The following is a 57,671-nucleotide window of genomic DNA, read 5'->3' as shown; positions in this document are numbered from 1 at the left end:
TTCATCGGCGTTGGTATCGTCGAAGTCGTGCCGATCATCGGCGTCGTTATCGGCTTCCTTGCTTTCTTTAGCTAATTCGGCAGCATTTTAATCAACTGGCGGGGAAGGCCTAGCCCTCTTCGCCTTCGTTTTGATTGGGATATACTCACGGTGAGAAAGGAGTGGCTTCAATGGCATGGCATTGGGAATCGACGGTGTACGCGATCATCGCATTCGGCATTTTGTATTGGCTGCTTAACAAATATGCGTTCGGCCCGTTGTTTGCGGTCATGGAAAAACGCAGACAGCTCGTGCTGGAGCAGATGAATACGGCTGAAACGAGCCGCAAGCAAGCGGAGCAGTCGATGGAAGAGCAGAAGGCGGCGCTCGAGCAAGCTCGCAAAGAAGCTTACGCGATTATCGAGCAAGCCCGCGTGACGAGCACGAAGCAAGCGGAAGAAATCGTGCAGTCCGCAAAGAGCGAAGCTGCGCGTCTGAAAGAAGACGCTCTGAAGGATATCGACAGCGAGAAGAACAAGGCGATTGCGGCTCTCCGCAACGAAGTCGGCGGAATCTCCGTCAAAATCGCTTCCAAAATTATCGAGAAGCAAGTGGATGAGAAATCGCAGGAACAAATCATTGACCAATACCTGAAAGAGGTAGGAAGTAAATGAGCCGGGACAGGGTCGTAGCGAAGCGCTACGCGAAAGCGTTGTTTGAGCTTGCGCAGCAGCAGGGCGTCGTGACGGAAGTGGAGGAGCAACTGAAGCTTGTCGCGCACACGCTGAACCAGGATCCGGAAATCGAGAAATTCCTGCTGTTCCCTGGAATTGATGCGGAGAAGAAGATCGAAGCGCTGAAGGGCGCTATCGGCGACCGCTTGTCCGCACTCGTGCTCCATACGGTGGAACTGCTTATCGTTCGCGGGCGTCAAGACGTAATCGCAGACGTATATGAACATTACACGAAAATCGCCGGCGAAGCGCTGGGTCAAGCGCATGCCCTTATCTATTCGGCGAAGCCGCTGACGGTAAACGAGCTGGACGAAGTAACGGCCCAGTTCGAACGGGTAACCGGCAAAAAAATTATCGCGCAAACGGCCGTCGAGCCGTCGCTGCTTGGCGGCGTTCAAGTGCGCATCGGCGACCGCCTCTACGACGGAAGCCTCTCCGGCAAGCTCGAGCGCTTGCAAAAAGCTTTGAAATAACCAGTACGGTAGATAGGGGTGAGCGAATTGAGTATCAGACCTGATGAAATCAGCACGCTGATTAAACAGCAGATTGAACAATATAAATCCGAAATTCAAGTGGTGGACGTCGGTACCGTTATTCAAGTCGGCGACGGTATCGCCCGCGTGCACGGACTTGAGAACGCGATGTCGGGCGAATTGCTTGAATTCGCAAACGGCGTTGTCGGCATGGCCCTCAACCTGGAAGAAAGCAATGTCGGCGTCGTTATTCTTGGACCATACACGGAAATTCGCGAAGGCGACCAAGTGAAGCGCACCGGCCGCATTATGGAAGTGCCGGTCGGCGAAGAGATGCTCGGCCGCGTCGTTAACGCGCTTGGCCAGCCGATCGACGGCAAAGGCCCGATCAACACGACGCATTCCCGTCCGATCGAGTCCCAGGCTCCGGGCGTTATCGACCGTAAATCGGTTCACGAGCCGATGCAAACGGGTATCAAAGCAATCGACGCGATGGTTCCGATCGGCCGCGGCCAACGGGAGCTTATTATCGGCGACCGTCAAACGGGTAAAACGGCGATCGCGATCGACGCGATCATTAACCAAAAAGGCAACGGCGTAAAATGTATCTACGTTGCGATCGGTCAAAAGCAATCGACCGTTGCGAACGTTGTCGAAACGCTCCGCAAAAACGGCGCGCTCGACTACACGATCGTCGTGAACGCTTCGGCTTCCGAGCCGTCCCCGATGCTGTACATGGCTCCTTACGCCGGCGCGGCGATGGGCGAGTACTTCATGTACAAAGGCGAGCATGTCCTGATCATCTACGACGACCTGTCGAAGCAAGCTGCGGCATACCGCGAATTGTCCTTGCTGCTTCGCCGTCCTCCGGGCCGGGAAGCTTATCCGGGCGACGTATTCTACCTGCACTCCCGCCTGTTGGAGCGCGCGGCCAAGCTGAGTGACGAAAGAGGCGGCGGCTCGATGACCGCTCTGCCGTTCATTGAAACGCAAGCGTCGGACGTATCGGCTTACATCCCGACGAACGTTATCTCGATTACGGACGGACAGATCTTCCTGGAGTCCGACTTGTTCTACGCAGGTCAACGTCCGGCTATCAACGTCGGTATCTCCGTATCCCGCGTAGGCGGATCGGCGCAAATCAAAGCGATGAAAAAGGTTGCCGGCACGCTCCGTCTGGACCTTGCGGCATACCGCGAGCTTCAAGCGTTTACGCAGTTCGGCTCCGATCTCGATAAATCGACGCTTGCCCGTCTGAACCGCGGCGCGCGCACGATGGAAATTCTGAAGCAAGGCGTTAACCAGCCGATGCCGGTCGAGAAGCAAGTCATCTCGATCTACACGGCCGTTAAAGGCCACCTGGACGATATTCCGGTTGCGGACATCCTTCGCTTCGAGAAGGAATTCCTGTCGTACCTGGATTCGAACAAGCCGGAAATCGGCCAATCGATCCGCGACACGAAAGATATCACTCCGGAGAACGAAAAAGCGCTTATCGACGCGATCAACACGTTCAAGAAAAGCTTTGCCGTTACGGCTTAACAAGCTTTGAAAGAATTGCCTAACGCCCGTCCTGCAATATGAACGGGCGTAGGCGCTTAGTTCTACCAATACCAGGCTTTGGCGCCCCCAAAGCAACAAAGGCGGGTGAAATCCAGTGGCAAAAGGCATGCGTGAAATTAAGCGCGAAATTAAAAGCACGCAAAATACGAAGCAAATTACGAAAGCGATGGAAATGGTCGCGGCATCCAGGCTGAGAAAGGCTCAGGAAGCGGCCCAAGCGGCCCGCCCTTACGCGGATAAGCTGAAGGAAGTCGTAGCGAACATCGCAGCCGGAACGAAAGACGTCAAGCATCCGATGCTCGAGACGCGTCCGATCAAAAAGACGGGTTACCTCGTTATCACGTCGGACAAAGGGCTTGCCGGCGGCTATAACGCCAACGTTCTGAAGCTTGTTACCCAGATGATTCGCAAGAACCATGCATCGACCGACGAATACGCCATTTTCGTCATCGGACGGAAAGGCCGCGACTATTTCCGCCGGCGCAACATGCCGATCGTGGAAGAAGTGATCGGCCTTCCCGACAGCCCGACCTTCGCAGACATTCGTGCCGTGTCGTCCACAGCCGTGAACATGTTTGCGGACGGAAAATTCGACGAGCTTATCCTGTGCTACAACCAGTTCGTCAACGCGATTACTCAAGTGCCGGTGTCGAAACGTCTGCTGCCGCTCGAAGAGGTAGGCGGCAAGTCGGCCGTTACGAATTACGAATATGAGCCGTCGCCGGAGGGCGTGCTCGAAGTGCTGCTTCCGAAGTATGCGGAAACGCTCGTATACAGCGCTGTATTGGACGGAAAAGCAAGTGAGTTCGGCGCTCGTATGACCGCGATGGGCAGCGCGACGAAAAACGCGACGAAGATTATCGCCCAGAAGACGCTTGCGTACAACCGTGCCCGTCAGGCGTCGATTACGCAAGAAATTACCGAGATTGTTGCCGGCGCAAGCGCCCAAGCATAAAACCGGAACCCACTAGGCTTATGACCGTCCGGCACGGACGGGAGCCGGAGTTGTTTTGCGTTTCATTTAGAAGGTAACAGGAGGGAAAACCATGAAAAAAGGACGCGTTTTGTCGGTTCAAGGTCCGGTTGTCGACCTTGAATTCGAACGCGGCAATTTGCCGGAAATTTTGAACGCCGTCACAATTAATCATAAAGCCGCGGATGGCGGCGTCGACATCAACCTGACGCTTGAAGTAGCCGTTCATCTTGGCGACAATACCGTTCGCGCCGTAGCGATGAGCTCCACCGACGGTCTTGTTCGCGGCATGGAAGCCGTTGATACCGGCGCTCCAATCACGATTCCAGTAGGCGCTCCGACGCTGGGCCGCGTATTCAACGTGCTTGGCCAGCCGATCGACGAAGCGGGCGATGTCACTTCCGACATCAACCTTCCGATCCACCGCGAAGCTCCTGCATTCGAAGAGCTGTCCGTACAAGCGGAAATGCTGGAAACGGGCATTAAAGTTATCGACTTGCTTGCTCCTTACACCAAAGGCGGCAAAATCGGTCTGTTCGGCGGTGCCGGCGTAGGCAAAACGGTAACGATCCAGGAATTGATCAACAACATCGCCCAAGAGCACGGCGGTATTTCCGTATTCGCCGGCGTAGGCGAGCGTACCCGCGAAGGTAACGACTTGTACCATGAAATGAAGGACTCCGGCGTATTGCCGAAGACCGCGATGGTATTCGGCCAAATGAACGAGCCGCCTGGCGCGCGTCTTCGCGTTGCGTTGACGGGTCTGACGATGGCGGAATACTTCCGCGATACGGAAGGCCGCGACGTGCTTCTGTTCGTCGACAACATCTTCCGCTTCACGCAAGCGGGTTCCGAAGTATCCGCCCTGCTCGGCCGCATGCCGTCGGCCGTAGGTTACCAGCCTACGCTCGCAACGGAAATGGGTCAGCTGCAAGAGCGCATTACGTCGACCAAAAAAGGTTCGGTTACGTCGATCCAAGCGATCTACGTTCCTGCCGACGACTACACCGACCCGGCTCCTGCTACGACGTTCGCCCACTTGGACGCAACGACGAACCTGGAGCGTAAAATTTCCGAGATGGGTATCTTCCCTGCGGTTGACCCGCTCGCTTCGTCCTCGCGCATTCTGTCGCCGGACATTCTCGGCGAAGAGCATTACAATGTCGCGCAAGGCGTTAAGAAAATTTTGCAACGCTATAAAGAACTTCAAGATATTATCGCCATCCTGGGTATGGACGAATTGAGCGAAGAAGACAAGCTTACGGTTGCTCGCGCTCGCAGAATTCAACTGTTCCTGTCCCAGCCGTTCCACGTTGCAGAGCCGTTCACGGGCAACAAAGGCATCTATGTGCCGGTTAAGGACACGGTTCGCAGCTTCAAGGAAATTCTCGAGGGCAAACATGATGACCTGCCGGAAGAAGCATTCCGTTATGTAGGTACGATTGAACAAGCCGTGGAGAAAGCCAAAACGCTAGTGTAGTGAAAGGCGGGAGGAATCCACATGAGCACTTTTCTAGTTGAGATCGTAACGCCGGAGCGCAAAGTATATGCGGAAACGGCCAATATGGTCAGCGTGAAAGGCTCGGAAGGCGAGCTCGGCATCCTGCCGAACCACGTACCGTTTGTGACTACGCTACGTATTGCCCCAGTCGTGATCAAACGCGACGGCAAACAAGATGTCATTGCCGTTCACGGCGGTTTCATCGAAGTGCGTAAAGACAAGGTAGTCATTCTCGCGGAATTGGCGGAAACGGCAAGCGACATCGACGTAGAGCGCGCGCGCCAAGCCAAAGAACGGGCAGAGCAGCGTCTCGCCCAAAAACGCGACGACATCGACTACCGCCGTGCAGAGCTTGCTCTGCAACGCGCGTTAAACCGCATTAACGCAAAAGGTTTGTAAACAGCATCGACAACACAACCAAGGGAACACCGTAATTTGTCCCGCTTCGGCGGGCAAATGCGGTGTTTTTTTGTTGCCATGAAAGCTTTATATAAAGCGGTTCGCCCTTTGACAGGACGAGTAGAAGCCGTTTCAGCGTGCGTCAGACGGGACTTGCTCACATGCGCAAGGCGTTTACGGTTAAGGCGCTGCCTTGGTATAATGACGGAAAGAGTTGGAAGATGCAGGGGAAAGGAAGGAGCATCGATGGTCGAGATCCATACGCATATATTGCCGGGAATTGACGACGGGGCTTCGGACTGGGAGACGTCCGTTCAACTGGCCCGATCCGCCGCCGAGCAAGGGGTGACCGATATCATCGCAACGCCTCATCATCGCACGAACCGGTTTATGAATCCGGCCGCGGAGGTCGTTTCGTTGACGGGCAAGCTGAATGCCCGTTTGGAAGCCGAAGGCGTTCCGGTTAATGTCCATCCGGGACAAGAGGTGCATGTCCACCGGGAGCTGCTGAGCAACTGGCAGAACGGCGAACTTCTTTCTCTTGCCGGAGGGCCGTACATGCTGCTTGAAATGCCGCATGGCCATGTGCCGGATTATATGGAATCGATCGTTTACGAACTGCAGCTAGCCGGCGTATGCGCGGTTATACCCCACCCGGAGCGGAACGCCGAAGTCGCCCGCGATCCGGACAAGCTGGTGCGGCTTGTAGAGCTGGGCGCATTGGCGCAGGTGACGAGCGCCTCGTTGCTCGGAGGATACGGCAAAGGCGTCGAGCGGTTATCGTGGCAGCTGTGCAGGCAAGGACTTATTCATTTTGTCTCGTCGGACGCCCATCATCCGGAACGGCGGGGGGTCTGCCTTGCGGAGGCTTATGCCCGCGTCGAACAAACATTGGGCGCCGAGTGGGCGGGCTATTATCGCTCGAATGCGGCCGCCTTGCTGGCGGGTTCGGAAATTCAAGACGCCCCTCTCCCTGTTGCAACACGCCCTTCGGGATGGAAACGTCTGCGGAGACTGTTCATCCGATAATTATGTCCGCCAAAAGAATAGAATCTTACATTGCAAGCTGCGGGGTCGCATCGTTCAAATGCCCTGCAGCTTGTTTTTTCGTCTTGATTCGTCAATTTTTTTCATTTTTTAACATTTTATATAGGTAGATTGTTATTTATATGTTAGTATAGTTGATATATACATAAAAATTCGGATAGGAGGAGAGGCCTATGTTTGATTGGCTAGGTTTCAAAAAAGGACTTCCGCTCTACAGGTCATGGCGTATGAACCGGGAGTTAAAGACGGACATAGAGCAAATATTCGAGGGTATTGCGGATACACGCAAGGAGCTTCTGGCCGATTGGGCCAACGAATATTGGGGCCATATGGAGAGGCTTGCCGATCTTGTCGCTGCCGAGCTGCCTTCCGCCAACGACGGCCGGAATGGAGCTCCCGGGGCCGAAAGCGTCGCCGTGCTGCTGGAGAAAGCCTATGATAGAGCAGACGACTTTACGGAACTTTTCCTCCTTGACGCCAAACATACCGTTACCTTCTCGACCTTTGCCGGGCATGTCGGCGCCTCCTACGGCGATGGAACGCTTCTGCACCCGGGCATCGAGTACTGCCGGAAGGCGGGGAGCGGAAGCCGTTACGCCAAATGCCTGTTCGGTCCTTACGGCGATCCGGTCACGCTTGCGCTGGGACCAAGAACATCATCCTTTCACGATAAAATGACGATTCTGTTCATGCACCCTCTGACGGTCCAAGGCCAATATGCCGGCATGCTGTGCGGAAGAGTGCCCAACGACGTGCTCGGCGATCTGATCCAACGCGAATCCGGGCATGTCTATCCCGATTCCGGCGACAACTACCTATTTATGGCGAAGCCCTCGCTTCTTACGCATATCGCGCCGGGCACGGCTTTGTCCCGCAGCCGTTTCGAAGACCGGACGTTCACCCATGGCGAGAATTTGAAGGACGGCGTAACGACGGATTGGGGAATCGTATCGGTCAAGGAGCATACCGAGCTGGAAATTATTTTTACCGACCCGGCTACCGGGCAGCTGCATCCGGGAGTGGCCAACACGATTAAGAACGGAAGCAATCTGTTCGTGGAATTCCCCGGCTACTCCGATTACCGCCATATTCCCGTCATCGGCAAGGGAGTGACGTTCCAGCTGCCTCATTGCCCGGACGTATGGGGCATGATGTGCGAAGGCGATCTGGAGGAAGTGTACCGGGTACGCAGCATCGGCCGCCGAATGTCCAGGATACAGCTATGGTCGTCGGCCGTTGTCGCCGTGCTTGTGGCGGGGTTAAGTTACGCGCTGGGCGGGGTGGCGTCGCCAGGGATAACCGCCGCTGCGGTCGGCGTCTTTGCGTTTATGTCCGCGGCGTTATTGACCGGAGGGCTGCAGCGCAAGGAATCCCGGCGGGTTGTCGACAAGCTGCACAGCTTGAACCGGTTTATCCGCATCAATGCGGAGGGGAAAGGGGATTTGACGCAGCGCATACCGCTTTCTTCCTTCGACAACGACGAAACGAAGGAATTGGCGAAATGGATCAACAACATGATCGATTCGCTGGAGTGCATTATGCTGAAAGTGAAGGCGGCGGCAGAAGACGTCATGGCCAGCCAGCTCTCGTTAGGACAGTCCGCCGGCGATACGGCCCGGACGACGGAGGAGGTTCACGCCACCATCAGCAGCATGATCGGCGGCATTCTGACGCAGCTGCAGGATATCGATACGGCGAAGGACGCCGCCGCCGATATGCGCAAGACGCTGCGGGAGATGGAACGGCAGGCGGAGGAGCAAATAACGGTAGCGCAAACCGAAGTCGAACGGATCGGAGACAAAATGGAGCACATCTCGCAGCGTGTAGAAGAAACAAACGGCACGATCCGAAGCTTCGTAAGCACGGTGGAAGATATTCGCGGGGTTATGCAGGTCATCGAGGAAATATCGGCTCAGACGCATCTGCTGGCGCTTAACGCTTCGATCGAAGCGGCGCGGGTCGGCGAACAGGGAAGAGGCTTCGCCGTGGTGGCCTCGGAAATTCGCAAATTGTCCGAAATGACGCGTAAGCAAGCGGAGGAAGTGCAGCAAATTACGCTGCATATTTATGAAGGCGCCAAACAGGCGTTTTCCTCGATGGAGACAGGCACCCGGGTCGTCGAGGAAGGCACGGAGCTTGTCCATGCCGCCCGAAGGACGCTTCAAGCTGCGGGAGCGGATCGCTTGCGCAAAACGCAGGTGGTGGACGGCATGGTCGATTTGATGGAGCGGATTGCGGAAGTGAGCATGTCGAACCGTCAAGCGTCGGCCGGCGTCGAGAGCAATATGCAGCAGCTGGCCGCCGCTATGGAGAATGTCCGGCATACGTCGCACAACGTCGGGACGATTACCGGCTTGCTGCAGCAAATGGTCGGGCAGTTTAAGCTTACGGAATCGCGTCTCCGTTAATGGCAGCCGGGCAGCCGCGTCACGCGCTTTGAACCTGGCGCAGACGAAGCGCTTCTCGAAAAAGCCCGAACGATGTTAGGCCAACCGGAACGATCCGGTTGGCTTTTTTTCAGTCCCCGTCAATCGGCTCGTCATTTTCCCCGAAACGGTACCGTTAACGGACCAGGACGGCGCAAGTCGATTCGTTCTGTCTCGGCCGATTGCGATTTTGACAGAAACTTTATCGCGCTTTATGCGTCCAATAGTAGGGACAGAAAGCATAGGATTAGATGAAACGCAGCATATGCGTCAATATAAACGGCTATTTTCCGCTTTTTTTTAGGATCTGGCATTTGCTCTACAGTATAGGCGGTCATAGAGGAGGTGAGCGAGCCTATGGATCTGTTTGCGCGGTTTGCCTGGGTGATTCCGGTTTTCCCGCTGCTTGCGTTCCTCGTTCAGCTGGCGCTGGGCAGAGGTTTCCGCAAGGGGGGAATGTGGGTCGGATGCGTCGGCTCGCTGCTGTCGTTTGTCATGTCCTTGCTGGTCGGAATCGGGCGGCTGCAGCCGAATGCGGAGGATTACAGCGGCAGCTTCGATTGGATACGCCTTGGCGAATATTCGCTGCAGGTCAGGTACGAAGTGACGAATATGACGGCCGCTTTGCTCGCCGCCGCGGCTTTGCTTGGCTTTGCGGCTTATTTGTCCGCTTCCTTCGGAAAGGGCGAAGACGACCGGACAACGGTATTGTTCAGCTACCTGTCGTTGTTCCAATTCGCTTTGCTGGGCTTATTGCTGTCCGGCGATCTTTTGACGTTGTTTTTATTTTGGGAAATGGCGGGAGCGGGAGCGTTTTTGCTGATCGGTTATTATTATGGCGACAATACGGCCGTCGGGGCCGCCAAGCGGATGTTTATGACGACAAGGCTCGGGAGCGCCGCGCTGCTGCTTGCGATCGTTACGTTGTTTTGGCGCTTGCCGGACCATTTGCTTGATTTTGCATCGATGCACAACGCCCTTCAGGCGGGAACGGAATCGATCGGGCGCGGAACGGCGGAATGGATTGCGCTGCTTGTCCTTGCCGCCGGTGCAGCGCAAGGCGCCTTGATTCCGTTCTATCGATGGAGCATAGAGGCTGCGGAAGAGCGCTCGTTCGCGGCGTTTTTGCCTGTCGCCGCACTGCCGGCAGCCGCCGTATTCCTCGTTTCCCGGCTTTACGATTTGTTCGGGGCCGCGGAATCGGCCATGCAGGCGGCTGCGGTGCTCGGAGGGGCGACGGCGCTCGCGGCCGCCGCTTTTGCCTTGGCGCAGCGGGAGCCGTTGAAGGCTGTGGCGCATCTGTCCGTAAGTCAGACGGGGCTTGCATTTATGGCGTTTGGCTTCGGTTCGGTTACCGGAGCGATCTTCATGGCCGGTACGAACATCTTGACGATCGCCTGGATGCGGGCTGCCGTTCTGCGAAGCGGTACCGGCCGGACGCAGGCATGGCTGACCGCTGCAGCCGCGCTTGCTCTGGCAGGGTTTCCGCCGTTTGTCGGCTACTGGTCTTCGTCGGCGGCACTAAAGGCGGCATTCGCTTATTCGCCGGCATGGTATGCGGTTGCGGTCGCCGCGATGCTCCTGAAAGCCGCAGCCGCCGTCCGGGCCGGGTACGGCGCCCGTCAAGCGGCTCTTCGAGGGAACGGGAGCGGAAAGATGTCCGTTCCGTTTAGCGCGATCGTAGTGCCTGCCGTTCTGTGTACGGCGGCCGGTCTCGTCGAGACGCCGTGGAACGGCTGGTTGTCCGTTTGGCTGACGGGCGCGGAACCGGCGGCCGGCGGCAACGCAGCTGCCGCGGCGGGCGTATGGCTCTCCATCCTGGCCGGCATACTGCTGGGGAGTCTTGCACACCGCCGCTCTTCCGCCGGGCCGGCCGGGGAAGCCCCGAAGCCATTGATGGTCCGGCTGCTTCAGCAGGAGATGTATATCCCGAAGCTTTGCCGCAAATTCCCGCAAGCTTCGCTGCGGGCCTTAGGCAAAGCCGTTCAGGCCTTTGACGACTTTTTGGTCGGAAGGAGGCAGCCGTAATGCTTCAGCAATTGCCTGTTTTATCGATGATTATATTTGCTCCTTTGCTCGGATTGCTTGCCGTGCTTTTGGTGCCGAAGGACAAGGGACGCTTGCTGCAAGCGGTCTCCGTTACAGCAGCGCTCATACCGCTCCTTCTCTCTTTATCGTTATACGGAAGCTATAGCGTCAATCCCGACGGCTCATTGTACGAAGAGAACGTTCGCTGGGGCGAATTCACGCTTCCGGCGGGGGGAGCCGAACAGGAGGAAGGGAGCGCGCTGACGCTACTCTTACAATATCAGGTCGGCGTTGACGGGTTGTCTCTACCGCTTTCCGTGACGGTATCGCTTGCCGCCGCGATGGCGGCTTTAGCCTCCGTTTATATCAAAAAGCGGAGAAAAGCGTATTACGGCTGGCTGCTTCTTCTGGAATGCGGCTTGCTTGGCGCGCTTCTGGCGAAGGATTTGCTGCTGCTGTTTGCATTTGCCCAAACCGTGCTGGCAGCGATGACGTTTCTGGTCGGAATATGGGGCGGCGACGGCAAGGAGAAGGCCGCCGGGAATTGGCTTCTCGTAAACGGGATAAGCTCCGTTCTTCTGCTGGCCGCTCTCCTGCTTCTTGTTTACTCGGCGGGTCATGGGCCGGAGGGAGGCGCGGGCCGGATCTTTTCCGCCGGCTACGAGCAGCTGCCGGGATTGGCGGAACCCGGGCGTACGGGCGAATCGGCGGCTTCCGGCAGCACGGCCGATTTTCTAACGAGTAACGGGTGGGTCCTCCGATGTTTGCTGCTGTTGGCCTTTGGCCTCCGGATCGGGTTGTTTCCGTTCCATGCCTGGCTGGTGAAGGCTTGCGCGGCGGCGCCGGCTCCGGTCGCCATGCTGCTCGGCGGCGGGGCCGTGCCCGTCGGAGCTTACGGGCTCATTCGGCTATGCTTCGAGGCGTTCCCGGAGCAAGCGAAAGAGCTAAGCTGGATCATCGGGCTCATCGGCGTAATCAATTGGCTGTACGGGGCCGTGCTTGCCTGCCGGCAGCAATGCTTGCGCATGTTAATCGCCTATTTGACGATTAGCCAATCCGGCATGGTACTGATGGGACTGGCGGCCGGCAATGAGACGGGCGTAACGGGCGCCGCGTTCCAGACCGTTTCCGGCGGCTTGATCGTTTCTCTGCTGTGGCTGGTGGCGGGCGCCGTTGAGGAGAGGACGGGAACCGCAAAGCTGCCGGAGCTCGGCGGGCTTGCCCGGCCGATGCCTTTTCTGAGCGGGGCGTATATTGCGGGGGCGTTCGCCATGCTGGGGCTTCCCGGCTTGTCCGGTTTTATAGGCTCGTTGTTTACGATGCTGGGCTTAATGGAGAACATGCCCGGACTTGCGATTGCGGCTTGCGTCGGGTTTATCCCCATTGCGGCGGCATTGTTGCGGGGCGCAACGCGTGCCATGTACGGGCCGGTCTCGGACCGGTACTCGGGCGTTCGCGACGCGCGGTTGATCGAAGCGGTACCGGTTATTGTGCTGCTTGCGTTTATCGTCTTGCTCGGTTGTTATCCGTCGATTGTAACCGATATGCTGCTATCCGGCTCCGCCGATTGGGATCGGTCTTTATTAACGGCAGGGATAGGGGGATAACGGATGGAGCGCTTCTCTTTCATTATAATGGCGGTTGCCGTCGTGCTTATGCTGGGCGGGACGGTCATCATGATTGTGCGCCGCGGCCATGCAGTCGGACTATGGACGGGTTCGGCGATATCGGGGGCCGGTTACGGCCTTGCGTCGGCCGCGTTAAGCCGCGGCGTAGACGTTCATCTTATCTACTATTTGCTCGTTTATGCGATCGGCCATGCCGGGGCGTTGGCGGCGATACGCGCCGTCGGCCGTCAGAGGATGCCCGTAAGCCGTTTGGCCGGGCTTTATTACCGGAACCCGGCCCTTTGCGCGATGACGGGGGTATTTCTATTGTCCCTTGCGGGGCTTCCCCCGGCAGGCGGATTCGCCGCCAAGCTTCTGCTGTTGTTTCAGGCCGCTTCGCAAGGCGAGCTGTTGGCGACGGCCGTTATGACCGTTTGTATGGCCGTCTCTTTTTACGGCTATTTTATATTCGTTCGTTGGATGTTCATGAGAACGGGACCGGACGACTCGCCGATCCCCTTGCCGGCATCCGCTGCAGGCATGCTTGCCGTTATGGCGGCAGCCTTAATGGCGATGGGGTTATTCCCCGGACAAATTTTGCATTTCCTCGGAAATATATTGTAGAATGATGACGGCCGGCAGCGGAGGTATACAGGGCGCGAGCTTAACGAAACTCCCGATACCGGCCGATATTTATATGGGTAAGGCAAAGTTAAATTTCCATTAAGCGTTTGGCGTCCGGCGGGCCGGAAGTCATGATCAAACTCCGCCCGAAATAAGTATAGAAGGGCGTTAAGGCGTCGAGGAAACGAAGAGAGTAGAAGCTTGAACCGAAATCGGGAAGGAAGCAAGCTGTGGTGATCATATGGATGGGATAAACGATTTGCAAATGACGAGCGGTTTGACGGGGCTTTTTTCAATTGTCGTAACGCTCTTAAGCATTATTCTGGCATGGTCGTTGCTGCAGGAAATCAAATGGGAGAAGCTGCTGCGGAACCCTCGAAGCCCGAAAGCGAGAATGCTGCAGGTGTTGGCCGCGGTTATCGTAGGCCATTGGTTCGCCCAATTCGTTCTCGGGTACTGGAACTGGTCCATGCTGCTAAGGGGATTTGTCGAATAACGATATCGAAAAATGTCAACAATGGATAGTATATAATGGACCGAAAAACGGGTCGCCCCACGAATATAATATCATGCGGCGATCTCAGGTTTTACGCGGCTTTCGGCTGTTGGCGCTTCCACGGCATCGGCGGCCGTAGAAGGCCCGGCATATGCCGGAGGCGGGGTAAAATTTGGAAATAATTTAGCGCTTGTCGACTCGTGTAGGTCGATGATATTATGAAGTTTAGGTGATTAAGCAGTGCCATTTTCTTCAGAAATAGGAAGAGGGAATTAACCTCGCGGAGGGAAACATAAGATGACCAAAATTATCGTCCGCGGAGGCCAGCGTTTGTCGGGGACAGTCCGCGTCAGCGGAGCTAAAAACGCAGTTCTCCCCATACTTGCGGCCTCATTACTTGCAACAGAAGGAGATAGCGTTATCCATGACGTTCCCCTCCTCGACGATGTCATGACCATAAAGAGCGTGCTTGCATCTCTGGGCGCGCAGTTAACGTATAACAATGAGACGATGCGCATTAACGCCGAACGTCTGGTTTGTTGCGAAGCCCCATATGAACTTGTACGGAAAATGAGGGCTTCGTTCCTCATTATGGGACCTTTGCTTGCCCGCGAAGGCAAAGTGAGAATTTCGCTTCCGGGCGGATGCGCTATCGGCACCAGACCGATTGACCAGCATTTGAAGGGCTTTGAAGCAATGGGAGCGGAAATCACGCTTGGTCATGGCTTTATCGAGGCGAGTTCGGCATCCCGCCTGAGAGGGGCCAAAATTTATCTCGACGTGCCTAGCGTCGGGGCTACGGAGAACATCATGATGGCCGCTGCGCTCGCCGAGGGAACGACGTTGATCGAAAACGCGGCGAAGGAGCCGGAAATCGTCGACCTCGCCAATTATTTGAACGCCATGGGCGCCAAAGTACGGGGCGCCGGCACGGGCCTGATCCGGATCGAAGGCGTCGAACGGCTGCAAGGCGTTGCGCATCAGGTGATCCCGGACCGCGTCGAGGCGGGTACTTATATGGTTGCGGCCGCCATTACCGGCGGCGATGTTTTTGTGGAGAACGCGATTGCCGACCATCTTACGCCCGTTATTTCCAAGCTTGAAGAAATGGGCGTTCAGATCACGGTCAGCGACAACGGGATCCGCGTCCGGTCGACCGGCGAATTGAAATCGGTTGACGTCAAGACGCTCCCGCATCCGGGTTTTCCGACCGACATGCAGTCGCAGATGATGGCGCTTCTTCTCATGTCGGAAGGAACCAGCCTCATCACGGAGACGGTGTTTGAGAACCGCTTCATGCATGTAGAGGAGTTTAAGAAGATGAATGCCCAAATTAAAGTCGAAGGGCGTACGGCCATCGTAAGCGGCGGTTACCCGCTGACCGGTGCCAAAGTGTGCGCCACCGATCTCCGCGCGGGAGCCGCGCTGATCTGCGCCGCGCTTCGCGCCGACGGAGAAACGGAAGTCGCCGGCATTCATCACGTGGACCGCGGGTACGTGGACATTACCGGCAAGCTTGCGGCGCTAGGGGCCGACATTCGCCGCGTGGAAGAAAGCGATGCGGTCGCGGCGGCAGCCAAGCATGCGGCGGCGGAGCCCGTGGCCGTAGCGGCAGCGGCAAGCGCTGCGGATACGGAATCGTCGTACAAGCGGGATAAGGAAGTACCAATGTTGAAGGTTCAACCGACTTGGGCCTAATGATACCGGCGTTTCAGCCTCCTTGAGAGGCGGAGCGCCGGTATTTTTTGTTTCGGGGCGAATGATCGTTTGTCCAGGTCTATCGGTATTTGAGTCTTTGCCGGCGCGCGGCAGAGGCTCTTTTTTTCATTCAAAAGGGGCTGGCGCGCGAAATTTACCGTTATGATCGTTGCGCTTGACGAAGCCTCGCTTGGCAGGCGGACCCGCGGGCTTGTTCATCGTTTGTTCATTTTTGGATGTTATAGTCGTGCTGATAAAGACTGATGGAGGGTGGAGTTGCGCCAATGAGGAAATGGATGGTATGGCTCGGCGTCATAATTATAATTGCCGCGGCCGGGGGCGGGGCTTACTATTACTTTGTTTTCAATAAAGAAAACAAGGTTGAGGCGGCTTCGACCGCGACGACGGTGCGGGTGACAAGAGGAGACATCGTAAATCAGATCAGCGGCACCGGATCGGTCGCGGCCAATTCGAGGGAGACGGTGACGGCCGGCAAAAGCGGCACGATCGCGACGGTCAACGTCGCGGAGGGAGATACGGTCAAAGCGGGCGACGTTATCGCCACGTTTGAGGATACCGACAATTATGACGACCAGATTGAAGAGATTAACAACAACATCGAGAAGCTGAAGGAAGAGATTCTGGATTATCAGGAAAGCTATAAGGAAGCGACGGGTACGGAGAACGAAGAAGAAACCAAAAAATCGCTGGAGAAGAGCATCGAGGACGCCAACGACCAGATCGCGGATTATCAAGAGGATCTTCAAGACATTTATGAAGAGCAATCCGAAGAGGTCAAGCAAATCGTGGCGCCGATCAACGGGCAAGTGACGGACTTGAGCATCGAAGTCGGCGATGAAGTCGAAGGGAACACGACAGTCGTGGAAATCGTCGATTACGACTATTTGGAATTTACGACGACGGTTGACGAGACCGACATTACGTCGGTCAAGGTCGGCCAAACGGCTGATATTACGCTGAGCTCGTTTACGGACAAAACGTTTGCCGGGACGGTTTCGGAAATCGCCAAGGAAGGAACGTCCAGCAACGGCTCGTCTTCGTTTGAGGTCAGCATTCTGCTGACGGACAAGGAGGGCGTCATGGTCGGCATGTCCGGCGAAGCGGCCATTACGATCGAATCGAAGGAAAATGTGCTGCTCGTGCCGGTGAATGCCGTCGTCGAAGCGGGCGGCAAATCTTACGTGCGCGTGTCGAGCGGAGAAACGGGCGGCGCGGCCGCCGGCGAGGCGGGAGCAGCTGCCGGAGAAGACGCGCAGCAGGGGACTAGCGCATCCGGCAGGACGTCCGGCAGCGGATCCGACAGCGCGTCCGCCGGTCAGCGCGGCACGGGGCAGACGGCCCAAGGCGCCGCGTCCGGCGAAGCGGGCGGCAGCGCCGGTGCAGAAAGCGCCGCAAGCGGAGCAGCCCAAGCGGGCGCCGCAAGCGAAGCCGGCAAGGGCGGCGCTCAAGGCGCGGCGCCGGAGCAAAGTGCGGCGGGCGGCGAATCCGGCGGCGATACGGCCGCATCGGGCGGCGACGGCAGCGGCCAAGCCGCAGCGGAAACCGAAAGCGGAGCGGGCAATCAGCGCGCGCTGCAACGAATCGATACGCTTGGCGGAAAGCTCGTCGAAGTGACGACCGGTCTTAGCAACGACGCTTACGTCGAAATCGTATCCGGCCTGGAAGAGGGGCAGCAGGTGCTTGTCCCGCTACCGCAGGGCGAAGCGGGCATGGGTGAGGAAAGCACCCAGCAAACGCAGCAATTTATGTTCCCGGGCGGCAGTTTCCCGGGCGGCGGTACGGGCGGCAATTTCTCGAGAGGAACCGCCCCTGGCGGCGGAATGAGCGGAGGCATGCGATGAATGACCGACCGAATCCTCCTCTGATCGAAATTAACAATGTCGTGAAGTATTACATGATGGGCCGGGAAAAAACGACGATATTGCACGGCGTTTCGCTTAACGTGACCCATGGGGACTTTTTGGCGATCGTCGGCCCGTCCGGTTCCGGCAAATCGACGCTGATGAACATTATCGGATGTCTGGACGTGCCGTCGGGCGGCAGCTATAAGCTGGACGGCGCCGAAGTCGTCGGTCAGAGCGACAACAAGCTGACGGAATTCCGCAATAAAAAAATCGGGTTCATTTTTCAAGGCTACCATCTGCTGCCCAAGCTGTCGGCTCTCGAAAACTGCGAGCTGCCGCTTATATATCGGGGCATGTCCGGCAAAGAAAGAAAAGCGAGAGCGGCCGAAGCGCTGGAGCGCGTTGGCCTTGCGCACCGGATGGGCCATCGCCCGAGCGAGCTGTCGGGCGGCCAGCAGCAGCGCGTCGCCATCGCGCGGGCGCTCGCGACGAATCCTTCGCTTCTGCTTGCGGACGAGCCTACGGGCGCGCTCGATTCCAAAACCGGGATGGAAGTGCTGGGCATGATGGAGGAGCTGAACGATGCGGGCCAGACCATTATTCTCATCACGCACGATATGGAAGTGGCCAAGAGGGCCAAGCGCATCGTGATGATCCGGGACGGGGTGCTGACGGAGCTGGAAGGAGGGAACAGCCGTGAAATTGTCGCAAGGCCTCAAGATGGCGATCAAAAGCGTCTTGTCGAACAAACTTAGAACGATCTTGTCCATGCTTGGCATTCTGATCGGCGTTGCGACCGTTATCGCCCTGGTGGCGATGGGCCGCGCTTCCGCTAACGAAGTCGCGGATCAGGTCGCTTCCCTTGGAACGAGTCAGGTCAGCGTCAACATTACGGGCCGCGGCTCGGTGACGACGCTGTCGATCGACGAAGCGGAAGCCTTCGCCGATATCGACGGCATCGAAGCCGTCGCGCCGATCGTAAGCAGCACCGGCTATGCCAAATTCGGCGGGACGTCGGTCACGGTGTCCGTGCTGGGCATTACGCCGGACTACGAGATCGCGCAGGAGTTCAGCGTGCAGGACGGCCGCTACATTGCGGCGCCCGACATTGCGAACAGGCAGAAGGTTGCGCTTATCGGGACGCAGACGGCCAAGGATCTGTTCGAGGACGAAGGGGAAGATCCTCAGGAGGCTGTCGGCAAAAAAATAACGATCAACGGCTACATCTTCACGATTGTCGGCCTGCTGGAATCGAAAGGCGAATCGCTGACCGGCTCGAACGACGAAAAAATATTGATTCCGATTTCAACCGGGCAAAAAATATTCGATCAAAGCGGCGTCTCCACGATTTACGTCAAGGTGGCGGACGGCAGCGACATGGACCAAGTCGTCGGCGATCTGGAATCCAGCTTGTACGCGAAGTTCGCGGACGAAGACGCGTATCGGGTTTCCAATCAGGAAGACGCGATGGAGACGCTCAACTCGGTTAACGAAACGATGAACCGTCAGCTGATTTACGTGGCGGCCATCTCGCTTGTCGTCGGCGGCATCGGCATTATGAACATCATGCTCGTGTCCGTAACGGAACGGACGCGAGAAATCGGCATCCGCAAATCGCTGGGCGCCAAAAAGAGAGACATCCTGTTTCAGTTTCTGGTAGAGTCCGTAACGATAAGCGGTTTAGGCGGAGCGGTCGGCATCGTGCTCGGGTATATCGCCTCCTTCATCATCGGCATTGCGATGGGAACGGAAACGGAAGTGCCTCTCAATACGGTCATGCTGTCGTTCGGCTTCTCCGCTTTTGTAGGCGTCGTGTTCGGCTTTATCCCGGCGAACAAGGCGGCAAGCCTACGCCCGGTCGACGCTTTGCGACACGATTAAAGTACGGGTTCTATCCTATCAAACCGTCTCATAGAATAATTCCATACAGGCCGGCCGAAAACGGCCGAGTCTCCTGCCAAGGGAGACGATCTCGTTTCCGGGCGGAATATAAGCTTGGTAGAGGTACGGAGTTCCGATGCTAGCTTATATTTCAAGAATTGGAGGAAGCCCGCATGTGCAGATGCGGGCTTTTCTCGCCAACCGCGCCTGGAAGGAAGGGAGCTGCGAGACGATGACTGGGGCAAGACGTATACGCCTGCGCATCCGCAAATGGCGGACAAGCCGCCTATGGGCGCCGTTTGCCGTCGGCGTCATGCTGGGAGCAAGCGCGCTGCTCGTTCAGCTGATCGCCGCGGATTTGCGGCAGCAGCCGGGCGCCGGGACGATGCGGAGCGCGCAGCAGAAGCAAGAAGAAGGAGCTGCCTTTGAGCGGGCGGCGGAAGGAAGGGACGCCGCGGCGGGCGGAGTCCGGGAACGGCCGGGGAACCCGCCGCCGGAGGAAGGAAGCGGGGCCGCTAAAGGCGGAGCGGCGGACGAGCTCGGGGATGTCGTCGTCCGGGTTTATATTACCGGCGAAAATCGCGTTGAGAGAGTGCCGCTCGAAACGTATGTCAGAGGCGTTGTCGCCGGGGAGATGCCTCCCGACTTCGAGCTCGAGGCGCTTAAGGCGCAGGCGATCGCGGCGCGCACGTATATTGTGCGAAGGCTGGAGCTTCGCGACAGGAGCGGCATGCCGGTGCGCAACGCCGATGTGACGGATACGCCCGTCCATCAAGTTTATGTCCCTTTGAAGAAGCTGGGCCAGACGATGGATAAGGAAAGCCGGGAGAAATATATGGCTGTGCTCGATAAGGCGACGGAGGAGACGAAAGGGGAGATCGTAACGTTCCGCGGCGAGCCGATCGAGGCGGTTTTTTTCTCCACAAGCAACGGCTATACCGAAAATTCGGAAGATTACTGGCAGGAGGAAATCCCTTATTTGCGAAGCGTTCCAAGCCCGTGGGACGTCGACCTTTCTCCCGATTATAAAGAAACGGTCACGATGACGCTGAAGGAGTTTTACGGCAAGCTGGGCATCAGTTCGGGGCGGGAGCCGGGCAAGCCTTCGATTAAGGTGCTGGAGCGGACGGACGGCAAACGGATTGCCGAGATCCGGATCGAGGGCCGCACCTACAGCGGCCGCGAAGTAAGAGAGAAGCTAGGCCTCGCGTCCTCTCAATTTACGTGGAAGGTTGAAGGAGATTCCATCGCCATCACGACCTACGGCTACGGCCACGGCATTGGCATGAGCCAATGGGGGGCGAACGGAATGGCCAAGGAGGGGCGGAACGCGCTTGATATCCTGGCTTACTACTATACGGGAGCGGAAGTCGTGCAAGCTTCGAAGCTTGCGAATTTATCGGAAGACCGCCGTTTATAAGTTCTTTTTCTAAAAAACTTTCTATCTTCTCACGTATAAAGCTAGACGTTCTGGCAACAATGGCTAGTGAGGTGATAGAAAATGAATGAAAACCAAAACAAACCGAAGCAAAAAGAAGAAACTCCCAAAACGATAGGGAGAGAAGCATCTGCCGCGAAATCTGGCAGCGGATGGAAGAGGCTGCTGTCGAAAAAATGGGTGACACCGGCAGCGTTTCTGGCCGCGGCAGCAATTATCGTAACCTTAATGTGGATCTATCAGGGCGCGGATACAACTAGCAAGACTTCCACCACGACTCCGTCCGAAGCGACTGAAGGTACCGCAGGCGGGGAAGCGACGGCGGCGCCGCAAGACGAGGAAGCCATTGTCGACGCGCTTCCGGGCAACGAGAAGCTCGAGTGGCCGGTATTGAATCGCGACAAGCTGGACGAAGTGCTTTCGTTCTACGACAGCGAAGCGGGCGAAGAAGAACGCGCCGCGGCCGTCGTACAGTCCGGCGATACCTTTACGCCTCACGTCGGCGTCGACCTGTCGGATCCGAACGGCGAAACGTTTGACGTAGTAGCGGCTCTTAGCGGCAAAGTGAGCCATGTCGAGAAACATCCGACGAACGGCAACGTCGTGGAAATCGACCACGGCAACGGCCTGGTGACGATTTACGAAAGCTTGTCCGATGTCAGCGTAGCCGAAGGCGACGAAGTGAAGCAAGGATCCGTCATTGCCAAAGCGGGCCGCAGCGACGCGGAACGGGATCTCGGCGTACATGTGCACTTCGAGGTTCGCGTGAACGGCGAAGCGAAAAATCCGGCTGAGCTGATGGAACAGCAATAAAGAAGCAAGTCTAATGTCTAAGCTTAAAGCCAAGGAACCCCAGACGGGAGCCTTGGCTTATTTTTTTGCGCTGTCCGGGCAATCGGCAAGACTTCTTCTTCCTCGGAGGGAGCCAAGGGGTCCTGTCCTTCCCTGCCCGCGGCTGCAGGTTGCACGAAAATTTGCGGCAAACGGCTTGTCATGCTTGGCCACAAAGAATATCTACCCGCGCCACTCATATAATGTACCAAACTATCTCAGGTAAGGGAGGCGGGAACGTGCACGATTACATCAAAGAGCGCACCATTAAAATAGGCCGCTGCATTGTGGAAACGAAGCATACGGTCCGTACAATCGCAAAAGAGTTCGGCGTTTCCAAAAGCACGGTTCACAAGGATTTAACCGAACGTCTGCCGGAGATTAACCCCGATCTGGCAGATCAGGTCAAGCACATTCTCGAGTACCATAAGTCGATTCGCCATCTTCGCGGCGGCGAAGCAACCAAAATCAAATATAAGAAGTCGAGCGGAAAAAAACGGGAGGTGCTGGCGGCGGCTAAGGTGTAAAGTTTTTTACGACATATTTTTTTGTGACATATAAAGGATTTTCGGTTTTTTTGGCGAATAATGTTCAGCAGACGTTCCTGTGTCAACGGAACTATAATGAGACGCGCAAACATTATTCGTTGGAGGACTTAAGGCTTATGCTAAGCAAGGACATAGGGATTGATCTGGGAACGGCCAACGTATCCATTCATATGAAAGGGAAGGGGGTTGTGCTCGACGAACCTTCCGTCGTCGCCATCGAGAGCGATACGAAGAAGGTTCTGGCCGTAGGCGAAGAAGCGCATCGGATGGTAGGCCGCACGCCGGGCAACATCATCGCGATTCGTCCGCTTCGGGACGGCGTTATCGCGGATTTCGAAATTACGGAAATCATGTTGAGGGCGTTTATCGACCGAGTCGAAGGCCGAGGCTGGTTCAGCCGCCCGCGGGTGCTGATCTGCGCTCCGACGAACATCACTTCGGTGGAGCAGAAGGCGATTCGCGAAGCGGCTGAGCGCAGCGGGGCGAAGGACGTTTATTTGGAAGAGGAGCCTAAGGCTGCCGCGATCGGCGCGGGCATGGATATTTTTCAGCCGAGCGGGAATATGGTGGTCGATATCGGCGGGGGAACGACGGATGTGGCCGTGTTGTCCATGGGCGACGTCGTTACCTCCTCTTCGCTTAAAGTCGCAGGGGACAAGTTCGACCTGGCGATCATGAAGTATATTAAAGACAAGTACAAGCTTCTGATCGGCGAGCGGACAAGCGAAGATATCAAGGTGAAGATCGGTACGGTCTACGAGGATGGCAAACGGGGAGAAATCGACATTCGGGGACGGGATATGGTAACGGGCCTTCCGCTTACGATTACGGTTCGCTCGGAAGAGGTGCGGGAAGCGCTCTGGGACCCGGTCATGTCCATTGTGGCGGCCGCGAAAACGGTATTGGAACGGACCCCGCCGGAGCTGTCGGCGGACATTATCGACCGCGGCGTCATTCTGACGGGCGGCGGCGCTTTGCTGGACGGGCTCGACTCGCTGCTGTCCGAAGAGCTGAAGGTGCCGGTCCTCGTCGCGGAGGACCCGATGCATTGCGTCGTGAAGGGGACGGGCATCCTGCTCGATCATCTGGACAAGCTGGGCCGGAAAGTTTAATTTGCGCAGGTAGGGCGTCTGGGGGGACGCGCCGAAGCGCAAATAAGACGATAGTCCTAGAGGGCAGTCTATTTAGACTGCCCTCCTTCATGCCGATATATATAGAATAACGTATATCCATCGATCGGGGAGGATTCAAGTATGCTAAGAGGGCTGTATACGGCCGCATCCGGAATGGTGGCGCAGCAGCGCATTCACGATACCGTCACGAATAATATCGCCAACATCAACACGCCCGGCTATAAGCAGGAGAACGCGGTTAACCGGTCATTCCCGGAGATGCTTCTTTCCATGACCGGTTTAAACGACGAGCCCGTAACGAAGGTGGGCAAGGTCAATACGGGGGTGTTCGCGGAGGAGGCGCCGTTTCTGCAGCTGCAAGGAGACCTCGCGGAGACGAGCCGTCCGCTCGATTTTGCGCTGGTATCGGACCTTATCGTTCCGGGCGTGACATTCGACGCCTCGGGCAAGGCCGTTTCGGAGGACGGCGAAGTGACGTACCAGCCGCAGGCGTATTTTACGGTGCAGAACGCAAACGGCGAAACCCGGTATACGCGCGACGGCAGCTTCTCGCTTGATCCGGCGGGTTATCTGGTTACGTCGAACGGCGACCGCGTGCTCGGGACGAACGGGCAGCCGATCGTCTTCCCTGCCGGCATTGCGGAGGAGCAGCTCGAGCTGACCGCCGATAACCGGTTCATCGATTCGCGGACGAATGCGGATACCGGCATGCAGCTGCTCATTACGAGGGTGAATAATCCAAACGATCTCGTGCGGGAAGGCGACGGCTTGTACATGTACAACGGAGAAGAAGACGGGATCGGGCCGCTTGGTGCGGGCGAAAACGCAGCCGTGCGGCAAGGATATATCGAACGGTCCAACGTGGATGCCGCCCAAGCCGCGGTCAGCCTGATGAGCGCCTTGCGCGCCTACGAGGCGAATCAGAAGGTCGTTCAGTTCTATGACGCCAGCTTGGATAAAGCGGTTAACAGCGTCGGACGCGTATAGGAAGGGGGCAAAGATCAACGATGAACAGCTCCATGATTAATGCGATGGTGTCCATGAACGGCTTGCAGCGGAAGCTGGATGTGCTGGCCGACAATATCGCGAACCAGGAGACGGTTGGTTATAAGCGCAAGGAAGCGTCTTTTGCGGATTTGCTCCATTCGTCCTATGAGCAGCCCGAATCGTTCTCGCAGCCGGGCCGGATGACCCCGCTTGGCTTCCGTCAGGGATGGGGCTCGCGCCTGGCTTCGGTCCGGACCGATTTCGAACAGGGCGTGCTGAAGGAAACGGGAGTTAAAACCGATATGGCGATCGACGGAAATGCTTGGTTCCAGGTCGAAACGGGCGGAGAGGAACAATATGGCTATACAAGGAACGGCTCCTTTCAGTTGACGCCTATGCCAAACGGTGATACCATACTGGCAACGGAACAAGGCTACCCCGTAGTGTCGAGGGTGTACGATCCTGTCGCAAGGACGGAGGTTGACGGCCGCATCGTCGTGCCGAACGGCTTCTCCGTTAAGGTCTCGTCCGACGGCACGGTAACGGCAGAGAATGAGGCGGGGGAAACCATGGAGCTTGGCCGCATCAAGCTGATGCAGGCAACAAGCCCCGCCGCCCTGACCGCGACGGCGGACAATCTGTTTATCGCGGCTCGAGGAGAAGACGGAAACGAGCTTGTTCGCGAGGTGAATCCGGACGCCGAAGGCATTGCCGTGAAGCAAGGCTTTCTTGAGCAGTCGAACGTGGATTTATCGAGCGAAATTACAGAGCTGATTAACGTTCAGCGCGCGTACCAGCTTGCGGCGAGAGCTTTGACCTCAAGCGATACGATGATGAATCTGGCCAACAATATGCGCGCTTGATAGATAGGATGATGTAGATGAGCATGGCAGACGAACGCGGCGAGTTGATCGAAACCGACTTCGGCAAACAAACTGAAGACAAGAGCCGTCTGAGCAGGCGTCAAAGCGAGGCTTCCGAAAAAAACGGCAAGCCGCGCCGAAGCACGGCTGCCGGGATGACGCTGCGAATTGTCCGCAGGTGCATCGTGCCGCTCATTATGATCGTCATGCTGGCGGCGGGCTTGTATATCGGCTATACGGTTATAGGCAACGGACCCGCAGAGGACGTATTCCACTGGTCGACGTGGCAGCATTTATACGATTTGGTTTTTGGCGAGTCCTAAACGACCGGACTTGCTTGACCGCATCATTCTTTATAAGTTTATCGCAGGATTTCTCGCGGCCGCCCGCTCAGGGCGGCTTTTTTGGTTTTCGGAAAACGGGGAAGGCCGGGGTCTTGGCTTGCCTCCGCTATTTGGGGCATAGACCGTTTGCGCTCCTTCAAACGGTAGTTGTATAATGATTGGGAGTGTTTAGAAGTTATACATATGGCTTTGGGCGCTTTCTCCGTTATGATCGAACAAGAAAGAGGCCTGGCCTTTAAGACGCTTCGGGTCCGATTGGCCAAGCCCCCTTATCTTAACCTCCACAAACTGCAGTTTTGTGAAGGATAAGCATAGTTTCACATTTGAAGACGAATTTTATACTTCGATTTTGATTTTGTAAAGAGAGGGATACCGCTATGCTGGATGTAGTACAAATACAGGAAATTATTCCGCACCGTCCGCCGTTTCTGCTGATCGACCGGATTGTGGAGGTCGAGCCGGGCGTGCGCGCGGTCGGAATCAAAAACGTCACGATGAACGAGCCTTTTTTCGTCGGGCATTTTCCGGGCTATCCGGTTATGCCGGGCGTCCTTATTATTGAAGCGCTCGCTCAGGTCGGCTCGGTGGCCATGCTGATGGTCGAAGAAAACAAAGGAAAACTGGGCTTTTTTGCCGGCATTGACGGGGTGAGGTTCCGCGGTCAGGTCAAGCCGGGCGATACGCTTCGTCTCGAGGTTGAAATTACGCGCCTGAAAGGCTCGATCGGCAAAGGAAAGGCGACCGCTTTGGTGGACGGCAAGGTCGTGGCGGAAGGCGAGCTGATGTTTGCGCTTTCCGATCCGGCGTAACGGGCCGCGAAAGGATCCGCCAGGAACGAAAGTCCCTTGGGACCCGTTGCCCTTGAACTTAAGGGTGTTCTTGTTTGAAGATAAGAATGATAAGCTTAGCCGAAACAAGTTGGTCCTACGAGAAGGACGCGCCGTCGTTTCGGCTTGTTATCTGCTAGTTCTACCATTATATATAGAGGAGAGGAATTCATAATGGCAAACGCGAATACGGCAGAAGCAAGATACCAGGCTTGGCTGAACGATCCGATCATTGACGAAGCGACGAAGGAAGAGCTTCGCGCCATTGCGGGCTCGGAGAAAGAAATTACGGACCGTTTCTACCGCGATCTGGAGTTTGGAACCGGCGGCTTGCGCGGCGTCATGGGGGCGGGGACGAACCGGCTCAACGCCTACACGGTAGGGAAAGCGACGCAAGGGCTTGCGAACTGGGTTCTTGCCCGTGCGGCCGGCAAGCCGGCGTCGGTCGTCATCGCGCACGACTCGCGGAACAATTCTCCCGAGTTTGCGCTGGATTCGGCATTGGTGCTTGCGGCAAACGGCGTTAAGACCTATCTGTTCCCGTCGCTACGTCCGACGCCGCAGCTTTCCTATACGGTTCGCTCGCTTGGCGCAAGCGGAGGCGTCGTCATTACGGCGAGCCACAACCCTCCGGAATATAACGGCTACAAAGCGTACGGCCCGGACGGCTGCCAGCTCATTCCCGAGGATGCGGAAGAGGTCATTGCGGCCATCCAGCAAGTAACGGGCTTTGATCAAATCAAGCGGATGACGCGGGAAGAAGCGGAAGCGAAAGGCTTGCTCGTCTGGCTCGGCGAGGAAGCGGACGAGGAATACGCAAGCGTCGTCGCGTCGCAAAGCTTTAACTCGGAGCTGCTGAAGAGCGGCCTTGGGGCGAAATTCAGCGTCGTCTATACGCCGCTGCACGGCACGGGCAATCTGCCTGTCCGCCGCGTGCTTGAGAAGGCCGGCTTCACCAACGTGCATATCGTGAAAGAGCAGGAGCAGCCGGACGGTTATTTCAGCACGGTGAAATCGCCGAATCCGGAGGAACGCGAAGCGTTTACGCTGGCGATCGAGCTGGCGAAGAAGGTCGGGGCCGATCTGATTATCGGCACGGACCCGGACGCGGACCGGATGGGAGCCGTCGTCAAGAACGGTGCGGGCGAATACGTCGTCCTTACCGGCAACCAGTCCGGCGCGATCATGGTCCACTACGTGCTGAGCCAGCTGAAAGAGCGCGGCAAGCTGCCGGCGAACGGTGTCGTCGTGAAGACGATCGTGACGAGCGAGATGGGGGCGGACATCGCGCGTTCTTACGGCGTTGAAGTGGAAAATACGCTGACCGGCTTCAAATATATCGGCGAAAAAATGACCCGCTACGAGCAAACGGGCGAGCGCTCGTTCCTGTTCGGCTACGAGGAAAGCTACGGCTATCTGACGGGCACTTACGCCCGCGACAAGGATGCGATCGTCGCTTCGCTGCTCATTAGCGAGGCAGCGGCTTACTACAGCAGCCAAGGCAAAACGCTGTACGACGTGCTGATGGAGCTTTACGGCCAATACGGCGTTTATCTGGAAGGGCTCGAATCCCGTACGCTTAAAGGGCTTGACGGCGTGCAAAAAATCCAAGGCATTATGCAGGATTGGCGCGACAATCCGCCTGCGGACATAAACGGCGTTCAAGTGGAGCGGGTGCTCGATTACAGCGGCGGACTGGAAGGGCTGCGTCCGGAAAACGTGCTGAAATACATTTTGGCCGACGGATCGTGGTTCTGCTTGCGTCCATCGGGCACCGAGCCGAAAATCAAAGTTTATTTCGCCGTGCGCGGTTCGTCCACGGATGAGGCCGGAGCAGCGCTTGACGCGCTTCGCAAAACGGTCATGGAACGGGTGGACGCTTTAGCCTAAGCCTGAAGCCTGACGGAACATTCATGCGAAAGCCAAGCGGAAGGGTATCTCCTGATCTTGATCTCGGATCATGCCTTCGGGAGATACCCTTCTTCGGATTTTTTCCGGTTTCTCATCTTTTTCACCGGGACGTTTTATAGGTCGGCAGAAGCAGGCGTTTTTGCGGTTTGGAAATCGTTTACAGGTAAAGTTTCTCTCAGAAATAATGAGATTTTTTCGTTGAATTGATAAACTAAGCGTAGGCGTTTATGCGGCTTATGGATATGAAGGAGGATTTTTGTGCTTCACAATTGGCGGCTTTGGAACCGCAAAGCAAAGCAATGGTTATGGGTCGTTACGCTGCTCGGGGTCGTCGCGGCGCTGCCGCTTGGCGCTTTGAGAATGAATATGGAATCGACGTCCAAGCAGGTCGAGTATGTGTTCGATTACCGGGACTTGCTGGAAATTGCCGAATATCAGCCGCGTTCCGGGGAGTTTCTCGAGGAGCAGCTGGCCGGGTTGAAGAGCGCGGGCATCACGACGATGTCCCTGTACGAAAGCTCGCTTAAGGAGCTTTATTTGGCGGGCAGACTGACTTACTACAACTCGAAGGATGCCGCCCAGCTGCGCGGGGAACTGGAGCCGATCGGGCAAAATTACACCTATGTACTGTTTACGGGCGCCGAGGAGCGGGACAAAATCGGACCGCTGATCCGCGACGCTTTCGCTCGCTTCGATATCGCGGTTCGCGATTGGACGTTCGAAGGCCGGGACGGACTCGTGATCGAAACGCCGCTTAGCGACGCGCTTCTGAAGCCGCTCAGCTTCGATCCGATGACGATGGATACGCTCCGGGACGCCGGTTTCCGGATATTGGCCCGCTATTCCGACCGGGTTCTGCCGTTTGACGCGGCGGAGACGGACCGACAGCTGGCGGAATTGAAGTCGTACGGCGTAGAACGCATTTTGTTCGACGGCGACAAGGTGAAGGGGTATACCGACCAAGCCGAGCTGAACAGCCTTACCGCTTTCGGCCAGCTGTTGAACAAGCACGGCATGGGCATCGTGGCCATCGAAAACTTGAAAAAACCGCAATCGGGCATGAATCAGCTCGCTTATGCGATCGGATATAACGTAACCCGGCTTTATTCGTTGTCCGAAAACGACGCGACGGCGGTATCGCCGGAGACGATCGCCGACCGGTTCCTGCTGGCGGCGAAGGATCGCAACATCCGGATGTTCTTTATTAACGCCGGCGTCCAGTCGAGCTCGGAGAAATCCGGCATCGTGAACTCGCTGGAGAATTTGTACCTGGCGCTCAAAGGCCCGGACGGCGCCGTGCACAAGCTGGAGGAGGCGGGCTTTGCGCCGGGGACGGCGCAGCCGTTCGACGTCGAGCGGCCTTCGTGGGCGAAGCCGCTTAAAGGGATAGTTGCGCTTGGCGCGGTCGCGATCATTACGCTGCTGATCGCCGCCTTTATCCCGGGCGTGGCGATTCCGGTGTTCCTGCTTGGCCTGATCGGCAGCGCGGGGCTTTACGTGCTGAATTCGGCGCTGATGGAGCAGGCTCTGGCGCTAGGCGCCGCGATCGCCGCTCCGACGCTTGCGCTCGTCTGGGCGATGAACCGGGTTTACGCCCATACGGAAGGGAAGCAGCGCGCCGTCGGCGGCGGCCAATGGACGACGCGCGGCGATGCGGGCGGCGAAGCCGCGGCAGGCTCGGTTTTTGGCGTGAAATGGATCTTTGAAGGGATGAACGCCGCCCGCCGGTTCGGCATGGCGATTGCACTGTTCGTCATTACGGCGCTTATCTCGCTTATTGCCGTGCCGTTCGTGTTCGGCTTGCTGAACAGCGTGGCGTACAGCCTTGTGCTGCAGCAGTTCCGCGGCGTAAGCTTGCTTCACCTCGCTCCGATCGGGCTGGTGGCGCTGTATGTCGTGCTTTATACGGGCGGGTCTCCCGTGGCAAGGCTGCGCAACCTGCTGACGCTGCCGATCAAAGTGTGGTGGGTTGTCGTGGCGATGGTCGCGGCGGTCGCAGGCATGTACTATTTGTCGCGGACCGGCAACGCCGGCGAAGCGTCTACAATTGAATTAATGTTCCGCAATTGGCTGGAATCGACATTTGGCGTTCGGCCCCGCACGAAAGAATTTTTGCTGGCGCATCCGCTGCTGCTGCTTGGACTGTTCTTGTCGCTGCGCTACCGCGCGGGCTGGGTGTTCATCATTGTCGGGTCGATCGGCCAGCTGTCGATGGTGGATACGTTCGCGCATATTCATACGCCGCTTTATATTTCGATCATCCGGGTGTTCCTCGGTCTCGGCCTTGGCTTCGTGATCGGATGCGTGCTGATCGGAGTATGGCAGCTGCTGGAAGGAGCTTGGAGGAAATGGCTGAAAACGCGCATTATCCGACTCGCCGAATAGCCGTCTCCGGCTATTACGGCTTCCGCAACAGCGGCGACGAAGCGGTGCTCCGCTCCATTCTGCTTGCGCTTGAGGAGCAAGGCGAAGCGCAAGGCGTCCGCATCGAGCCGGTCGTCCTGTCGGCCGATCCGGCCTGGACGGCGAAGATGTACGGCGTGGAGGCGGCGCCGCGGATGCATCCCGCGTCGCTGCTGCGAACGCTTCGTTCCTGCGACGGGCTGATCAGCGGCGGGGGCAGCTTGCTGCAGGACGCGACGGGCGCGAAGACGATCCCGTATTATACGGGCGTCATCAAGCTGGCCCAGTGGCTGGGCAAGCCGACCTTTATTTATTCCCAGGGCATCGGCCCGGTCAATCGCCGCTGGATGGATCCGCTGATCGCGCACGTCATGAAGAAGAGCGCGTATATATCGGTGCGGGACGCCGAATCCGCCGCTCTGCTGGCGCGCATGGGCGTCCCGCAAGACCGGATCGAGGTGGTGCCCGATCCGGTGATGGGCTTGCCGCTGCCTGCGGACGCAGCGGCAGCCTCGGGCGCGGCGGCGGGCCGCGCCGAAGGCGGCGCCGCCGGCGGCAACGCTGGCGACGGCGTGCCCGTCGTCGGCGTGTCGCTGCGCCGCTGGCGCCCGGACGGCGCGGATCTCGACCGCGCCGCAGACGCGCTCGCCGCGCTCGCGGCAAGCCGCCCCGTGCGGCTGCGCTTCCTGCCGTTCCATACGCCCGACGACGCGGAAACGTCGCGGGACGTCATGAAACGGCTGGAAGGCCGCCTCGGGGCGGGCAGCGCCGCCGAGCTCGCCGAGCCGGGCGACGACCCGCAGCGCATGCTGCTTGAAGTCAGCCGCTGCGACATCCTGTTCGGCATGCGGCTCCATGCGCTCATCTACGCGGCCAACCGGAGCGTGCCGATGCTCGGATTGTCCTACGATCCGAAGATCGACCAGTTCTTGGCGCGCCTTGAACTTCAGGCGGTCGGCACGACGGAGAAGCTGGACAGCGGCGTATTCGCGGCCGAAGCGGTTGCCCTGCTCGATCGGCGCGCCGAATGGCAGCGCGAGCATGCGGCGGCGATCGACGGCTTACGGCAGCAAGCGCAGCAGCCCGCGCAACAAATCGCGAAACTGCTGCGTCAATTGAATTCGAGGTGAATCATTCGAACATGAGCAGACAAGTGCCTACTGTGCCGATCTACGGCATTCCTTTTTCCAGCATGAGCATGGAGGAGACGGTCGAGTATTTGATCGAAGCCATTGACAATAAAAAAACGACGCATGTCATCACGGCCAATCCGATTATGATCATGTCGGCGCTGGACAATCCGGATTACTACCGCATGATGCGGACGGCCGAGCTTATCGTGCCGGACGGCGCGGGCGTCGTATGGGCGGCCAGCCACGTGGGCAGACCCGTCGCGGAACGCGTCGCCGGCTTCGATCTCATGCACCGGCTGCTGGCGTTCGGCGAACGCCGCCGCTGGAAAGTGTATTTGCTCGGCACGACAAAGGACACGATCGAGACGGCGGCCGAGAAGCTTCAGCTGCAGTATCCGCAGGTTCGCATCGTAGGCGTGCGGGACGGATTTTTTGGACCGTCCGAGGATGCCGAGGTCGTGGCGCAAATCCGAGCCGCCGCGCCGGATATGCTGTTCGTGGCGAGAGGGGCGGACACGCAGGAGCCTTGGATCGCAAAGTACAAGCATGAGCTTGGCGTACCGCTGATCATGGGCGTCGGCGGCAGCTTCGACATTATCGCGGGCAAGCTGAAGCGGGCTCCGGTGTTGTTCCAGAGACTGCGTCTGGAATGGTTCTACCGGCTGCTGCAGGAACCGAAAAGGTACAAAAGAATGCTTGCGCTGCCGAAATTCGTCGTGAAAGTGCTTCGCGACAAAGATAACGTCACAAAACCTCGCCCAATACCGTAAATACGGCGGGAAATCCGTGAAAATCGCTTGTAAACGGGATTGGAGTTCTTTTTCTGCCGGAGGTATAATTCATTTCGGTAGATAGAAAAGGGGAGTTGCACGAAAATGTCTGCAGGATTAGTCTACGCGGTAGGCTTTGGATTAGCTCTTATTATAGCTCTTATTATGACGCCGCTGGTGAAGAACTTCGCTTTCCGCATCGGCGCCATCGACAAACCGAATCACCGCAAGGTCCATACGCGCATCATGCCGCGTCTTGGCGGCCTTGCTATCTATATCGCTTTCGTTGCGGCTTTCTTTATCGTCCTTCCGTTTATTCCGGACGGCTTGCTGCGTCCTCGCGATATGAACCTGATCCGGGCGCTGCTCGCCGGCGGAACAATTATTATTATATTGGGAGCGCTTGACGACCGCTTCGAGCTTTCCGCCAAGCTCAAGCTGCTCGGCCAGATTGCGGCGGCCTCCGTCGTCGTTTTCGGTTTCGGCGTAAAGATCGATCTCGTCAACATTCCGTTCGGCGAAGCGATGCAGCCGATCGAGGCGTGGATTTCCATCCCGCTGACGATTCTATGGATCGTCGGGGTGACGAACGCCATCAACCTGATCGACGGGCTGGACGGGCTTGCGGCCGGCGTGTCCGGCATCGCCATTCTGACCATCCTGATCATGGCGTCGCTGATGGGCTTTGAGCCGATCATTCTGCTTAGCGCGCTTCTGCTTGGCGGGATTGTAGGCTTCTTGTTCTTCAACTTCCACCCGGCCAAAATATTCATGGGCGACTCGGGCTCGCTGTTCCTTGGCTTCAGCCTGGCGACCTTGTCCATGCTTGGCTTCAAGCAGGTTACGATCGTTTCGTTCGTAACGCCGCTGCTTGTCATCGGCGTTCCGCTGAGCGATACGTTCTTCGCCATCATTCGCCGGAAGCTGAACAACCGGCCGATCTTCGAGCCGGACAAGGGACATCTTCATCACAGGCTGCGCGATCTGGGCTTCAGCCATCGCCGCTCGGTTCTGATTATTTGGGGCGTTGCTGCGATCTTCGGCGGCTTCGCGATTATCCAATCGGCCGTCGTGCAATCGAGCGCGGCGAACTGGGTGACGTTCGGCGTCGTGTGCATCGTCATGTTCTCCTTGCAGATCGGCGCGGAGCTGATCGGCATCGTAGACAAGACGCGCCGGCCCGTTATTAGTCTACTAAACCGGATGTTTCGTTTTAAAGTAGAAGACGCCAATACCCGGACGAAATGAATTCGACAAAATTAAACAGAGATTTTGTATATTCCGCACAATGGAAGATACAAATCTCTGTTTTTGTTTTGGCTGATTTTTTAGACCCGATAAACCTTTATTTATCGGGCTTTTTCCTTTTTTCGGTTCCCTTTCCGCTGTCGCTCGATCGTCCTCGTTTCTTCTTTTTTTGACCACGTCGATACAACATGTATCTGGATTTGCAGGTGTATTTTTCCACGAAGTGTAGTAATATAATTCTCGCCTTATTCTATTTGACCTATCTATCGATAGTTGAAAGGGAAAATAGTAACAAATTAATAGGCATGGGGTTGCAGGTTTATCAACACGACCGAGAGGAGAAAGAACAGGAATGTACAAACGCAATTGGTTCAAAAGCATGGCGGGATTACTCGTTTTTGCAATCTTTGCAACCGTCATGGCGCCGCAGCTGTATGCAGCGGAAACGAACGGAACGGATGCGGGGGCGGTATCTTTGTCGGATATCGATTCGTCGTATGCCAAACAGGAAATTACCGCACTGGTTAACGAAGGAATCATTTCCGGCTTCGAGGATGGAACGTTCAAGCCTGCGGAATCGATGACTAGAGCGCAATTGGCTAAAGTGATCGTTCTTGCAATGGGTCTCGAGGAGGATGCCGAAACCGCAAACATATTTACAGACGTAAAAGAAGGCGTATGGTATGCCGGCTACGTGGGTGCCCTGGTTAAATCGGGCATTACGCAAGGCACGTCGGCCACTACCTTCTCGCCGGGCAATACGGTGACACGCGAAGAGCTGGCCGTATTCTTTATCCGGGCGTTCGGTTTGTCCGATATGGCGAATTCGTTGACGACGGGAAGCGGCTTGACCGACTTCGGACAAGTATCGAGCTGGGCCAAAGCGTCCGTATCCCTTGCCAGCGGCATCGGATTCATTAAAGGCATCGAAGTCGCGGACGGTTCTTTTAAATTCAATCCAAAGGGTAAAGCTGACCGTCAGGGACTGGCTCGGCTTACATACGAGTTTTTCTTCAACAAGTCCGCATACTTGGACGAGGCCGAAACGTTGGCGGCTTCCCAAAAGCCGGATGAAGAAACAACAACTGCGTCCAAAAGCCAAAGCCACAAGAAGGACGATGACGACGACGACAGCGATAACGATACGCCGTCCGTTCCGGATCCGTCCGAAACGGAAATTATCAATGTAGCCGGCGAATACAGCCTGGGTGCTGTGGACGGCTCGTTAACGATTGCCGTGCCGGACGTTACGCTGGTGGACACGACGATTAGCGGCGACCTGGTCATCTCTGAAGGCGTAGGCCAAGGCGATGTCTATTTGAATAACGTAACGGTTGCCGGACAAACCTTCGTGAATGGCGGCGGCGTGAACAGTATTCATATTGCGGACTCCGTTCTTGCTACGGTTATCGTGAACAAAGCGGACGGAAGCATCCGGCTTGTTCTGGAATCGGGCACGAACGTGCAGCAAATTTCGCTTCAATCGGGCGCTGTACTGGAAACGGCAGCCGATGCGGGCGAAATCGGTGCGGTTGAAATTACAAGCAGTCTGCCGCAAAACGCCAGCGTCACGCTGAACGGTACGTTCGATAACGTACGCGTACATGCGGCTCAAGCTCAAATCGTCGTTCCGGCGGGCGCGGCAATCGGAAATCTTGAAGTATTCGCTGAAGCGCTCGGTACGGTATTTGAGCTGGATGCGGACGCTTCCGTCGCTTACGCGATCGTAAATGCCGTCGTTTCCTTTATTGGCGAAGGACAGATCGAAACGGCCGAAATTAACGTCGAAGGCGCAACGTTTGAGAACCAGCCGAACAACATCGCAGCGGATCCTTCCGTAACCGATGTTGCTTATACGCCGCGTTCGGTCGAACTGTCGGCACTGGAAGCGACGTACCAAATCGTTGCGACAGGCCTTAAAGGCGACGCCGGTTACTTGAACGTCACGAATCTTGTAAGCTGGAGCAGCTCGGATGTATCCGTAGCGGAAGTGACTTACGGTCTCGTGAAAGCGAACGGCGAAGGCGTTGCGGATATTACGGGCGTTTACGGCGAATATCAATTCAGCGTGCCGGTCACCGTATCGGTTTACGAGCAGCCGGGCATTGCCGTCTATCCTTCCGTCTCCGGCATTGAAGTTGCGAACGGCAAGGTAGAAGTCGAATTTGCGGGTGACGTTGAAGACGAATCGCTATCCGATTTCATCGTTTCGGCGAGTCTGGACGGCGAGCCGGTCGAATTGGACAATTTGCAATATAATTCGGACACCAATACATTTACGTTTGACCCGGTAACGGAATACGGCAAAACGTTGTTCGTTACCGTCGAAGCCGATGCGAACAAAACGAAATTTGCCGGCAGCCAAAGCGGACTTTTACGTTTGACCGGCTTCGGAGGCACAATCGTCGACGTAAACGGCGAACCGGTAAGCGGTTTGCAAATCAAGTTCCGCAAAGGGTTGAACAACACGCAGGGCGAGATCGTCGGCACTGTTGAAACCGACGAATACGGCCAATACTTTATTTATCTCGCTCCGGGCATTTATACCGGCGAGCTTGGCGGCGGCGATACCGGATTTGTAACGACTTATTTGATCGGTGTGGCGGCTGTCAACGAAAAGAACGTTTCCGAGAACCAAACGGCAATCCGCGTGCCGGCCGGCAACGAAACGAGAATTGTGCTCACATGGGGTCAAGACCCGCAGGATCTCGATTCTCATTTGATCGGACCGGGTGAAGGCGAAGGCGAATTCCATACGTGGTACGGGAACAAGGTTTATGACACGGAAGAAGGCGTTCGTGTAGACCTGGACCTTGACGATGTAACCTCGTACGGACCGGAAACGACGACAATCCGCGTCGATCGGGACGGTACTTATAAGTTTTATGTACACCATTACTCCGGTTCGGGAACATTAAAAACTTCCGGTGCCAAAATTGAAGTATACAGAGGAGCCGTAGTCGAGCCGACGGAGGTCTATGAAGTTCCGACCGGCAGCGGAGACGAGCTATATTGGATCGTATTCGAAATGACCGTTGAGAACGGAGTGGCTACGTTCACCGCCATCAATGAGTTTACGAACGAAGATCCGGCAACGGGCCCGTATGTAAACGACTATTATAATGAAGAAAGTTCCTCGGAAGAGGAACCGGCCGAAACGATCATCGAATAGAGTTCTTTTGGCGATTGAGGAGAGAAGGGCATTCCTTCTCTCTTTTCGCGTTATATCCGGATTGTTCGAGTGCCGGCTTCAAAGCATTATCGTCTTTTGTGGCCTAAACTATTCCCGGACAGGTACCGATATAAGTAATACATATCTATCATTCGTCATTAGGGATCAGTGAATTTACAAAGGAGGAGAGTTCGACCATCCGCTTTTTTTATGAAGCAATCGGGCAGTAATTAAAGAAAGGCAGGAGGAATATTGCTTTGAAGAAGTTCTTGTCCATTACATTAGCCTTATCCATGCTGTTGACTATCGTGCTTCCGCAGTTTCTCGGCTCGAATACGGCCGCGGCTGCAGGCTCTTACTTTATTTTTCCGAATGAGAAGTCCGACTCCGGAAGCCCGCGAGTCACATCAAATGAGAGAGTTACGCTGGAAGGCTCAATCAATAATGTGCTCAGCAGTTCTATTACGTACAGCATTTATCAGGTGACCGTTAGCGGGGGGAAGGAGACTGTCGTCAGCAGCCTCGAGAATCAAACCGACGGCATGACATTCCAAGGCCAAAGCATTACGGTCGAGGATTTGGATCTGTTCCCGGGCTTGAATAAAATTACGTTCAAAGGCACATCCGGCTCCTCGACGGTATCTGAGTCCATTTACATCGAATACCGTAACAGTCCGATGCTTTACGATTTGTTCGTGACGTTCGAGAACGAAGATTTCGCGGTGAGGGAAGACGGCACGACCGTACTTTATGCAACCGAAAGCCAAGGCGAAACCGAAGCGGAAGTCATTTTCTCCGGCAAAGCGCTTAATGCCGATTCGGTTACGATTACGGTTAATAACGACAACAGCTATGATTTTAACGTATACCGCGAGGATGACGAATATACGTTCACGTCTTCGATTCTGAGACTGGATGCGGGCATGAACGAGATTAAGTTCTCGATCAAAAGCGATGGGCAGACCATTGATACGGTCCGTAAAGTGGCTTTCTATAACGGCGAAATTACGTACTACGACCTCGCCATTTCCGATACGGACGGCAATTCGGCCGCGTTGGCTTCCAATTTGAATTTCTCGACCGATATTACCGATGGTTCGAAAAAAGTGAGGTTTACCGGCAGCGCCATCGTCCCTGTCAGCTATGACAGCAGCGCTGGAACGGCTGAAGCCTATTTGTCGGCATTGCTTAGCAGCTTTAAGTACAGCCTGAAAAACAAAAGCGGGAATGCAGGCAATGACGTGAACTGGGGCGCCGGTTCAGTGACGTCCGACGTGAAAGCCGAAGATCTGACCGAGAATACCGACTATATTACCGTATCGTTTACATTCGAGATCGCCTCCAGCTTATTGTTTGGCGATAATAATTATTCCGTTCAATTTGTCGGCCGCAATGACGTTGAGGATGAGGATCAATATTCGAACGCGATTTCCTTCTTTATTCAAAGCAACGCGACCGCCTACATTTACGATGTCAATTATTTGTCCGGATATGACAGTACGGCAGCCGAATCGCCATCGGTACTCAACAATTTGCAGGGGTCCGATCTGGAGAACGCCTATATTTACTCCGTTCCGGCCGGGGTGGAAGTGCTGATCGGCAATTACTCCAAATTGCCGACAGACAATAGTTATGCGAATCTTGTCCAAGTGACCGGCGCCGCAAGTTACAAACAGCTTGCCCACTACCAAGTTGTGTACCGTACGGTGAACAATGTGTCGACGCCGTTCCTAAGGCTCTTTATCGAGATCGGCCAGTTTAACTCGTCTACCGGCTCGAACACTTTGACGTTCAAGCTGAACGGCACCAGCTATTCCGGTCAAGTGTCGACCGCAACCAAAACGGCAACGATTACGCTGTTGTACGGTCCATACGTGAAATTCGATTCGATCTCGGATGATATGAACGTATCTTACGATACGACCGTGGATAATCTGGACAAAGTTATCGACGATCTTGGTGATTTTACTGGGAAGGTTTACAACATTACGAACCCCAACGAGCTCGTTTATTCGGCCGATGTCTCAGCGGGTAACTCGAAAACCCAAACAGTGTTTCTGTATGTGAACAACGTGGAAATACCGCTCAAGGCAACCGATACGTCGAAAACGACGTTTACTATGGACACGAAGCCGTCCACGGACTTTATCATCTACGGCGAAAACATCGTAGAATTTTATATCTATACGTCCAAAAACAATTACAAGAGCGTGTTGACCGTCAACGTCGTGCCGACCAATCTTCCGGTCATTCCGGTGGAAGGCACTTCGGGCGTATTCCCTTATAGCAACGATAAGTCGGAGCCGGTCGCAAACGATCCGAATTTTCAGAAAGAAGCGACCAAATATACGACAACCGAAGCTTATATGAATGTTTACGGCACGTTCGACTTTATTGATCTAGGCAAGACCGAAACTGCTATCGATGATAAATTGGACGCTTTGGACACCAAGCAGAATAATTACATTTTGAAGGTGCAGTCCGATTCTTTGACTTCGGATATTGAATGGAACCTGTCGAACAAATTTACCGCCGTAAAGGACGGCAAAACGCAAAGGGTATTTAATGGCGATAACGAAGTTAGCAGCGGCGGCGTCGAGTTTGAAGTTTATTACGACATGTCCGGCCAATACTTCTACTTTATTATTGAAGATCAGGAAATGCCGGAGGACGGCAGCTCCGTGGCGTTCGTGTTTACCGTCTATAACAGCGGCACATCGGGGCCTTCGGCAAGCTACCGCCTTGAGGTGGATCCGGTTGCCATTCCGTACACGATCCTTGCGCCGGTGTCGGAGAACCGGATAACGAACAAAGATTACGTTGAAGTCATAATCGCGTCCCCGGGCGCGGAATCGATTGTCATTAACAAGCAAACGGCCGAGAAAGTGCAATATATCGATTACGGCAACAACGAAGAGCATATTAACGCGTTCCGCGTTCTGATCAAAGATTTAAAAGCTAACAAGGATAATAAGATCGAGTTTGAAATTACGCGCGGTACGGATACGACGGAAGGCGAATTCACCGTGTCGTACCAACCGACCAATATTCCGGGTGCGCAGTCGCTGAAAACGATGGGTAAATCACATAAGGTGTTCAATAACACCGTGACACTTACCTTCCCTAGCAATACAAAGCTTGTTAGACCGAATTACAACGAAGCGAGCGATTATGTAACGGGCATCTACAGCGGGAACGATTTGCTGTTTGCGATTGCGAATCCGGAGGACGGCATTATCGACCGCCACGAGTTCGAGAGCAAGCCGTCGAAGTATACAAGCTCGACGACGAATATCGGCGAGAAATATATGACCGATTGGTTCGAAGACCAGGCGCAACAGTTTATTAAAGTAAGTCCGCTCATATGGATAGACGGAGGTCTGGCCGACGACGAAAATACAACGGCTTACGATCCGGTGACCCGCGGCATGGATCCGTTCCCGTTTCCGCTGATTGACGGGGATCCCGAAGACTACTATACGACCCGCGACGACGAGCTGGAACTTGTTCCGTCCGCTGCCGGCGAGCTGACCTTGACTTACGACGCCAACATTTCGTCCGGAGCGGGAACGCAAATTACCGTGTTTTATTTCGATCCTTACGAAAAAGTGTGGGAAAACATCGGCGGAGTCGTAGATAGCAAAAAGAATACGATTACGACGTCTTTCCGGCAATTCGGTTATTACATTGTAGGCAAGCTTTCTACAGGTTTTAACGATATTAACAACCACTCGTATGCTCGTGAAGCGATGGAGGCCATTTTCACGAAGGGCGTCATGAATGCAGTAGATCCCGACGATGAATTCGGAGCCAACAACTATGTCACTCGCGGCGAGTTTACACGGATGATCGTCCGCATGCTGGATCTGCCCCTCAACTACGAGGGAGATCTAACCTTTATTTATTCTTCGGAAGCACGGGCGAATGCCAAGGATCCGGAGTCGCTTTACGATTACCGTTACATCGAAACCGCAGCCAGAGCCGGCCTCGTGCGCGGCACAAGTCCGGGACAATTCAGCGAAAGCTCGAGGCTTACCCGTCAGGACGCCGCGGTCATCTTGGCCAATGCATTGGAACTGAAGCTCGAGACCGATGCCAAGAAAGCCAACGATGCCTTGGCCAAGGCCTTCAAGGATTCGACGTCTGCGGATTATTATGCGGTTCCGTCCATTCTAGCGATCTATAAAAAAGGATATATCCAAGGCTCGGCTATCGACAGCACGAATCCAAAAGCCGGTTATGTGTTCGAGCCGACTGCCCGTCTGTTAAGAAGCGACGCTGCTATCATCGTGGCGAAAGTTATGGCGGATCTCAAGAAGATGCCGAAGATATACGCAAATTAACTTTTTCTCAGCAAAAGGGCCAAATCGCCGTTGGTCCTTTTGCTATATCCGTACCAATCCCGCTGATTATTGGTAAATGTTTCGCATCGACGGAACAGAAGTGCCAAGCTATACTAATGAAGGATAGATTGACCGGCATTGTTAGCGATGATAATGCCAGATTACATATCCCGGACGGGCTGGAATTAGAAGAATAAAAAAAAATTCATAACGAACGCAACTTTTTCGAAACAGCCGCGTTTAATTACATGACGATGCGATGAGATGGAGAGAATGTTCGAAACTTGTCGCCTTATCAAATGGAGAGGTCAGATCCGACTAGTCTAATGATCCTGAATCGCACGAATTTAGTTGGAATGAATTCTCAACTTTCTCTTTACGGTAGCAGTTGCCCATTGTATAATATTAAAGTGGTGTGGCTTCTCTACTATATTTTACTATTTTCATTCCCGTTTACGAGTTTCTGCGACATGTTCTTACATAGGAACCAAACATGGTGCAGACATCATTTATATTAAATATTGCTCAACTCCGGAAAGGGGGTGAATCGGACATGAGAGAAACGAGCAACACCTTACAGCATCAAAACTCTCTACAACCGAAGCAATTTAGAGGAGGAGAAAAAAAGGTTATGAAGAAAAGTTTTGTTTCCGCGGCACTTGCAGCCTCCCTGGTTATTCCAGCGGCAGTTCCTGCATTTGCAGCAACAACGCCTTCTGACGTTGTTGGCACTTCCGTACAATCCGCAGTAGAAGAGCTTACTGCGCTGGGTATCATCGAAGGTTATACAGATGGCACGTTCAAACCTGAAAATTCCATCACTCGCGCTGAGCTTGCGAAAATTATCGTAATCGCAACGGGTTACGAAGCTTCCGCAACGTCGATGCAAAACACGACTCCAATCTTCAGCGACGTGAAAGTGAACGAATGGTATACGGGCTACATCAACGCAGCTGTAGCTAAAGGTTACATCCAAGGCTACAACGGCAAATACCGTCCGAACGACACGGTCAAGTTTGAAGAAGTAGCGGCTATCATGGTTCGCGCTCTTGGCTACAAAGAAAGCCGCCTGACTGGTTCGTGGCCTTACAACTACATCGTTGCAGGTCAAGACGCCGACCTGTTCGACGGTCTGACGATCGCTACGGGTACTGCGGCTAACCGCGGTACGGTTGCTCAAATGACTTCGAACGCGCTGAACGCTGACGTTGTTGAATACAACGAAGCTGGCAACCTTCGCGAAACCGGCGAGAAGCTGATCGACAGCCTCGGCGATTCGGAAGAATTCCTCTTGACTTCGGCTACGGTTGACGACGGCGAGATTAACCTCGACGGCAAAGACTATGATGTAGCTGACAACTTCGTCGTAACCGGCGGCGACAAACTGGTAGACCTTCTCGGTCATACGGTTTCCGCTCTGCGTGACGATGCAGGCGACATTCTTGCCATCTACGACGACCAAGACGATGATCTCGTTCTTGAAACCGAAACGGACGGCGCATACACTGTAGGCGACGGCATTACGGTTGCTGACGGCGAAGAAAATTACGTATTCGCTAGCGAAAGCTATGTCTTCCTGAACGGCGAAGAACTCGACGAGGGCGACACGATCGACGACGAAACGACGATCACGCTGTACCTGAACGAAGACGACAAAGTCGTTGCTGCAGTAGCAACGGATTGGGAATCCGACCTCGTTGTTAGCTCCGTAGATAAGGACGAAAACGAAGTTGACACGAAGAACGGCGGCGTTTACGAGCTGGCTGACAGCGCGATTATCACTGTAAACGGCAAAGCGGCTACCCTGTCCGATCTGAAAGAATTCGACATCATCGAAATTCTTGCTGACAGCGACAACAAAGCCATCAAGATCGATGCGACTCGCGAATCCGTATCCGGTGAACTCGAAAGCATCTCCGAGGATAAAGACGGCGATCTCGAGTACACGGTTGAAGGTAAAGAATACGATGTTGTTGACAACGACTTCGAACAACTGAAAGACAGCGACGTTGGCGAAGAGTACACGTTCTACCTCAACGCTGACGGCGAAGTAGCAGCTTTCGACGCTACGAACGCAGTTGACAACAGCGACTTCGGCGTTGTTTACTCGGTAACTGAAGGTACTTATGTAGTTGACGGCGAAGCACCTGACGGCGGGAAAAACTACAAAATCAAGTACTACAGCATTGCTGACGGCAAAGACGTAACGACTTACACGACAGACGTTACATTTGCAACATATGAGAACCACCTGCTCGAAATCTTCTATGACGACGACAACATCCCTGCATTCAAGGGTGAAGACGGCGATGAAGATCCGGAATACTATGATCTCGACCGCACAGGTGAAGTTGACGAAGTTGACAGCGACAGCCTGACTGTTAACTACTCGACTGGCAAAACCGAATACAAACTGTCGGGCAGCACGCTGTACTTCACGTATGACGTTGAAGACGGCGAAATCAAAGCCGCTGAAGCTGACGACGTAACGGAGAACGACGAAGTAGCGGTTTACTCCGCTGGCACGACGACTGCTCAATACGTCTTCATCACGGACAACAACAATGCTGAAGATGAGCTGGATCAAGTTCAAGGTCTGTACGTTGACCGTTCGAAGAGAACGACTAGCGACGATACGTTCTATTATCTGACGCTGAACGTTAAAGGAACGGATAAGAAGTACGAAGTTGAAAAAGCCATTTACGATGCATTCGCTAACACGGCTGAAAACACAATCGTTACGCTGAAAGCAACGGACGAAGGCGTATATGAAGAAGCTCCAACTCAAGCCCTTGGCAATGGCAGCACGGACGTTTCGTACGATTCCGCTGACCGCGAGTTGACTGTAGCTGGTACGACTTACCTCGTTACTTCCAATACGCAAATCTACACGATTGCTAAAGGCGATCTGACTGATGCTGACGAAGCTGATGTGGCATCGAGCTCCACAATCAAAACAGCTGTTCAAAGCATCAAAGACGGTGACGACGATTATGTTGGCATCATCGTGGTAGGCAGCGGTGCTGTACCGGGCCGTCATGAAGAAGCTGGCGTTGTAATCGTAGTTAAGAAGTAATATGATTTAGCGGAAAAACCAGGAGGAATTCCTCCTGGTTTTTTTGTTTTTTCAAACATCTTTTACGAAGGAATTGCTTGATGTTCACATCCAGTTCATAAAAATAAGATAAGATAATACATAGCCATTGCGATCCGTTTTTTGTGGTTTAAAAAACAAAAGAAGGAAGTCACTCTTGTAAAGAATTCGTAGAAAAATGGTAACAATGCGAAACTTTCTTCTGCTTGCGAGCGTCTAATCTTGTAAAATTTATGATACGGAGTGAATGAACGAATGCGAAAAAGCTATAAGAAACTCACCATGTTCGTAGCCTTACTTTCAGCGCTTGTTTTATTAATCGGCGTCATGCCGGTATCCTATGCGGCGCAAACCAACTCATCCGTCTACAAAAACATATCGCTTGGCAATAATTCGTACGTCCAGCTGACGGATGCGAATATCGTTTCCAGTACGAAGGGAGCGACCGTAAGCTTTACGTTCACCTTGTATAATGGCGGTAACTCCGATATTAATCTGGTGGACTACTGGGCAAGACTGAAGTCGACAAGCGGCACGAAATATACGCTGACGCTGAAAGATAAGGAAACGAAGTCGAAGGTCTCGCCGCGATCTTCCGAAACGTTAACGTTCTATAGCGAAGTCGGAAGCAATGTCACGATGGATAAACTTGTGCTTAGCTTTATTAAATTCGATTTTTCGGTTAGCGGTTATGAGCGGACGCTCGGGACGTTTACTTTCCCTGCATCCTTCACCAATGAAGTGAAATGGGGCAGCCACAAAACGGTTGACATTAACGGTTCCAAAGTAAACATGCGCATGAGTACGGTTAACGTATCCAAAGGAACGACCCATTATAACGTCAACATGACGTTCGCCGCGCGTAATACCGGCAAATCCGGGGTAGCGATTCCTGAATACAAGTATTATGTTGAAACGCCGTCAGGGCTTTATCCTTTGACGGTGAAGAGCGTAACGGATAACAATACGTCGTTCGAACCGACGGTACTGAATACGATCCGTCTCTCTGGCGAGGTTCCGACTTCGGTATCGACCAAGAACTGGAGCCTGATCATTACGCAGAAGGCTTCCGAAGAAAGCACGGCCGAGCTGCCGATCGTTATTTTTAATGCACCTTTTACGATCAATAATAACGGAACGACCAAGACCGAATTTACCGACGAAAACGGCACTTATAACGTAGAGCTGCAATCGGTTCAAAGGCTTCCATGGGCTGCAAACGATAAAATCGTAGCAAAGGTTTTAGTGGCGAATAACGGCAAAGACTATCTGCCGCTTCCGAAACTGATTGGCGAGATGGTCATCGACAGCAATATTACGCTTACCGCACAGACCGTAACCAATACCGGGGATCTCGGATTGGCTCCTGGCGAATCGACGACAATCAGCTTCATCGGCGACATTACGGACAACTATGAGTGGAAAACGTTCAAGCTTGAACTGAGCGAAACCGATCCGGACGATTCTTCGGCAACGCTTGAGCTGGCGGAGTTGACCCGCTCGAACGTCACCGCATTGTACAACGTAAACACCGGCGGCGTATATACGCAGCACTCCAACGGATCGCAAATGAGCGTTAAGGTAACCGATACTCGTACTTACAGCGGCGACGCAAACAATCTGTATGCCGTGTATATGGACGTTACGAACAATGAAACGCGCAGCGTTCAATCGCCGGCATTCGTCGGATATTTCGTGACGGCGGACGGCGTATATTATGAGGCTACCATTAAGAAATCTACGAACTTGGTTACGCCATCGGGCAAAGAGCAAATTGTCGCTTATGCCAAAGTGCCGCAATCGGTCGATACTGCAAGCATGCAGCTTATTCTCGGCGAAGGCTTTGACGCAAACGGCCTGGTGAAAGGAACTTCCGATGCGCTGACAGGTTATCTGCGCGCGGTTCAATTCAAACTGCCGACGGAAAACACGAACACGGATAACTTCTCTGAAGTGAAGGTTGGTCCTTACACCGTTAACTTCGATTACTTCAGCGCGAACGTAAACGGTACGCTTAATATCGGCATTGGTGGTACGGTTACCCGCGACTACAGCTATGACGGCTTTACCCAATCGACTTTGCTGGTTGAACTGGAGCATGAGGAATCCGGAACGGTCTTGTGGTCGAAGACGGTGGATCTGGAAGGCGAATCCGAGAACAGCATCCATTGGGAAGTCGGCGAAAACTTCACCTCGGAGAAAGTCGAAACGTCGAGCAGAGTTTACTCGAAGTACACGCTTAACATTTACGAAACGCTGGACGGCGAGAAAAAGCTGCTTGCAACGACGGAAGGCAAGTTCTCCAGCATCGAAAACTGGCTTGAATAGTTTGTAAAGAATAACTGGAATCTCATTCGTAAATCTAGTATCGTTGAATACGGTACTAGATTTACTTTTTTCGGAGAGGGGAAATCGGATAGTGAATAAAAGCGCGATTCGCATCGGAGCGGCCGTGCTGCTTGTCGGTGCAGGTATATGGATCGGAACAGGGTGGAATTCCATTATTGAAGCCGACACGAATGCGGCTACGCCGGGATCGGTTGACGACCCTGTCGTCACCAAAAGCTATGTCGATCAGAAGATTGCCGCCATCACCGGCGGGAGCGGCTCCGGCAGCGGCTCCAGCGGCACGGGATCGGGCCAAACCGAAGGGGCAGCTTCGCTTCAGGTCGTGACGCTGCCAGCCGGCAAGCAATTAATCGCCGCGGAGGGAGCGGAAGTAATTGTCCGCAGCGGCAAAGCGATCGTTTACAGCAAAGACGCCAACGGGATTGCAGACGTCACGGCCGGGGTTGACCTAACGGACGGACAAGCGATACCGACCAACCATTTGTTATGGTTCCCAAGAGCGGGACGCGGTATTACAACCGCAACCGATTTTACCGGAAGCTTAACCGTTATGGTTCGCGGCGGTTACACCATTAAGTAAGTTGGCTGAACAAGCAAGATTTGCTTAGGTTGACAGAACCTTATACGCTTTAATACAACCCGAACGGTGCACCCTATAAGCGTGTTCATATTCTTATGGAGGTGTTCCGATAGTGGCTCGTTCAAACAAAGTTGTCGTTGAAGCATCCAAAGCTGCTCTCAATCAGATGAAATACGAAATTGCCGCAGAATTAGGGTTGATGCCGGGATATGGCGGCGGCAGCCTGGATGCCGAATTTGCTGGAGAGCTGGGTACGGTATCGGCCGGACGCGTGGACTGGGAAAATTTGCAGACGCGTCAAGCGGGATCGGTAGGCGGCCAAATTACAAGGCGATTGATCGCTCAAGCGGAGCAAGCGCTGCAAGGACTGTAAATTTTGACAAAGTTCTTCGCGCATTGACACCCCGTATCAAATTGGGTATTATACTGTTTTAGAAAGAGTTGTCTAACAACCTTTTCCTTCGCGGAAAAGGTTCATTTTTTGTGTAGAACAACTGTACTTATACCATACTAGGTTGTAGGAGGTCGATACGGATGTCGGTCAAAGGTCGTCATTTATTTACATCGGAATCGGTAACAGAAGGCCACCCGGACAAAATTTGTGACCAAATATCGGACGCGGTTCTGGACGCCTTTTTGGAAGTTGACCCATACGCCCGCGTAGCATGCGAAGTTTCGGTAGCTACCGGACTTGTACTTGTAATTGGTGAAATCAGCAGCCGTGCTGACTATGTGGACATTCCCGCCATCGCACGCCGCACGATCAAAGAAATCGGCTACACGCGCGCGAAATACGGTTTTGACTCCACGACTTGCGCCGTTCTTACATCGTTGAACGAGCAATCCGCGGACATCGCTCAAGGCGTTAATGCCGCACTGGAATCCCGCGAAGGCAAAAATATCCGCGAAGAAAACCCGGATATCGGCGCGGGTGACCAAGGTTTGATGTTCGGTTTCGCGACGAACGAAACCCCTGAGTTTATGCCGATGCCAATCGCATTGTCTCACCGCATTGCGCGCCGTTTGTCGGAAGTCCGCAAAGACGGCACGCTGGACTATTTGCGTCCGGACGGCAAAACGCAAGTTACCGTCGAATACGCTGACGGCAAACCTGTTCGCGTAGATACGGTTGTCGTATCGACCCAACACGCCGAAGAAGTGACTTTGGAGCAAATCCAAAAGGACGTAATGGAGCATGTCATTAAACCGGTTATCCCGGCGGAATGGCTTGACGCCAATACGAAATATTTCATTAACCCAACCGGTCGTTTCGTTATCGGCGGACCGCAAGGCGACGCCGGCCTGACCGGACGCAAAATCATCGTCGACACGTACGGCGGTTACGCTCGCCACGGCGGCGGCGCATTCTCCGGCAAGGACCCGACGAAGGTTGACCGTTCTGCGGCTTATGCGGCGCGTTACGTGGCGAAGAACCTTGTGGCGGCAGGCCTTGCCGATAAAGTGGAAATTCAGCTGGCATACGCGATTGGCGTAGCGAATCCGGTATCCATTAACGTGGATACGTACGGAACCGGCAAAGTGTCCGAAGAGAAGCTTGTCGAAATTATCCGCAACAACTTCGACCTTCGCCCTGCAGGCATCATCAAGATGCTTGACCTGCGCCGTCCGATTTATTCCAAAACGGCTGCTTACGGTCATTTTGGCCGTACCGATATCGATCTTCCTTGGGAACGTATCGACAAAGCCGAAACGCTTCGCACAGAGGCGCTTTCTTAAGAAAGGCTTTCCAGGAGCTCTTGATTCAGCATGAATCGGGAGCTCCTTTTTTTGTGCTTCCGATATTCAGCGGAGAAGGCTCCTTTTTATCCTAAAACTTTCGGCAAGCTCCCCCTCGAGGCAAGCTTATTCTCTCAGGCGCATCCTCCCAGCTTTGCGGCTTCCGTTACCAGGGATAGCTGATATTTTTCACGACTCTATCAGTTGATAGTAGTCTTTTATCGATCGAAACTTTATTCTCACTCTTGTAGTCTATTAGTAGTGGATAAGAGATTATAAGCATTGCTTTTATAATAGGCTTATCATTCTGCGAGAAACACCGTCGCTTAAGGAGAGACGGGCGGTTTCGGAAGGATAGAATTGCAAGATGGGAGAGTAGGGAAGAGGATGCGGAAGAAGATAAGCACAAGCCGCCGCGGAAAGAAATTGGCGGCAAAAACGGCAATTATGGTGCTGGGGGGTGCATTATTGATTGGGCCGGTCGGAGCGGTACTGCCTGCTACGGCCGATCTGATTTACATTCCGACGGCGTCGGCGGCGCAGGCGGCAAGCACGCTCACGAAAGTAAGCGAGTCCTACGTGACTTCCGGGGCGAAACGGATCGATTACGTATGGAAGACGACTCGCAGCGGCAAGGCGGCAACTTCGAACGTTCACGTCATTGAGGTGGACTTGACGAATCCTTATGTGAAGCTTGATGCGATAAGCGGGAAGAACGGCACCGTCGGAACGCTGAACACGGTACAGAACATGGTGAAGGAAAGCGGCGCGGTAGCGGGTATCAACGCGGACGTATTCGTCACGTCGACGGAAGGGTCGCCGATGGGGGCGCAAGTGACGGACGGCACGTTCATGTCGAGCCCGATGCAGCTGGCGGGAATGTACGCGTTTGGCTTGTCGAAGGACCGGGTGCCCAGCATCGACAACTACACGTTCGAAGGAACCGTAACGGCGGAGGACGGCAGCACGTTCCCTCTGGCCGGCTTGAACCAATCCGCCTATTCGCCTGAAGGCGGCTCCTCGAACTACAGCCATGTGGACACGATGTATATTTATACAAGCTCATGGGGAGGCGCGGAGCGTCCGAAAAATTCGTCCACGACTCCTACGGAGGTGCTTGTACGGAACGGCGTCGTCGAAGAGATCTCGACCAACGGCCCGCTTAGCGCAGAGCCGCCGGAGGACGGGTACATATTAAGGACGCACGGCAAGGCGGCCGCGTTCGTGCAAGAGCATCTTCAGGTCGGCCAGAAGATAGAGGCCGATTACTCCCTTGTATCGGGCACTACCGGAAAGAAAGTAGACCCCGAAGACTTCCAGATGCTGATCGGCGGCCATACGATTCTCGTCAATAACGGCGCCGCAGCTTCTTTTTCCCGCGATATAACGGGAGTTAGCGGCTCGTCGTACGTATCGAGATCTGCCGTCGGCTATTCGAAGGACGGGACGAAGATTTATCTGATCACGACGGAGAAATACGGCAGCAGCACCGGCGTAAACCTGAAAGAGCTCCAGGAAATTATGGTGAAGCTCGGCGTGTACAAGGGCATTAATCTCGACGGAGGCGGCTCTACGACGATGGTCGAGCGCCCGCTTGGCCAGTCGGGCATCGCGCTGTCGCATTCGACGCAATACGGCACGACGCAGCGCAGCGTAGCGAACGGCATCGGCGTGTTTACGACGGCTCCCGCAGGGCAATTGAAAGGCATTACGATCAGCGGCTCCAATGTGATGTTCGTCGGCGAAACGGCGGAATACAGCGTCAAAGGCTACGATACGTACTACAATCCGTACAATTTCGACGGGGCGTCTACGGCTTGGACCGTTGCTTCCGGCTCGATCGGCACGTTCAGCGGCAACAAGCTTACGGCAACGAAGGCGGGCAGCGGCACCATTAAAGTAAAATCGGGCTCCGTCACTGCGGAGTATAAGGTCGAAGTCGTCGGGAAAGACCAAATCGCTTCCATGACAATCGACACGGCGGCCGGCTCCCTTGCCGAAGGCGCGCAAGTCTCCGTTCCGCTCAAAGTGACGCTGAAAGACGGCGGCACGCATACTTTAAGCGCAAGCTCCGTGAAGTGGGAATTTATCGGCTTTAACGCGCAAGTGTCGGACAATACGCTTACGGTAACCGAGGTGGATCCAAACGCCAGCGTCGGCTATGCGATCGCCAGATACGACGGTTTCGCCACGATGATTCCGTTTACGAAAGGCCAAAGCGAAACCGTGTTTGAAGATTTCGAAAGCGTCGGTTATTTGATCAGCTCGCAGGTTACGCCGGCCAATACGACGAAAGGCGGCGTGCAGCTCGTATCCGGCCTGAACGGACAAACTTCGGCGAAGGCGCTGCAAATATCGTACGACTTCACGGAAGGAACCGGCACCAAAGCTTCTTATGCGGTGTTCAACAATTCCGGCCGTGCAGTCTCGGGTTCGCCTGTGTCCATGACCGTGGACGTATACGGGGACAAAAGCCTTAACTGGCTTCGCGCAGAGTTCATTGACGCGGCCGGCAAGGCGCATCTGGTCGATCTTGCGAAGCAAATCGATTGGTCGGGCTGGAAAAACGTCAAGGCCGATCTGTCTTCTTACGGCATGACGTATCCGGTTAAGCTGAAGCGCATCTATGTGGTGACGACGGCGGAAGGGCAAGACGAACGGGCCGCTTCCGGCTCGATTGCGCTGGACAATATCAAGATGCAGTATGCGGCGAGCGCGCCTTCCGTGACGGGCTCAAAAATCGAAATGACGATCGGCAACAAGAAGGCGACCGTAGGAGAAAAGACGTATACGCTTGACGCTGCTCCGATCGTATTGAACGGTACGACTTATGTACCGATTCGATTTATAAGCGACGCCATGGGCGGAGAAGTAAAATGGGAAAATAGTTTGAAACGGATTACGGTGCTTCGGGGCAGCAAGATGGTGGAGATGGTGATCGACAAAAAGGAAATTAACGTTAACGGCGCGCTTTCCGAGACGGCCGTCTCGCCGATTGTCCGAAATGGGCGGACGCTTGTTCCGATTCGGATCGTTTCCGAAAATTTGGGACTTAAGGTCGGCTACGATAATAATGCCAAAAAAGTTACCATAAGCTAAAGTATAGACGATTCTCGGCCAATCTGTGTATGATAGAAAGTATAACCTTGACAGAGAAAGGTTGTCGATTGGTCTTGGATCAGCATGCTAGCGACATAAATCGAGTCATCAAAAATGCCATCAAAGTGATGGAAGACAGCAAGTACCAAATCTATGAAATATGCGAATCGGCGCGCGCGGAGCTCGAGTCTCTGGAACAGGAGTTGGACATTGTGCTCCAAGAGACGGTCAGGTGTATCGACAAAGTCGATAAACTTGAACAAGACTACCGGCGCGCCCGGATTCGTTTGACTGAAGTTAGCAGAGACTTTGTCCGATATAAAGAACAAGACATCAAAATCGCCTACGAGAAGGCGACCACGCTGCAGCTTGATCTGATGATGTACCGGGAGAAGGAAACGTATTTGAAAGCCCGGCGGGACGATTTGCAGAAGAGGGTGAAGAACGTGGAAGGCTCAATCGAAAGAGCTGAAGTTATCGCGTCTCAGATGAATGTCGTGTTGGAATATTTGTCCGGCGATTTGAATCAGGTTACCCGGATTCTGGAATCGGCCAGAACCCGTCAGCTTATCGGTCTCAAAATCATCCTTGCTCAGGAAGAGGAAAGAAAACGAATCGCCCGGGAAATTCATGACGGGCCGGCGCAATCGCTCGCGAACATCGTGCTCCGGACGGAAATTGCCGAAAGGATGCTGATGAAGCAGGAATTCCAGATGGTGCAGGACGAATTAATAGATTTAAAGGGGCAAGTTCGGGCCGGTCTGGAAGAGCTTCGCAAAATTATTTTCAATTTGCGTCCGATGACGCTGGATGATCTCGGTCTTGTACCGACGCTTCGAAAATTCGTACAGGATTTCGAAGAGCGCACAAGAATACATACCGCCTTCGATTTGAAAGGCAAAGAATTCCGTCTGCCATCCGCCATGGAAGCGGCCATTTACCGGCTTGTGCAGGAGGCGTATTCCAATGCCCATAAGCATTCGAACGCTTCGCATGTCCTTCTGGAGATGCAGTATCATGCCGGGCAGATTGTCATCATTGTAGAGGACAACGGGGTTGGCTTTAACCTGAAGCTTCTGGAAGAGCCGGAATACCATAACACTCATTTCGGCTTGGTGGGGATGAAGGAACGGGTGGAACTTGTCGAAGGGAGGATGGATATCGACTCAAAACCGGGACACGGGACGAAAGTTATGATTACAATTCCCATTACAGCAGAGCATAGGAAGGAGTAAGTTGATGATGTTACAGAAATCGATTGCCGGCAAACAAAAGATCAAGATTTTGCTTGCGGATGACCACCAGCTTTTCCGCGAAGGGCTCAAACGGATATTGAACATGGAAGAAGATCTGGAGGTCATCGGCGAATGCGGCGACGGCATACAGGTGATGGAATTTTGCAATCACACGATGCCTGAGATCGTATTGATGGACATTAATATGCCGATCGAGAACGGTGTCGTCACAACCGAAAGGCTCAAGACGATTTTCCCGGATGTAAAAGTGTTGATATTATCCATCCATGACGACGAAAGCTACGTATTCGAGACGCTCCGCAAAGGGGCAACCGGTTATTTGCTGAAGGACATGGAGGCGGAAGCGCTCATTAACGCCATTCGTGCCGTCGTCGACGGCCATGCTTACATTCATCCGAAAGTAACGGGAAAGCTGATCAATCAGCTCCGCCGCATGACGTACTTGGACGAGATGGGCGTCATGACGGGCGCCGCGGCTGCCAAAGAATCGGGCGTCAAGTTTACGGCAAGCGAAGACAATCCGCTCACCCGCCGGGAGGCCGAGGTATTGCGCCTGATGGCGGAAGGCAAGAGCAACAAGATGATCGGCGAGAATTTGTTTATCAGCGAGAAGACGGTCAAAAACCACGTCAGCAGCATTTTGCAAAAAATGGAGGTCGACGACCGCACGCAGGCGGTTATCAATTCCATCAAATACGGCTGGGTTACGCTTTAACCGCGTGATCCGGCCTTTTGGCCGTTCCGCGGCAATAACGCGGGAGCAGGGATCGAAGCGGGCGCATGGGCACGCGAGAGCGGCGCTTCGCGGTGCAGGCCCGGCCCGCGAGGGCGAGCACGGGAAGCGGAGGCTTGCTCGGCGGTGCCGGAGCCCGGAGCAAGTGTGGCCGGGTAAGGGCGCAAGATGCAGCATCCCTGGTGCAGGCCCGGCCCGTGAGGGCGAGCACGGGGAAGCGGAGGCTTGCTTGGCGGTGCCGGAGCCTCTTGGTGCAGGTTAACTGTAAAAGTACAGTTAAAACTCGTTTTTTTGCCGGTTAGGCGATGTTTAACTGCAAATGTGCATGTAAAAAGCTCCTTTTTGCGGGAAACAGCGCTCCGGCTCCTTCGCTAAATGTATATTTGCATGTAAGCGATATGGATCGGCCAAGAGTTGTATTTTTTAACTGTACTTTTACATTTAAAAGCTTCAAAGATGATCAGGAGAATCTACTCATTCGGAACGTTTAAGCGGTCGGCAGGATTGGCTGAAGTAAAGTTCGCTATCTCCAGACGGAGATCGGGCGGAATCTGATGTCAAGATTGACGAATGCGGTGAAAAAGGGTAGTCTAAAGGCAGCAAACAAAATAATACGAACGAAACATGCGACGAAGAACGTCCCTATTCATCTTCATGATGAATGGGGACTTTTTTAATTGGGAGGAGGGAAGAAATGGCCGGCCAGACGTTTGAAGAAGCGCATGACCGCTGGTTGTCCGGGCATTTAAGCAGTCGGAGAGGAGAAAGAAGAGGGAGGCTGGAGCGCGGGCATGGCCACGGGGAACAGCTTTTTTTGAAGCAGGTGTGGTGGCCGTTATTCGGCAATTTCGATAACTTGCACCTGGAATATGAAGTTTTGGATTGGCGGGGATATTCGTATTACGCCGATTTGGCGTGGCTTTCGGGAGAGGCGAGGATTCTGGGGGAAATTAAAGGCTTTGGGCCGCACGTGCGCGATATGGATCGGAAACGTTATTGCGATGAGCTGAAACCTGCTTATAGAAGCGCCGGCGGCAATGGAAGCCGGTGTACAGGCGCGGGTGGCGGTCGTGGCTATAGCGAGAGGATGGAGGAGGGGAATGCCGTGAAAGGCAACCGCAAAGCAAGGATGAGCGGAGACGGCAAAGAAAGCCCGGGAACGGAGGCTTCAAACTCGAGAGTTCGCAGCTATAGACTCATCAGCTTCCTGGAAAGCGACGGAAGCGTAGCTCCTAGGCATGGCGGATTCTGTTAGCGAAAAACGGAAGAAGCCGTATCGAACGAGAATCGGCTAGAGCTGCATCAAGGACTCGACAAGCCAAAAACGGGACAGGTATGCGCTTGCCGTAACCTATGGGCGCATCGCGGCATATATTGGCACCAAGTAGGAGGTGGCTGCCATGGCGGCGATATTGCTGGCCGTAATCGGCTGTTATGTTCTGGCTGCGTGCATGGTCCATGTCGCGTATCGGCTATCGAAAAGCAAATCGAAGACGAATAAGCATTACATTCTGGTGTCCGAAAATAACGACCGTCTAATGGAGTGGTATTTGCGCTCGTTTCAGTTTTATGCCCGGCGAACCGGCTCGACGTTCCGGCTTACCGTCGTCGACCGCGGATCTACGGACGATACGGTGGCCATAGCGGATCGGCTTGCCGTAAACCGGGGGCACGGCCTTACCGTTCAAGACTGCAGGAAAGAGCTTGAAGACAAGGAACAAACGGAAAGCGGCATGGCAATAAGAAAGCGCTTGCCGAACGGTTCGGCTTCCGCCGACCATTTGTTATGGACGCTGCGGTCGGAAGGAATCGTCAAGGATCAGGAGCAGCCGGTTGTGGTCGATTTGCAAAATCCGTCCGATTTGTTCAAGATGCCGTTTTAGTTTATGATAGTTAGAGAACGGATTCTTCCCGCCGGTGAGAACTGCAAATCTGGCCGGAAGACGGGAAAGACGGACGAGCTTATCAAGTTACACGGGAGGTGCAGGATGGCGAACACGTATGTGTACTCGCGGCGCGAAGAAGTCGTAAATGCCGTGACGCATGGATTTGGCGCTTTGCTTAGCGTGGCGGCGCTTGTGTTGCTGATTGTGTATGCAAGCATAAACGGGTCGGCTTGGCATGTGACCAGCTTTACGGTTTACGGCGTGACGATGCTGATGCTGTATACGGCTTCCACGATGGTGCACGCTTTGCGGGAAGGGAAGCTGAAAGACCTGTTCGAAACGTTTGACCATTCCTGCATCTATTTGTTTATCGCGGGAACGTACACGCCGATATTGCTGACGGTGCTGCGCAGTCCGCTGGGCTGGACGCTGTTCGGCATCGTCTGGGGCATCGCGCTTGCCGGAGTCGTTTTTAAAGCATTTTTTACTAAGAAATTTCTGTTTCTGTCCACTTTGTTTTACATCTTGATGGGTTGGCTTATCGTATTTGCGTGGGGACCGCTGAAAGCGGTGCTCGCCCCTGCCGGAATAACCTGGCTTGTTGCGGGCGGTTTGCTGTATACGGTGGGCTCGGTGTTTTACGTGTGGAGAGGGTTTAAGTACCATCATGCCGTCTGGCATCTGTTCGTCGTGGCCGGATCGGTCTGTCATTTCTTTGCGATTTTGCTTTATTTGTTCCCGTGAGGGAAAAGCGATTGAGTCGTGAACATAATGGCGGGAACCGGCATAATCTATAACGAAAATCGGAGTGAAGCACACTTCGCTGGCGCATAGGCGTCTGGCGGCGTGTGCTTTTTTGTTGAGCGTTAAAAGGGAAATCCGATCGCCGGCGGAACAGCGAAGCATCGGAATTGCCGTTTGGACAAGCCGGGAAACCGGAGGGCGGGCCGGTTCGCAAGCGGCGCTTGTCAGGGCGAAAAGCGGAGGACGGAGGGGAGCAAAGGTGAAGGCGTATGTATATCTCATGCGGACGGAAGGGGTGTGGCGTGCAGGGTTTACGATCGCGCCCGAAGTGGACCGGCTTTATTGGCTGTCCGACGCGTTCCAAGGAGAAAGAGACAAAGCGTTCATTGCGCATGGGAGAACAATGGCGGAGGCCATCCTGCTGTGGTCCGAAGCGCTGCCTCTGGGCGATGCCCGCAGAGCGGCGGAGCTCTGGCAGAGGTTCGACGATCGGTTGGGGCACAAGAAACAAAACGCGGGTCGCAAGCCGTCCAAAGTGACATCGGATTGGGATAGGTACGGTTATGAAGCCGGCTTGCCGGGGGAGATGCGGGCGTTGGAACGGTTAGCCGCCGCCGTCGCGCAGGCAAAGCGCGAGGGAGAGAGCGGGACGATCGAACCGCTAGGCGCGGGTATGGCCAAGCGGGTAAGCGGCAAGCTTGATGGCTCGGCAAGCAGGGGAGCGGGAAGAGCGGGCGCGGGAGTCGCGTTGGAAGGCATGCACGGAGGCGATACGTATAGAGGCGCGGTGGGCAAGGGAGCGGGCATAGTGAGCGCGGGCACTTCGATCGGGAGCGGCGCCGGTAGGAGCGCCGCAGATCAGAGAGCGGGCGCAGCAAGCGGAAAGGTCTTGCGCTGGACGCGAGCCGCCGTACAGGCGGGCGAGCGGGGGGATAGCGCGGCGGCGGG

At 54.7% G+C, this 57,671-nt stretch carries 44 protein-coding genes (1 of these 44 running past the window's edge); all 44 read left to right on the top strand.

Annotation, left to right across the window (positions count from 1 at the left end):
- Window positions 1-75 carry the 3' end of a F0F1 ATP synthase subunit C gene (atpE, locus tag ACFSW5_RS24505; protein WP_379279366.1) on the top strand. It extends 138 nt beyond the left edge of the window, so only the last 75 of its 213 coding nucleotides appear in the window; its start codon lies beyond the left edge, outside the window; it ends in the stop codon at window positions 73-75.
- A 95-nt stretch (window positions 76-170) separates the two neighbouring features.
- Window positions 171-653: a F0F1 ATP synthase subunit B gene (gene atpF / locus ACFSW5_RS24500; protein ID WP_379279363.1), complete on the top strand. Its 483-nt coding sequence runs from the start codon at window positions 171-173 to the stop codon at window positions 651-653.
- Window positions 650-1,186, top strand: coding sequence for a F0F1 ATP synthase subunit delta (locus ACFSW5_RS24495; protein ID WP_379279361.1), 537 nt, complete (start codon window positions 650-652; stop codon window positions 1,184-1,186). The genes atpF and ACFSW5_RS24495 overlap by 4 nt, the downstream gene beginning before the upstream one ends.
- 27 nt (window positions 1,187-1,213) lie before the next feature.
- On the top strand, window positions 1,214-2,728 hold the full coding sequence (atpA, locus tag ACFSW5_RS24490; RefSeq protein ID WP_379279358.1) for a F0F1 ATP synthase subunit alpha: 1,515 nt from the start codon (window positions 1,214-1,216) through the stop codon (window positions 2,726-2,728).
- A 115-nt stretch (window positions 2,729-2,843) separates the two neighbouring features.
- The gene (gene atpG / locus ACFSW5_RS24485) at window positions 2,844-3,704 is read left to right on the top strand and encodes an ATP synthase F1 subunit gamma (protein WP_379279355.1); all 861 of its coding nucleotides are present in this window, start codon (window positions 2,844-2,846) and stop codon (window positions 3,702-3,704) included.
- A 91-nt stretch (window positions 3,705-3,795) separates the two neighbouring features.
- Complete coding sequence (gene atpD, locus ACFSW5_RS24480; RefSeq protein WP_379279353.1) at window positions 3,796-5,202, top strand: F0F1 ATP synthase subunit beta; 1,407 nt, start codon at window positions 3,796-3,798, stop codon at window positions 5,200-5,202.
- A 21-nt stretch (window positions 5,203-5,223) separates the two neighbouring features.
- The gene (locus tag ACFSW5_RS24475; RefSeq protein ID WP_379279350.1) at window positions 5,224-5,622 is read left to right on the top strand and encodes a F0F1 ATP synthase subunit epsilon; all 399 of its coding nucleotides are present in this window, start codon (window positions 5,224-5,226) and stop codon (window positions 5,620-5,622) included.
- 246 nt (window positions 5,623-5,868) lie between these two features.
- Window positions 5,869-6,651, top strand: a complete 783-nt coding sequence (locus ACFSW5_RS24470; protein WP_379279347.1) for a tyrosine-protein phosphatase — start codon at window positions 5,869-5,871, stop codon at window positions 6,649-6,651.
- 191 nt (window positions 6,652-6,842) lie between these two features.
- Window positions 6,843-9,077, top strand: coding sequence for a methyl-accepting chemotaxis protein (locus ACFSW5_RS24465; RefSeq protein ID WP_379279344.1), 2,235 nt, complete (start codon window positions 6,843-6,845; stop codon window positions 9,075-9,077).
- A 375-nt stretch (window positions 9,078-9,452) separates the two neighbouring features.
- Entirely contained in the window at window positions 9,453-11,123 is a 1,671-nt protein-coding gene (locus tag ACFSW5_RS24460) for a proton-conducting transporter transmembrane domain-containing protein (RefSeq protein WP_379279342.1), read from the top strand.
- Window positions 11,123-12,730: a complex I subunit 4 family protein gene (locus ACFSW5_RS24455; RefSeq protein ID WP_379279339.1), complete on the top strand. Its 1,608-nt coding sequence runs from the start codon at window positions 11,123-11,125 to the stop codon at window positions 12,728-12,730. The genes ACFSW5_RS24460 and ACFSW5_RS24455 overlap by 1 nt, the downstream gene beginning before the upstream one ends.
- Window positions 12,731-12,733: 3 nt before the next feature.
- Window positions 12,734-13,354 carry a proton-conducting transporter transmembrane domain-containing protein gene (locus ACFSW5_RS24450; RefSeq protein WP_379279336.1) on the top strand — a complete coding sequence of 207 codons (621 nt, stop codon included), beginning with the start codon at window positions 12,734-12,736 and terminating at the stop codon, window positions 13,352-13,354.
- Between the two features lie 241 nt (window positions 13,355-13,595).
- On the top strand, window positions 13,596-13,850 hold the full coding sequence (locus ACFSW5_RS24445; protein ID WP_379279333.1) for a DUF1146 domain-containing protein: 255 nt from the start codon (window positions 13,596-13,598) through the stop codon (window positions 13,848-13,850).
- A 297-nt stretch (window positions 13,851-14,147) separates the two neighbouring features.
- On the top strand, window positions 14,148-15,548 hold the full coding sequence (gene murA / locus ACFSW5_RS24440; RefSeq protein WP_379279331.1) for a UDP-N-acetylglucosamine 1-carboxyvinyltransferase: 1,401 nt from the start codon (window positions 14,148-14,150) through the stop codon (window positions 15,546-15,548).
- A gap of 284 nt (window positions 15,549-15,832) precedes the next feature.
- Complete coding sequence (locus ACFSW5_RS24435; protein ID WP_379279328.1) at window positions 15,833-17,410, top strand: efflux RND transporter periplasmic adaptor subunit; 1,578 nt, start codon at window positions 15,833-15,835, stop codon at window positions 17,408-17,410.
- The gene (locus ACFSW5_RS24430; RefSeq protein ID WP_379279325.1) at window positions 17,407-18,168 is read left to right on the top strand and encodes an ABC transporter ATP-binding protein; all 762 of its coding nucleotides are present in this window, start codon (window positions 17,407-17,409) and stop codon (window positions 18,166-18,168) included. Before ACFSW5_RS24435 ends, ACFSW5_RS24430 begins: the two co-directional genes overlap by 4 nt.
- Window positions 18,110-19,294 carry an ABC transporter permease gene (locus ACFSW5_RS24425; RefSeq protein ID WP_379279308.1) on the top strand — a complete coding sequence of 395 codons (1,185 nt, stop codon included), beginning with the start codon at window positions 18,110-18,112 and terminating at the stop codon, window positions 19,292-19,294. Before ACFSW5_RS24430 ends, ACFSW5_RS24425 begins: the two co-directional genes overlap by 59 nt.
- Before the next feature lie 181 nt (window positions 19,295-19,475).
- On the top strand, window positions 19,476-20,714 hold the full coding sequence (spoIID, locus tag ACFSW5_RS24420) for a stage II sporulation protein D (protein ID WP_379280213.1): 1,239 nt from the start codon (window positions 19,476-19,478) through the stop codon (window positions 20,712-20,714).
- 81 nt (window positions 20,715-20,795) lie between these two features.
- On the top strand, window positions 20,796-21,545 hold the full coding sequence (locus ACFSW5_RS24415; protein ID WP_379279306.1) for a peptidoglycan DD-metalloendopeptidase family protein: 750 nt from the start codon (window positions 20,796-20,798) through the stop codon (window positions 21,543-21,545).
- A 257-nt stretch (window positions 21,546-21,802) separates the two neighbouring features.
- The gene (gene spoIIID / locus ACFSW5_RS24410; protein ID WP_379279304.1) at window positions 21,803-22,090 is read left to right on the top strand and encodes a sporulation transcriptional regulator SpoIIID; all 288 of its coding nucleotides are present in this window, start codon (window positions 21,803-21,805) and stop codon (window positions 22,088-22,090) included.
- A 137-nt stretch (window positions 22,091-22,227) separates the two neighbouring features.
- Window positions 22,228-23,223, top strand: a complete 996-nt coding sequence (gene mreB / locus ACFSW5_RS24405) for a rod shape-determining protein MreB (protein ID WP_379279302.1) — start codon at window positions 22,228-22,230, stop codon at window positions 23,221-23,223.
- A 141-nt stretch (window positions 23,224-23,364) separates the two neighbouring features.
- Window positions 23,365-24,231, top strand: a complete 867-nt coding sequence (locus ACFSW5_RS24400; protein WP_379279300.1) for a flagellar hook-basal body protein — start codon at window positions 23,365-23,367, stop codon at window positions 24,229-24,231.
- Window positions 24,232-24,251: 20 nt separating this feature from the next.
- A complete protein-coding gene (locus ACFSW5_RS24395; protein ID WP_379279297.1) occupies window positions 24,252-25,094 on the top strand; it encodes a flagellar hook-basal body protein in 843 nt (280 codons plus the stop codon).
- Window positions 25,095-25,111: 17 nt separating this feature from the next.
- A complete protein-coding gene (locus tag ACFSW5_RS24390) occupies window positions 25,112-25,417 on the top strand; it encodes a DNA-directed RNA polymerase subunit beta (RefSeq protein ID WP_379279295.1) in 306 nt (101 codons plus the stop codon).
- Between the two features lie 398 nt (window positions 25,418-25,815).
- The gene (gene fabZ / locus ACFSW5_RS24385) at window positions 25,816-26,247 is read left to right on the top strand and encodes a 3-hydroxyacyl-ACP dehydratase FabZ (RefSeq protein ID WP_379279292.1); all 432 of its coding nucleotides are present in this window, start codon (window positions 25,816-25,818) and stop codon (window positions 26,245-26,247) included.
- A gap of 192 nt (window positions 26,248-26,439) precedes the next feature.
- Window positions 26,440-28,155 (top strand): phospho-sugar mutase, encoded by a 1,716-nt coding sequence (locus ACFSW5_RS24380; RefSeq protein WP_379279289.1) that lies wholly within the window; start codon window positions 26,440-26,442, stop codon window positions 28,153-28,155.
- A 279-nt stretch (window positions 28,156-28,434) separates the two neighbouring features.
- Entirely contained in the window at window positions 28,435-30,561 is a 2,127-nt protein-coding gene (locus ACFSW5_RS24375) for a DUF5693 family protein (protein WP_379279287.1), read from the top strand.
- Window positions 30,525-31,709: a polysaccharide pyruvyl transferase CsaB gene (gene csaB, locus ACFSW5_RS24370; RefSeq protein WP_379279285.1), complete on the top strand. Its 1,185-nt coding sequence runs from the start codon at window positions 30,525-30,527 to the stop codon at window positions 31,707-31,709. Before ACFSW5_RS24375 ends, csaB begins: the two co-directional genes overlap by 37 nt.
- A gap of 11 nt (window positions 31,710-31,720) precedes the next feature.
- Window positions 31,721-32,482, top strand: coding sequence for a WecB/TagA/CpsF family glycosyltransferase (locus ACFSW5_RS24365; protein WP_379279282.1), 762 nt, complete (start codon window positions 31,721-31,723; stop codon window positions 32,480-32,482).
- Between the two features lie 105 nt (window positions 32,483-32,587).
- The gene (locus ACFSW5_RS24360) at window positions 32,588-33,730 is read left to right on the top strand and encodes a glycosyltransferase family 4 protein (protein ID WP_379279280.1); all 1,143 of its coding nucleotides are present in this window, start codon (window positions 32,588-32,590) and stop codon (window positions 33,728-33,730) included.
- A gap of 352 nt (window positions 33,731-34,082) precedes the next feature.
- Window positions 34,083-36,902, top strand: coding sequence for an S-layer homology domain-containing protein (locus ACFSW5_RS24355; protein WP_379279278.1), 2,820 nt, complete (start codon window positions 34,083-34,085; stop codon window positions 36,900-36,902).
- 257 nt (window positions 36,903-37,159) lie between these two features.
- Entirely contained in the window at window positions 37,160-41,245 is a 4,086-nt protein-coding gene (locus ACFSW5_RS24350; RefSeq protein ID WP_379279275.1) for an S-layer homology domain-containing protein, read from the top strand.
- A gap of 553 nt (window positions 41,246-41,798) precedes the next feature.
- A complete protein-coding gene (locus ACFSW5_RS24345; protein ID WP_379279272.1) occupies window positions 41,799-44,321 on the top strand; it encodes an S-layer homology domain-containing protein in 2,523 nt (840 codons plus the stop codon).
- Between the two features lie 273 nt (window positions 44,322-44,594).
- Window positions 44,595-46,667 (top strand): hypothetical protein, encoded by a 2,073-nt coding sequence (locus ACFSW5_RS24340; protein ID WP_379279269.1) that lies wholly within the window; start codon window positions 44,595-44,597, stop codon window positions 46,665-46,667.
- Window positions 46,668-46,758: 91 nt separating this feature from the next.
- Window positions 46,759-47,268: a hypothetical protein gene (locus tag ACFSW5_RS24335; protein WP_379279267.1), complete on the top strand. Its 510-nt coding sequence runs from the start codon at window positions 46,759-46,761 to the stop codon at window positions 47,266-47,268.
- A gap of 112 nt (window positions 47,269-47,380) precedes the next feature.
- Window positions 47,381-47,641, top strand: a complete 261-nt coding sequence (locus ACFSW5_RS24330; RefSeq protein ID WP_379279265.1) for a small, acid-soluble spore protein, alpha/beta type — start codon at window positions 47,381-47,383, stop codon at window positions 47,639-47,641.
- Window positions 47,642-47,802: 161 nt separating this feature from the next.
- Window positions 47,803-49,005 (top strand): methionine adenosyltransferase, encoded by a 1,203-nt coding sequence (gene metK, locus ACFSW5_RS24325; protein ID WP_379279262.1) that lies wholly within the window; start codon window positions 47,803-47,805, stop codon window positions 49,003-49,005.
- A gap of 387 nt (window positions 49,006-49,392) precedes the next feature.
- The gene (locus tag ACFSW5_RS24320) at window positions 49,393-52,104 is read left to right on the top strand and encodes a stalk domain-containing protein (protein WP_379279259.1); all 2,712 of its coding nucleotides are present in this window, start codon (window positions 49,393-49,395) and stop codon (window positions 52,102-52,104) included.
- 74 nt (window positions 52,105-52,178) lie between these two features.
- A complete protein-coding gene (locus ACFSW5_RS24315; RefSeq protein WP_379279256.1) occupies window positions 52,179-53,339 on the top strand; it encodes a sensor histidine kinase in 1,161 nt (386 codons plus the stop codon).
- A 7-nt stretch (window positions 53,340-53,346) separates the two neighbouring features.
- Window positions 53,347-54,075: a response regulator gene (locus ACFSW5_RS24310; RefSeq protein ID WP_379280211.1), complete on the top strand. Its 729-nt coding sequence runs from the start codon at window positions 53,347-53,349 to the stop codon at window positions 54,073-54,075.
- Window positions 54,076-54,787: 712 nt separating this feature from the next.
- Complete coding sequence (locus tag ACFSW5_RS24305; protein WP_379279254.1) at window positions 54,788-55,348, top strand: hypothetical protein; 561 nt, start codon at window positions 54,788-54,790, stop codon at window positions 55,346-55,348.
- 145 nt (window positions 55,349-55,493) lie between these two features.
- A complete protein-coding gene (locus ACFSW5_RS24300) occupies window positions 55,494-55,976 on the top strand; it encodes a hypothetical protein (RefSeq protein ID WP_379279252.1) in 483 nt (160 codons plus the stop codon).
- Window positions 55,977-56,081: 105 nt separating this feature from the next.
- Window positions 56,082-56,723: a PAQR family membrane homeostasis protein TrhA gene (gene trhA, locus ACFSW5_RS24295; RefSeq protein WP_379279250.1), complete on the top strand. Its 642-nt coding sequence runs from the start codon at window positions 56,082-56,084 to the stop codon at window positions 56,721-56,723.
- A 259-nt stretch (window positions 56,724-56,982) separates the two neighbouring features.
- On the top strand, window positions 56,983-57,671 hold a 689-nt coding region (locus tag ACFSW5_RS24290; protein WP_379279248.1), incomplete at its 3' end, for a hypothetical protein.

Source organism: Paenibacillus thailandensis (assembly GCF_042685365.1).
Classification (GTDB): Bacteria; Bacillota; Bacilli; order Paenibacillales; family Paenibacillaceae; genus Paenibacillus_AP; species Paenibacillus_AP thailandensis.
This window is presented reverse-complemented; position numbering and strand designations above follow the sequence as displayed.

Excerpts from the sequence above, each read along its gene's own strand:
- ACFSW5_RS24460 (WP_379279342.1), top strand. The coding sequence starts at position 9,453 with ATGGATCTGTTTGCGCGGTTTGCCTGGGTGATTCCGGTTTTCCCGCTG.
- ACFSW5_RS24360 (WP_379279280.1), top strand. The coding sequence starts at position 32,588 with ATGTCTGCAGGATTAGTCTACGCGGTAGGCTTTGGATTAGCTCTTATT.
- ACFSW5_RS24355 (WP_379279278.1), top strand. The coding sequence starts at position 34,083 with ATGTACAAACGCAATTGGTTCAAAAGCATGGCGGGATTACTCGTTTTT.
- mreB (WP_379279302.1), top strand. The coding sequence starts at position 22,228 with ATGCTAAGCAAGGACATAGGGATTGATCTGGGAACGGCCAACGTATCC.
- trhA (WP_379279250.1), top strand. The coding sequence starts at position 56,082 with ATGGCGAACACGTATGTGTACTCGCGGCGCGAAGAAGTCGTAAATGCC.
- ACFSW5_RS24380 (WP_379279289.1), top strand. The coding sequence starts at position 26,440 with ATGGCAAACGCGAATACGGCAGAAGCAAGATACCAGGCTTGGCTGAAC.
- ACFSW5_RS24400 (WP_379279300.1), top strand. The coding sequence starts at position 23,365 with ATGCTAAGAGGGCTGTATACGGCCGCATCCGGAATGGTGGCGCAGCAG.
- ACFSW5_RS24445 (WP_379279333.1), top strand. The coding sequence starts at position 13,596 with ATGGATGGGATAAACGATTTGCAAATGACGAGCGGTTTGACGGGGCTT.
- ACFSW5_RS24390 (WP_379279295.1), top strand. The coding sequence starts at position 25,112 with ATGAGCATGGCAGACGAACGCGGCGAGTTGATCGAAACCGACTTCGGC.
- ACFSW5_RS24465 (WP_379279344.1), top strand. The coding sequence starts at position 6,843 with ATGTTTGATTGGCTAGGTTTCAAAAAAGGACTTCCGCTCTACAGGTCA.
- ACFSW5_RS24455 (WP_379279339.1), top strand. The coding sequence starts at position 11,123 with ATGCTTCAGCAATTGCCTGTTTTATCGATGATTATATTTGCTCCTTTG.
- ACFSW5_RS24300 (WP_379279252.1), top strand. The coding sequence starts at position 55,494 with ATGGCGGCGATATTGCTGGCCGTAATCGGCTGTTATGTTCTGGCTGCG.
- ACFSW5_RS24470 (WP_379279347.1), top strand. The coding sequence starts at position 5,869 with ATGGTCGAGATCCATACGCATATATTGCCGGGAATTGACGACGGGGCT.
- atpF (WP_379279363.1), top strand. The coding sequence starts at position 171 with ATGGCATGGCATTGGGAATCGACGGTGTACGCGATCATCGCATTCGGC.
- atpD (WP_379279353.1), top strand. The coding sequence starts at position 3,796 with ATGAAAAAAGGACGCGTTTTGTCGGTTCAAGGTCCGGTTGTCGACCTT.
- ACFSW5_RS24345 (WP_379279272.1), top strand. The coding sequence starts at position 41,799 with ATGAGAGAAACGAGCAACACCTTACAGCATCAAAACTCTCTACAACCG.
- murA (WP_379279331.1), top strand. The coding sequence starts at position 14,148 with ATGACCAAAATTATCGTCCGCGGAGGCCAGCGTTTGTCGGGGACAGTC.
- ACFSW5_RS24340 (WP_379279269.1), top strand. The coding sequence starts at position 44,595 with ATGCGAAAAAGCTATAAGAAACTCACCATGTTCGTAGCCTTACTTTCA.
- spoIID (WP_379280213.1), top strand. The coding sequence starts at position 19,476 with ATGCGGGCTTTTCTCGCCAACCGCGCCTGGAAGGAAGGGAGCTGCGAG.
- ACFSW5_RS24395 (WP_379279297.1), top strand. The coding sequence starts at position 24,252 with ATGAACAGCTCCATGATTAATGCGATGGTGTCCATGAACGGCTTGCAG.
- ACFSW5_RS24475 (WP_379279350.1), top strand. The coding sequence starts at position 5,224 with ATGAGCACTTTTCTAGTTGAGATCGTAACGCCGGAGCGCAAAGTATAT.
- ACFSW5_RS24495 (WP_379279361.1), top strand. The coding sequence starts at position 650 with ATGAGCCGGGACAGGGTCGTAGCGAAGCGCTACGCGAAAGCGTTGTTT.
- ACFSW5_RS24320 (WP_379279259.1), top strand. The coding sequence starts at position 49,393 with ATGCGGAAGAAGATAAGCACAAGCCGCCGCGGAAAGAAATTGGCGGCA.
- ACFSW5_RS24310 (WP_379280211.1), top strand. The coding sequence starts at position 53,347 with ATGTTACAGAAATCGATTGCCGGCAAACAAAAGATCAAGATTTTGCTT.
- ACFSW5_RS24450 (WP_379279336.1), top strand. The coding sequence starts at position 12,734 with ATGGAGCGCTTCTCTTTCATTATAATGGCGGTTGCCGTCGTGCTTATG.
- ACFSW5_RS24430 (WP_379279325.1), top strand. The coding sequence starts at position 17,407 with ATGAATGACCGACCGAATCCTCCTCTGATCGAAATTAACAATGTCGTG.
- csaB (WP_379279285.1), top strand. The coding sequence starts at position 30,525 with ATGGCTGAAAACGCGCATTATCCGACTCGCCGAATAGCCGTCTCCGGC.
- ACFSW5_RS24305 (WP_379279254.1), top strand. The coding sequence starts at position 54,788 with ATGGCCGGCCAGACGTTTGAAGAAGCGCATGACCGCTGGTTGTCCGGG.
- fabZ (WP_379279292.1), top strand. The coding sequence starts at position 25,816 with ATGCTGGATGTAGTACAAATACAGGAAATTATTCCGCACCGTCCGCCG.
- ACFSW5_RS24435 (WP_379279328.1), top strand. The coding sequence starts at position 15,833 with ATGAGGAAATGGATGGTATGGCTCGGCGTCATAATTATAATTGCCGCG.
- ACFSW5_RS24365 (WP_379279282.1), top strand. The coding sequence starts at position 31,721 with ATGAGCAGACAAGTGCCTACTGTGCCGATCTACGGCATTCCTTTTTCC.
- metK (WP_379279262.1), top strand. The coding sequence starts at position 47,803 with ATGTCGGTCAAAGGTCGTCATTTATTTACATCGGAATCGGTAACAGAA.
- ACFSW5_RS24415 (WP_379279306.1), top strand. The coding sequence starts at position 20,796 with ATGAATGAAAACCAAAACAAACCGAAGCAAAAAGAAGAAACTCCCAAA.